Source organism: Agromyces mariniharenae (genome assembly GCF_008122505.1).
GTDB classification, from domain to species: domain Bacteria; phylum Actinomycetota; class Actinomycetes; order Actinomycetales; family Microbacteriaceae; genus Agromyces; species Agromyces mariniharenae.
The window spans coordinates 1,480,107-1,535,344 of the sequence record NZ_VSSB01000001.1 but is presented as its reverse complement, the minus strand read 5'-3'; the positions used below and the strand labels follow the sequence as shown (position 1 = coordinate 1,535,344).

The 55,238-nt window shown below is 72.3% G+C and carries 56 protein-coding genes (2 of these 56 cut by a window edge); 29 read left to right on the top strand and 27 right to left on the bottom strand.

The window, feature by feature from the left end:
• The 3 genes from FYC51_RS06990 to FYC51_RS06980 all read left to right on the top strand — a co-directional run.
• Positions 1-397, top strand: partial view of an enoyl-CoA hydratase/isomerase family protein gene (locus FYC51_RS06990; protein ID WP_148732885.1) — the 3' portion only. 731 nt of this gene lie to the left of the window's left edge; only the last 397 of its 1,128 coding nucleotides appear in the window; its start codon lies beyond the left edge, outside the window; its stop codon occupies positions 395-397.
• Positions 398-480: 83 nt separating this feature from the next.
• Entirely contained in the window at positions 481-2,019 is a 1,539-nt protein-coding gene (locus FYC51_RS06985; protein WP_148732884.1) for an MmgE/PrpD family protein, read from the top strand.
• Positions 2,020-2,021: 2 nt separating this feature from the next.
• On the top strand, positions 2,022-2,852 hold the full coding sequence (locus FYC51_RS06980; protein ID WP_148732883.1) for an oxidoreductase: 831 nt from the start codon (positions 2,022-2,024) through the stop codon (positions 2,850-2,852).
• Here FYC51_RS06980 and FYC51_RS06975 read toward each other — a convergent pair.
• Entirely contained in the window at positions 2,827-3,342 is a 516-nt protein-coding gene (locus FYC51_RS06975; RefSeq protein ID WP_222863215.1) for a GNAT family N-acetyltransferase, read from the bottom strand. The two genes, FYC51_RS06980 and FYC51_RS06975, sit on opposite strands and share 26 nt — an antisense overlap.
• 71 nt (positions 3,343-3,413) lie before the next feature.
• Here FYC51_RS06975 and prpB point away from each other — a divergent pair, with 71 nt between their 5' ends.
• The 5 genes from prpB to FYC51_RS06950 all read left to right on the top strand — a co-directional run bounded on the left by prpB (position 3,414) and on the right by FYC51_RS06950 (position 8,284).
• Positions 3,414-4,313: a methylisocitrate lyase gene (gene prpB, locus FYC51_RS06970; RefSeq protein ID WP_148732882.1), complete on the top strand. Its 900-nt coding sequence runs from the start codon at positions 3,414-3,416 to the stop codon at positions 4,311-4,313.
• Between the two features lie 7 nt (positions 4,314-4,320).
• Positions 4,321-5,712: an amidase gene (locus tag FYC51_RS06965; protein ID WP_148732881.1), complete on the top strand. Its 1,392-nt coding sequence runs from the start codon at positions 4,321-4,323 to the stop codon at positions 5,710-5,712.
• A gap of 61 nt (positions 5,713-5,773) precedes the next feature.
• On the top strand, positions 5,774-6,937 hold the full coding sequence (locus tag FYC51_RS06960; RefSeq protein ID WP_148732880.1) for a bifunctional 2-methylcitrate synthase/citrate synthase: 1,164 nt from the start codon (positions 5,774-5,776) through the stop codon (positions 6,935-6,937).
• Between the two features lie 4 nt (positions 6,938-6,941).
• Positions 6,942-7,580, top strand: a complete 639-nt coding sequence (locus FYC51_RS06955) for a dihydrofolate reductase family protein (RefSeq protein ID WP_148732879.1) — start codon at positions 6,942-6,944, stop codon at positions 7,578-7,580.
• Positions 7,581-7,726: 146 nt separating this feature from the next.
• Positions 7,727-8,284 carry a thioesterase family protein gene (locus FYC51_RS06950; RefSeq protein WP_420797220.1) on the top strand — a complete coding sequence of 186 codons (558 nt, stop codon included), beginning with the start codon at positions 7,727-7,729 and terminating at the stop codon, positions 8,282-8,284.
• 18 nt (positions 8,285-8,302) lie between these two features.
• Here FYC51_RS06950 and FYC51_RS06945 read toward each other — a convergent pair whose 3' ends face one another.
• Together FYC51_RS06945 and FYC51_RS06940 are read right to left on the bottom strand one after the other, a co-directional pair.
• A complete protein-coding gene (locus FYC51_RS06945; protein WP_148732877.1) occupies positions 8,303-9,340 on the bottom strand; it encodes an AI-2E family transporter in 1,038 nt (345 codons plus the stop codon).
• Between the two features lie 202 nt (positions 9,341-9,542).
• Positions 9,543-10,055 (bottom strand): SRPBCC domain-containing protein, encoded by a 513-nt coding sequence (locus FYC51_RS06940; protein ID WP_148732876.1) that lies wholly within the window; start codon positions 10,053-10,055, stop codon positions 9,543-9,545.
• 67 nt (positions 10,056-10,122) lie between these two features.
• Here FYC51_RS06940 and FYC51_RS06935 point away from each other — a divergent pair, with 67 nt between their 5' ends.
• On the top strand, positions 10,123-10,518 hold the full coding sequence (locus FYC51_RS06935; protein WP_148732875.1) for a hypothetical protein: 396 nt from the start codon (positions 10,123-10,125) through the stop codon (positions 10,516-10,518).
• 47 nt (positions 10,519-10,565) lie between these two features.
• On the top strand, positions 10,566-10,943 hold the full coding sequence (locus FYC51_RS06930; protein ID WP_148732874.1) for a TfoX/Sxy family protein: 378 nt from the start codon (positions 10,566-10,568) through the stop codon (positions 10,941-10,943).
• Positions 10,944-10,959: 16 nt separating this feature from the next.
• On the opposite strand, the gene FYC51_RS06925 is transcribed toward FYC51_RS06930, so the two are convergent.
• Positions 10,960-12,633, bottom strand: coding sequence for a phytoene desaturase family protein (locus tag FYC51_RS06925; RefSeq protein WP_148732873.1), 1,674 nt, complete (start codon positions 12,631-12,633; stop codon positions 10,960-10,962).
• A 217-nt stretch (positions 12,634-12,850) separates the two neighbouring features.
• Here FYC51_RS06925 and FYC51_RS06920 point away from each other — a divergent pair, with 217 nt between their 5' ends.
• Complete coding sequence (locus FYC51_RS06920) at positions 12,851-14,857, top strand: adenylyl cyclase (protein ID WP_187432523.1); 2,007 nt, start codon at positions 12,851-12,853, stop codon at positions 14,855-14,857.
• 69 nt (positions 14,858-14,926) lie between these two features.
• Here FYC51_RS06920 and FYC51_RS06915 read toward each other — a convergent pair whose 3' ends face one another.
• Together FYC51_RS06915 and FYC51_RS06910 are read right to left on the bottom strand one after the other, a co-directional pair.
• Complete coding sequence (locus FYC51_RS06915; protein ID WP_148732872.1) at positions 14,927-15,745, bottom strand: ABC transporter permease; 819 nt, start codon at positions 15,743-15,745, stop codon at positions 14,927-14,929.
• Between the two features lie 144 nt (positions 15,746-15,889).
• A complete protein-coding gene (locus FYC51_RS06910; protein WP_238476249.1) occupies positions 15,890-16,867 on the bottom strand; it encodes an ATP-binding cassette domain-containing protein in 978 nt (325 codons plus the stop codon).
• Between the two features lie 60 nt (positions 16,868-16,927).
• Here FYC51_RS06910 and FYC51_RS06905 point away from each other — a divergent pair, with 60 nt between their 5' ends.
• Together FYC51_RS06905 and FYC51_RS06900 are read left to right on the top strand one after the other, a co-directional pair.
• Entirely contained in the window at positions 16,928-17,926 is a 999-nt protein-coding gene (locus FYC51_RS06905) for a helix-turn-helix transcriptional regulator (protein WP_148732871.1), read from the top strand.
• 56 nt (positions 17,927-17,982) lie between these two features.
• Entirely contained in the window at positions 17,983-18,468 is a 486-nt protein-coding gene (locus FYC51_RS06900; protein WP_222863214.1) for a VOC family protein, read from the top strand.
• Between the two features lie 53 nt (positions 18,469-18,521).
• Here the strand turns inward: FYC51_RS06900 and FYC51_RS06895 are convergent, their stop codons facing one another.
• Both FYC51_RS06895 and FYC51_RS06890 read right to left on the bottom strand, forming a co-directional pair.
• Entirely contained in the window at positions 18,522-18,929 is a 408-nt protein-coding gene (locus tag FYC51_RS06895) for an META domain-containing protein (RefSeq protein ID WP_148732870.1), read from the bottom strand.
• Between the two features lie 31 nt (positions 18,930-18,960).
• Positions 18,961-19,929, bottom strand: coding sequence for a LysR family transcriptional regulator (locus FYC51_RS06890; protein ID WP_148732869.1), 969 nt, complete (start codon positions 19,927-19,929; stop codon positions 18,961-18,963).
• Between the two features lie 156 nt (positions 19,930-20,085).
• Between FYC51_RS06890 and FYC51_RS06885 the strand changes: the two genes are divergently transcribed.
• Positions 20,086-23,727 carry a proline dehydrogenase family protein gene (locus FYC51_RS06885; protein ID WP_148732868.1) on the top strand — a complete coding sequence of 1,214 codons (3,642 nt, stop codon included), beginning with the start codon at positions 20,086-20,088 and terminating at the stop codon, positions 23,725-23,727.
• A 4-nt stretch (positions 23,728-23,731) separates the two neighbouring features.
• Here FYC51_RS06885 and FYC51_RS06880 read toward each other — a convergent pair whose 3' ends face one another.
• Positions 23,732-24,211, bottom strand: coding sequence for an ATP-dependent zinc protease family protein (locus tag FYC51_RS06880; protein ID WP_148732867.1), 480 nt, complete (start codon positions 24,209-24,211; stop codon positions 23,732-23,734).
• Positions 24,212-24,237: 26 nt separating this feature from the next.
• Here FYC51_RS06880 and FYC51_RS06875 point away from each other — a divergent pair, with 26 nt between their 5' ends.
• Positions 24,238-25,431: a RimK family alpha-L-glutamate ligase gene (locus FYC51_RS06875; RefSeq protein WP_148732866.1), complete on the top strand. Its 1,194-nt coding sequence runs from the start codon at positions 24,238-24,240 to the stop codon at positions 25,429-25,431.
• A 271-nt stretch (positions 25,432-25,702) separates the two neighbouring features.
• Here the strand turns inward: FYC51_RS06875 and FYC51_RS06870 are convergent, their stop codons facing one another.
• The 3 genes from FYC51_RS06870 to FYC51_RS06860 all read right to left on the bottom strand — a co-directional run bounded on the left by FYC51_RS06870 (position 25,703) and on the right by FYC51_RS06860 (position 27,305).
• Entirely contained in the window at positions 25,703-26,113 is a 411-nt protein-coding gene (locus FYC51_RS06870) for a GntR family transcriptional regulator (protein WP_338014680.1), read from the bottom strand.
• Between the two features lie 2 nt (positions 26,114-26,115).
• Complete coding sequence (locus FYC51_RS06865; protein WP_148732865.1) at positions 26,116-26,553, bottom strand: Lrp/AsnC family transcriptional regulator; 438 nt, start codon at positions 26,551-26,553, stop codon at positions 26,116-26,118.
• A gap of 119 nt (positions 26,554-26,672) precedes the next feature.
• The gene (locus FYC51_RS06860; RefSeq protein ID WP_148732864.1) at positions 26,673-27,305 is read right to left on the bottom strand and encodes a TetR/AcrR family transcriptional regulator C-terminal domain-containing protein; all 633 of its coding nucleotides are present in this window, start codon (positions 27,303-27,305) and stop codon (positions 26,673-26,675) included.
• 93 nt (positions 27,306-27,398) lie between these two features.
• Here FYC51_RS06860 and FYC51_RS06855 point away from each other — a divergent pair, with 93 nt between their 5' ends.
• From FYC51_RS06855 to FYC51_RS06845, 3 genes are all read left to right on the top strand, one after another.
• Positions 27,399-29,054, top strand: a complete 1,656-nt coding sequence (locus FYC51_RS06855) for an amidohydrolase (RefSeq protein ID WP_148732863.1) — start codon at positions 27,399-27,401, stop codon at positions 29,052-29,054.
• A gap of 12 nt (positions 29,055-29,066) precedes the next feature.
• Entirely contained in the window at positions 29,067-30,428 is a 1,362-nt protein-coding gene (locus tag FYC51_RS06850) for an APC family permease (RefSeq protein ID WP_148732862.1), read from the top strand.
• Positions 30,429-30,714: 286 nt separating this feature from the next.
• The gene (locus tag FYC51_RS06845) at positions 30,715-31,515 is read left to right on the top strand and encodes an LLM class F420-dependent oxidoreductase (protein ID WP_148732861.1); all 801 of its coding nucleotides are present in this window, start codon (positions 30,715-30,717) and stop codon (positions 31,513-31,515) included.
• Positions 31,516-31,529: 14 nt separating this feature from the next.
• Here FYC51_RS06845 and FYC51_RS06840 read toward each other — a convergent pair whose 3' ends face one another.
• Together FYC51_RS06840 and FYC51_RS06835 are read right to left on the bottom strand one after the other, a co-directional pair.
• A complete protein-coding gene (locus tag FYC51_RS06840; protein ID WP_148732860.1) occupies positions 31,530-32,027 on the bottom strand; it encodes a hypothetical protein in 498 nt (165 codons plus the stop codon).
• Positions 32,028-32,103: 76 nt separating this feature from the next.
• Positions 32,104-32,895: a hypothetical protein gene (locus FYC51_RS06835; protein ID WP_148732859.1), complete on the bottom strand. Its 792-nt coding sequence runs from the start codon at positions 32,893-32,895 to the stop codon at positions 32,104-32,106.
• A gap of 345 nt (positions 32,896-33,240) precedes the next feature.
• Here FYC51_RS06835 and ddaH point away from each other — a divergent pair, with 345 nt between their 5' ends.
• Both ddaH and rocD read left to right on the top strand, forming a co-directional pair.
• Positions 33,241-34,101: a dimethylargininase gene (gene ddaH, locus FYC51_RS06830; protein WP_148732858.1), complete on the top strand. Its 861-nt coding sequence runs from the start codon at positions 33,241-33,243 to the stop codon at positions 34,099-34,101.
• Positions 34,098-35,408 carry an ornithine--oxo-acid transaminase gene (gene rocD, locus FYC51_RS06825; RefSeq protein ID WP_148732857.1) on the top strand — a complete coding sequence of 437 codons (1,311 nt, stop codon included), beginning with the start codon at positions 34,098-34,100 and terminating at the stop codon, positions 35,406-35,408. The genes ddaH and rocD overlap by 4 nt, the downstream gene beginning before the upstream one ends.
• A gap of 15 nt (positions 35,409-35,423) precedes the next feature.
• Here rocD and FYC51_RS06820 read toward each other — a convergent pair whose 3' ends face one another.
• Positions 35,424-36,158, bottom strand: a complete 735-nt coding sequence (locus FYC51_RS06820; protein WP_148732856.1) for a DUF4097 family beta strand repeat-containing protein — start codon at positions 36,156-36,158, stop codon at positions 35,424-35,426.
• A gap of 164 nt (positions 36,159-36,322) precedes the next feature.
• On the opposite strand from FYC51_RS06820, the gene FYC51_RS06815 reads away from it, so the two are divergent.
• A complete protein-coding gene (locus FYC51_RS06815) occupies positions 36,323-37,102 on the top strand; it encodes a polyprenol monophosphomannose synthase (protein ID WP_148732855.1) in 780 nt (259 codons plus the stop codon).
• 13 nt (positions 37,103-37,115) lie between these two features.
• Here FYC51_RS06815 and FYC51_RS06810 read toward each other — a convergent pair whose 3' ends face one another.
• Genes FYC51_RS06810 through FYC51_RS06800 form a run of 3 tightly spaced genes read right to left on the bottom strand, consistent with a single transcriptional unit; the run spans position 37,116 to position 40,538 of the window.
• The gene (locus FYC51_RS06810) at positions 37,116-38,399 is read right to left on the bottom strand and encodes an ROK family transcriptional regulator (protein WP_148732854.1); all 1,284 of its coding nucleotides are present in this window, start codon (positions 38,397-38,399) and stop codon (positions 37,116-37,118) included.
• Positions 38,400-38,452: 53 nt separating this feature from the next.
• Positions 38,453-39,952 carry a carboxylesterase/lipase family protein gene (locus FYC51_RS06805; protein ID WP_148732853.1) on the bottom strand — a complete coding sequence of 500 codons (1,500 nt, stop codon included), beginning with the start codon at positions 39,950-39,952 and terminating at the stop codon, positions 38,453-38,455.
• Between the two features lie 10 nt (positions 39,953-39,962).
• Positions 39,963-40,538 (bottom strand): TetR/AcrR family transcriptional regulator, encoded by a 576-nt coding sequence (locus tag FYC51_RS06800; protein WP_187432522.1) that lies wholly within the window; start codon positions 40,536-40,538, stop codon positions 39,963-39,965.
• A gap of 330 nt (positions 40,539-40,868) precedes the next feature.
• Here FYC51_RS06800 and FYC51_RS06795 point away from each other — a divergent pair, with 330 nt between their 5' ends.
• The 6 genes from FYC51_RS06795 to FYC51_RS06770 all read left to right on the top strand — a co-directional run bounded on the left by FYC51_RS06795 (position 40,869) and on the right by FYC51_RS06770 (position 44,405).
• Positions 40,869-41,555: an RraA family protein gene (locus FYC51_RS06795; protein WP_148732852.1), complete on the top strand. Its 687-nt coding sequence runs from the start codon at positions 40,869-40,871 to the stop codon at positions 41,553-41,555.
• A gap of 186 nt (positions 41,556-41,741) precedes the next feature.
• Positions 41,742-42,365 carry a hypothetical protein gene (locus FYC51_RS06790; protein WP_148732851.1) on the top strand — a complete coding sequence of 208 codons (624 nt, stop codon included), beginning with the start codon at positions 41,742-41,744 and terminating at the stop codon, positions 42,363-42,365.
• A 181-nt stretch (positions 42,366-42,546) separates the two neighbouring features.
• Positions 42,547-42,894 carry a hypothetical protein gene (locus FYC51_RS06785; RefSeq protein ID WP_148732850.1) on the top strand — a complete coding sequence of 116 codons (348 nt, stop codon included), beginning with the start codon at positions 42,547-42,549 and terminating at the stop codon, positions 42,892-42,894.
• A gap of 5 nt (positions 42,895-42,899) precedes the next feature.
• Positions 42,900-43,424: a hypothetical protein gene (locus FYC51_RS06780; RefSeq protein WP_148732849.1), complete on the top strand. Its 525-nt coding sequence runs from the start codon at positions 42,900-42,902 to the stop codon at positions 43,422-43,424.
• 154 nt (positions 43,425-43,578) lie between these two features.
• The gene (locus FYC51_RS06775) at positions 43,579-43,896 is read left to right on the top strand and encodes a hypothetical protein (RefSeq protein WP_148732848.1); all 318 of its coding nucleotides are present in this window, start codon (positions 43,579-43,581) and stop codon (positions 43,894-43,896) included.
• Between the two features lie 11 nt (positions 43,897-43,907).
• Entirely contained in the window at positions 43,908-44,405 is a 498-nt protein-coding gene (locus FYC51_RS06770; protein ID WP_238476248.1) for a methyltransferase family protein, read from the top strand.
• Here the strand turns inward: FYC51_RS06770 and FYC51_RS06765 are convergent.
• Together FYC51_RS06765 and FYC51_RS06760 are read right to left on the bottom strand one after the other, a co-directional pair.
• Complete coding sequence (locus tag FYC51_RS06765; RefSeq protein WP_148732846.1) at positions 44,395-45,771, bottom strand: alpha-hydroxy acid oxidase; 1,377 nt, start codon at positions 45,769-45,771, stop codon at positions 44,395-44,397. The two genes, FYC51_RS06770 and FYC51_RS06765, sit on opposite strands and share 11 nt — an antisense overlap.
• 83 nt (positions 45,772-45,854) lie before the next feature.
• Entirely contained in the window at positions 45,855-46,646 is a 792-nt protein-coding gene (locus tag FYC51_RS06760) for a FadR/GntR family transcriptional regulator (protein WP_148732845.1), read from the bottom strand.
• A 165-nt stretch (positions 46,647-46,811) separates the two neighbouring features.
• Between FYC51_RS06760 and FYC51_RS19170 the strand changes: the two genes are divergently transcribed.
• Positions 46,812-47,012: a hypothetical protein gene (locus tag FYC51_RS19170; RefSeq protein WP_187432521.1), complete on the top strand. Its 201-nt coding sequence runs from the start codon at positions 46,812-46,814 to the stop codon at positions 47,010-47,012.
• Between the two features lie 85 nt (positions 47,013-47,097).
• A complete protein-coding gene (locus FYC51_RS06755; RefSeq protein ID WP_187432520.1) occupies positions 47,098-47,616 on the top strand; it encodes a DUF1707 SHOCT-like domain-containing protein in 519 nt (172 codons plus the stop codon).
• A 28-nt stretch (positions 47,617-47,644) separates the two neighbouring features.
• Here FYC51_RS06755 and FYC51_RS06750 read toward each other — a convergent pair whose 3' ends face one another.
• The 7 genes from FYC51_RS06750 to FYC51_RS06720 all read right to left on the bottom strand — a co-directional run.
• Positions 47,645-48,628, bottom strand: coding sequence for an NYN domain-containing protein (locus FYC51_RS06750; protein WP_148732843.1), 984 nt, complete (start codon positions 48,626-48,628; stop codon positions 47,645-47,647).
• Positions 48,629-48,712: 84 nt separating this feature from the next.
• The gene (locus tag FYC51_RS06745) at positions 48,713-49,159 is read right to left on the bottom strand and encodes a CU044_2847 family protein (protein WP_148732842.1); all 447 of its coding nucleotides are present in this window, start codon (positions 49,157-49,159) and stop codon (positions 48,713-48,715) included.
• 16 nt (positions 49,160-49,175) lie between these two features.
• A complete protein-coding gene (locus FYC51_RS06740; protein ID WP_148732841.1) occupies positions 49,176-50,897 on the bottom strand; it encodes a CHAT domain-containing protein in 1,722 nt (573 codons plus the stop codon).
• A gap of 86 nt (positions 50,898-50,983) precedes the next feature.
• On the bottom strand, positions 50,984-52,678 hold the full coding sequence (locus tag FYC51_RS06735; protein ID WP_148732840.1) for a CHAT domain-containing protein: 1,695 nt from the start codon (positions 52,676-52,678) through the stop codon (positions 50,984-50,986).
• 170 nt (positions 52,679-52,848) lie between these two features.
• On the bottom strand, positions 52,849-53,835 hold the full coding sequence (locus tag FYC51_RS06730) for a serine hydrolase domain-containing protein (protein ID WP_148732839.1): 987 nt from the start codon (positions 53,833-53,835) through the stop codon (positions 52,849-52,851).
• 103 nt (positions 53,836-53,938) lie between these two features.
• Positions 53,939-54,865, bottom strand: coding sequence for a 2-hydroxyacid dehydrogenase (locus FYC51_RS06725; RefSeq protein WP_148732838.1), 927 nt, complete (start codon positions 54,863-54,865; stop codon positions 53,939-53,941).
• 31 nt (positions 54,866-54,896) lie between these two features.
• Positions 54,897-55,238, bottom strand: the 3' portion of a protein-coding gene (locus tag FYC51_RS06720; protein ID WP_148732837.1) for a TetR/AcrR family transcriptional regulator. It continues 270 nt past the right edge of the window; 342 of the gene's 612 nt are visible here — the last part of the coding sequence; its start codon lies off the right edge, out of view; its stop codon occupies positions 54,897-54,899.

Sequence of the window (55,238 nt, the reverse complement as noted above, 5' to 3'; positions counted from 1 at the left end):
GCTGCGGGCGTTCGCCGAGGGTCGCACGGATGCCGCGTCGAGCTCGTTCCCGGCGCATCCGCTCGACCCCGCGGCATCCGCCTACGCCGGCGCGGCCGCCGACGAGCTCGAGACCCTGTCGCCGACGGCGCTCACGGTCACGCTCGAGTCGGTGCGACGCGCCCGCACGCTGCCGAGCCTCGAGGACGCGCTCGAGCAGGAGTTCCGGCTCGTGTCGTGGTTCATCGAGCAGCACGACCTGCGCGAGGGCATCCGCGCCCAGGTGATCGACAAGGACCGCTCGCCCAAGTGGAACCCGTCGACGCTCGAGGGCGTCGACCCGCACCTCGCGTCCGACGTCATCACGGCGCAGGTGCACGAGGGCGTCTGGCCCGATCGCACGCCGGCGGTCGAGTAGCGCCCCTCGACGACCCGAGGCGCGATGCGCAAGCCCCCGTGCCTCAGGGGCATCGGCACCCGCCATTCGATACGGTTGGGGGCGTGAAGAGCCACCACCTGCGCACCCACCGGAGTGACGAGCACCTTGCACGAGAGGGCCAGCTCGCCTGGCAGCTCGCCGGGGTCGCCACCGATCCCGTCGAGCTCGACGACGAGGTCGTCGACATGGTCGTCAACCGGGTGATCGACAACGCGGCGGTCGCGGCCGCCTCGCTCGCCCGCAAGCCGGTCGTCTCCGCCCGCAGCCAGGCGCTCGCGCACCCGGTCTCGATCGGCGGCGACGGCGCCACGGTCTTCGGCGCGGATGCCGCACGTCGCACGTCGCCCGAGTGGGCCGCCTGGGCGAACGGCGTCGCCGTGCGCGAGCTCGACTTCCACGACACGTTCCTCGCCGCGGACTACTCGCACCCGGGCGACAACATCCCGCCCATCGTGGCCGTCGCGCAGCACCTCGCCGCCGGACGCGGCCTTACCGGCCGCGACGTCGTGCGCGGCATCGCCACCGGCTACGAGGTGCAGATCGACCTCGTGAAGGCGATCTCGCTGCACAAGCACAAGATCGACCACGTGGCGCACCTCGGGCCGTCGGCCGCCGCCGGCATCGGCACGCTCCTCGGCCTCGACCAGGAGACGATCTTCCAGGCCATCGGCCAGGCCTTGCACACCACGACCGCGACGCGCCAGTCGCGCAAGGGCGAGATCTCCACGTGGAAGGCGCACGCCCCGGCCTTCGCGGGCAAGATGGCCGTCGAGGCGGTCGACCGCGCGATGCGCGGCGAGACCAGCCCCGTGCCGATCTACGAGGGCGAGGACGGCGTGATCGCCTGGCTCCTCGACGGGCCCGAGGCGACCTACGAGGTGCCGCTGCCCGACGCAGGCGAGGCCAAGCGCGCGATCCTCGACTCCTACACGAAGGAGCACTCGGCCGAGTACCAGGCCCAGGCGTGGATCGACCTCGCGCGCAAGCTCCACGAGGAGTACCCGCTGATCCTCGACGACCCCGACCGCATCGAGTCGATCACGCTGCACACGTCGCACCACACCCACTACGTGATCGGCTCGGGCGCGAACGACCCGCAGAAGTACGATCCCGACGCCTCGCGCGAGACGCTCGACCACTCGATCCCGTACATCTTCGCGGTCGCCCTGCAGGACGGCACCTGGCACCACCAGGACTCCTACTCGCCCGAGCGGGCGCACCGGGCCGACACCGTCGACCTGTGGAAGAAGGTGTCGACCGTCGAGGACCCCGAGTGGACCCGCCGCTACCACTCGAACGACATCGAGGAGAAGGCGTTCGGCGGCAAGGTCGTCATCAAGCTCTCCGACGGCGGCGAGATCGTCGACGAGATCGCCGTGGCCGATGCGCATCCGCTCGGCGCCCGCCCGTTCGCGCGCGAGCAGTACGTGCACAAGTTCCGCACGCTCGCGGAGTGGGTGCTCGAGGAGGCCGAGATCGAGCGCTTCCTCGATCTCGCGCAGCGCCTGCCCGAGCTGGGTCCCGACGAGCTCGGCGGCCTCACCTTCACCGCGGCCCCCGGCGCCCTCGTCGGCGTCGACATCCCGACCGGCCTGTTCTAGCGATGACCGAGGGCCGCGTCGCACTGATCACCGGGGCATCCTCGGGCATCGGCGAGGCGACGGCGCTCGAGCTCGCCCGGCGCGGCTTCACCGTCTACGGCGCAGCCCGGCGCGTCGACCGCATGGCCCGCCTGACCGCGCACGGCGTGCACGTGTTCGAGATGGACGTGACGGACGACGCGTCGATGACCTCGGGCGTCGAGCGGATCCTCCACGAGCAGGGGCGCATCGACGTGCTCGTGAACAACGCCGGGTACGGGTCGTACGGGGCGCTGGAGGACGTGCCGCTCGAGGAGGCGCGCCGGCAGTTCGAGGTGAACGTGTTCGGGCTCGCGCGGCTCACCCAGCTCGTGCTCCCGACCATGCGGGCGCAGGGCAGCGGCCGGGTCATCAACGTCTCGTCGATCGGCGGCAAGTTCTACGAGCCGCTCGGCGCCTGGTACCACGCCACGAAGTTCGCGGTCGAGGGGCTGAGCGACTCGCTCCGGCTCGAGCTGCGGCCGTTCGGCATCCACGTCGTGGTCATCGAGCCGGGCACGATCCGCACCGAGTGGGGCGGGATCGCGGCCGACAGCGCTGTCGCCAGGTCGGGCGGCACGGCCTACGCGCGACAGGCGAAGCGGCTCGCCGAGGTGTACGAGCTCGCCGACCGTCCGAGCGTCGGCGCCTCGCCGCGCGTGGTCGCGCTGGCGATCGCGAAGGCCGCGACCGAGGCCCGACCGCGCATCCGCTACGCGGTGCCGTTCGGCGCGAAGGCGCTCCTCGCCCTGCGCTGGCTCCTCACCGACCGGGCGTTCGACTGGGCGATCATGCGCGCCTACGGTCCGCGCTGAGCCGCAGCATCCGGATGTCGCGGACGCCGTCGTCGACCTGCACGGCACCGTCGGCGACGAACCCGTGCTTGCGGTAGAACGCCTGCGCGCGCGGGTTCGGGTCGGCCACCCAGAGCGCGACGTCCTCGTCGGGGCGCACGACGGCCTCGAGCAGCGCGAGTCCCGCGCCTGATCCGTGCTCCGCCGCCACGACGTAGAGCACGTAGAGGTGGTGATCCCACTCGAGCGCGGGGTCGTCGACGGGGCCCGACATGGCGACGCCGATCACCTCGCCGCCGCGCTCGGCCACCGCGATGCGGTTCCGCCGGTAGCGCTCGTCGGTGAGCGCCGCGGTCCAGAACCGTTCGCGAGCGGACTCGAAGCCGGGGTCGTCGAGCACGTCGTCGGGCACGACGCCGCGATAGGTCTCGCGCCACGACCGCACGATCACCCGCGCCATCTCCGACGCGTCCTCGGGGCGCGCGCGGCGCACGGTCACCGGAGGCCTCATGTGCGAACCCTACCGGCGGCGGCCGGGTGTCGCTCGCACGCGATTAGGGTGGAGCGGAGGAGGCCCAAACCATGCTCTATGCCCAGAAGTCCCCTGCCGAGAAGCGCCGCCTCTTCCGAGAGCGGCTCGACACGGGTCGGATCATGCGCTTCCCCGGTGCGTTCAACCCGCTGTCGGCCCGGCTCATCGAGCAGAAGGGCTTCGAGGGCGTCTACATCTCCGGTGCCGTGCTCTCGGCCGACCTCGGCCTGCCCGATATCGGCCTCACGACGCTCACCGAGGTCGCCGGCCGCGCGAAGCAGATCACGCGCATGACCGAGCTGCCCGCGATCGTCGACGCCGACACGGGCTTCGGCGAGCCCATGAACGTGGCCCGCACCGTGCAGGAGATGGAGGACGCCGGACTCGTCGGCCTGCACATCGAGGACCAGGTCAACCCGAAGAGGTGCGGGCACCTCGACGGCAAGCAGGTCGTCGACGAGCACACCGCGCTGCAGCGCGTGCGGGCCGCCGTCGATGCACGCCGCGACCCGAATTTCCTCATCATGGCGCGCACCGACGTGCGCGCCGTCGACGGGCTTCAGGCCGCGGTCGACCGGGCGAAGCGCCTCGCCGACGCGGGGGCCGACGCGATCTTCCCCGAGGCGATGGCCTCGCTCGACGAGTTCGCCGCGATCCGCGCGGCCGTCGACGTGCCGCTGCTCGCCAACATGACCGAGTTCGGCAAGAGCGACCTCTTCACGGTGCAGCAGCTCGCCGACATCGGCATGAACATCGTGATCTGGCCGGTGTCGCTGCTTCGGCTCTCGATGGGCGCCGCCGTGCGTGCGCTCGACGAGCTCCATGCGACGGGATCGCTCGACGCGAAGCTCGACGAGATGCAGCACCGAGCCGACCTCTACGAGCTCATCGACTACGAGGGCTACAACCGGTTCGACACCTCGATCTTCAACTTCGACGTCGCTCGCTGAGCCCGACATGGCCGGCGCCGCACCGCTCCCGCACCCGGCTGGTGCGCTTGCGGCGGCGTACGCGTCGGGCTCGACGAGTCCGGTCGAGGTCGCCGACGAGGTGCTCGCCCGCGTCGCCGCGCGCGAGCACGAGGTGAACGCGTTCGCCGAGTTCGACGCGGCATCCGTGCGCGCGGCCGCTCGTGCCAGCGCCGCCCGGTGGCGCCGGGGCGAGGCGCTCGGTCCGCTCGACGGCGTGCCGGTCACGGTGAAGGAGAACATGCACCGGGCGGGCGTCGCGGCGCGCGGCGGCACGGCCGGCTCGACTCCGGTCGTGCCCGAGGCGGACTCGCCGATCGTTGCGCGCCTGCTCGAGGGCGGCGCAGTGATCGTCGGATCCACGACCATGCCCGACTGGGGGATGCTGTCGTCGGGCGTCTCGAGCCTGCACGGCGTCACGCGGAGCCCGCTCGACCTCGACCTCACCGTCGGCGGTTCGTCGAGCGGCGCCGGCGCGGCCGCGGCGGCCGGGTTCGGCGTCGTGAACCTCGGCACCGACATCGGCGGGTCGGTGCGGTTCCCGGCGGCTTGGCTCGGGCTCGCCGCGCTGAAGCCGAGCGCCGGGCGCATCCCCATCGATACGCCGTACCTCGGCCGCGCGGCGGGACCGATCGCCCGCACGGTCGCCGACCTCGCCGCCGGGATGGCGGTCGTCTCGCGGCCCGACGTGCGCGACTACACCTCGCTCCCGCCCGCCGACATCGCCTGGGACGACCTCGCGATCGACCCCGCCGGCCTGCGCATCGCCGTGCACCTCGACGCCGGCGCGGGGATGCCCGTCGACCCGGCGATCCGCTCGGCCGTCGTGGCGGCCGCCGACCGCTTCGCCGACGCGGGCGCCGAGGTCGTCGAGCTCCCCGGCTTCATCGACGACGGCGTGCTCGACGACATCGACACGTTCTGGCGCGTGCGGTTCTGGCGGACGTACTCCGAGCTCGGCTCGGCACGCCGGGCGCTCGTGCTCCCGTACATCGCCGAGTGGGTCGCGAAGGGCGCCGACGTGAGCGGCACGCGGACCCTCGAGGCCTACGAGGCGATCGGCGAGCTGCGTCGCCGCACGGTGCTGGCGACGGCGCCGTTCGATGCGGTGCTCTCGCCCGTCGCGCCGATGCTCGCGTTCCCCGCCGACTGGCCGATGCCGTGGGGCCACGATGACCGCGGGATGGCGCACATCGCATTCACCGTCCCGTACAACATGTCAGGCCAGCCGGCGTCGAGCATCAACGCCGGGTTCGCCCCCGACGGGCGGGCGATCGCCCTGCAGATCGCCGGGCCGCGGTTCGCCGACCGGCACGTGCTCGCCCTCACGTCGTGGTGGGAGGCGGCGCGCCCCGGCTCCACGGTGCCCGTCTTCCCGTGACGCGCCGTAGGCTGGGGTGGCGGACGCGCTGGGGCGAACCGCAGATCCCATGAGGAGCACGATGAGCGACGTCCAGACGCAGGCCGCGCAACCGCAGCAGCCGGTCATCTACAAGGGCCTGGCGGGAGTCCCCGTCGACTACACCGCGATCTCGAAGGTCAACCCCGAGACCAACTCGCTGCTCTACCGCGGCTACCCGGTGCAGGAGCTCGCGGCGTCCGCCACCTTCGAGGAGGCCGCCTACCTGCTCTGGTACGGGGAGCTGCCCGACGACGACCAGCTCGCCGCGTTCGAGGAGCGCGAGCGCTCGCTCCGCGGCCTCGACCACGTCACCAAGCGCATCGTCGACGAGATCCCGGTGACGGCGCATCCGATGGACGTGCTGCGCACCGCCGTGAGCGTCTTCGGCGCGAGCGACCCGATGACGCCCGACGACTCGCCCGAGGCGAACCTCGACAAGGCGATCCGCCTGTTCGCGAAGCTGCCCTCCATCGTGACCTACGACCAACGCCGGCGCCACGACCTCGAGTTCGTCGAGCCGCGCGACGACCTCGGCTACTCCGCGAACTTCCTCTGGCAGGCGTTCGGCGAGGTGCCCGAGCTGCCCGTGGTTACGGCCTTCGACGTGTCGATGATCCTGTACGCCGAGCACTCGTTCAACGCGTCCACGTTCACGGCGCGCGTCATCGCGTCGACCCTGTCCGACCTGTACTCGGCCGTCACGGGTGCGATCGGCGCGCTCAAGGGCCCGCTGCACGGCGGCGCCAACGAGGCCGTCATGCACGCCTTCGAGGAGATCGGCCCGGGCGATGGCGGCGCCGAGCGCGCGGTCGCCTGGCTCGACGCCGCGCTCGCCGAGAAGCGCAAGATCATGGGCTTCGGCCACCGCGTCTACAAGCACGGCGACTCCCGCGTGCCGACGATGCGCGACTCGCTCGAGCGCATGGTCGAGTACTACGACCGGCCCGACCTGCTGGAGCTCTACGTGGCGCTCGAGGACGCCATGGCCGAGCGCAAGAACATCAAGCCCAACCTCGACTACCCGGCCGGCCCGACCTACCACCTCATGGGGTGGGACACGGCGACGTTCACGCCGCTCTTCGTGGCGAGCCGCGTCACCGGGTGGACCGCGCACATCATGGAGCAGCTCGCGTCGAACGCGCTGATCCGCCCGCTGTCGGTGTACAACGGGCCCGACGAACGGCACGTCCCCGTCAAGGGCTGAGCGGATGTCGCACGTCTTCCTCGAGATGACGATGACGCTCGACGGCTTCACGGCCGCACCGGGCGTGAGCATCGAGCATCCGCTCGGCATCGGGGGAGAGCGCGTGCACGACTGGCTGCGCGGCGGCGACGGGCCGGGCGACGCGGGCCTCGGCCCCGAGGGCGCCGCCGACCCGTCGCCCGACGAGATCGACCTCAGCGTGGCCGCTCGCATGTTCGACACCACGGGCGCGTTCGTCATCGGCCGGCGCACGTTCGACGTCGGCGAGGTCCCGTGGGGCGACGACGAGGCGTTCGAGGGCCGCCCGGTCTTCGTGGTGACGAGCCGCGAACGGGAGCCGATCGAGCGCGGCGGCTCGCGCTTCGAGTTCGTCACCGGCGGCGTGGGCGAGGCGGTCGACCGTGCGAAGGCGGCCGCGCACGCGGCATCCGTCTGCATCATGGGCGGGGCGGATGTCGCGCGCCAGTCGCTCACCGCAGGCCTCGTCGACGAGGTGCGACTGCACCTCGTGCCCATCCTGCTCGGCGGGGGCACCCGCCTGTTCCCCGACGCGACCGGACGTCGCATCGAGCTCGAGCCGCTCGGTGCCGAGCAGGGCGCCCTCGCGATGCACCTGCGCTACCGCGTCGAGCGCGACGTCTGACGCCGCGGCGCTGACGCCCGGGGGCTTCACGCGGCGCTTCACGCAACCGCACAAGACGGGCGGGCGGCATCCGCTGCCGACCTGTGGCGACCCCCCAACGATGGGGAATCCATCATGGTTCGGGCTTACAGTCGTGCGTTATGCACATGTTGTTCCGCACGCTGCTGCACGTGCTCTTCCTCGCGCGACGCAAGCCCGACCTCGGCCACTACGACGTCGCGCGCACGAACTTCATCACGCTGCCGACCGACCTCGACATCAACCGGCACATGAACAACGGCGTGTACTTCTCGATCATGGATGTCGCGCGGTTCGACATGCTCGTGCGCAACGGGGTGTGGCGGGCGTTCCGCGACAAGGGCTGGTACCCGGTCGTCGCGAGCGAGACCATCACGTTCCGCAAGTCGCTGAGCCTCTGGCAGCGGTTCACGATCGAGTCGAAGCTCGTCGGCTACGACGACAAGGCGGTCTACGTCGAGCAGCGCTTCGTGCGCCCGGGCCCTGACGGCGCCCCCGAGGTGTACGCGCAGGGGTTCATCCGGGCGCGCTTCCTGCGGAAGTCGGGCGGCACCGTGCCCGTGTCCGAGCTCATCGCCGAGTTCGGCGCGCTCGAGGGGGATCGGATCCCCGAGTGGATCGAGCGGTGGGGCGAGGATGTCGCGCTGCCGGCCACGCGCGCCGAGGCGCCGTCGGTCTGGCACTGACCGCGAGGCATCCGCTCGCTACGATCGCGCCTTCGCCGGGACCACGACCTCCTTGATGATGAGGAGGATGCCGGCCGCCACCGGGATCGCGACGAGCGCGCCCGGCAGGCCCGCGAGCGTGCCACCCGCGAGCGCCGCGATGAGCACGATCGACCCGGGCACCTGCACGGCCTTGGACATGACGCGCGGCGTGAGGATGTACGCCTCGACCTGCATGTAGACGAGCATCGAGCCCAGCACGATGATGCCCGACAGCGGCGACACGAACAGGGCGAGCACCGTCATCACGATGGTGGTGAGCACGGTTCCGATGAGCGGGATCAGCGTGATGAAGAACGCCGCGACGGCGATGACCAGCGCGAACGGCACCTGCGCGATGAGCAGGATGATGAAGCTGAAGGTCGCGTTGAAGAACGCGAGGATGACCATGCCGCTCAGGTAGCGGCCGACGTTCTGCATGATCCGCTCGGCGTAGTCGACGACCCGCGCCCGGTGCGAGGCCGAGACGAGCGTGTAGATCGCGGCCTTCGAGGAGTCGAGGGTCGCGATGAAGTAGATCGTCAGGATGAAGATGAAGAACGCGGACGAGATCCCGCCGACGATCGCGAGACCCACGTTGAGCGCGCCGCCGCCGATCGTGGCCCAGGTGTTGGGATCGCTGATGACGCCGACCACCCAGTTGTAGACCGTCGTGAGGACGCCGCCCGAGCCCGAGGACGCGTCGATGAACCACTGCTGCTCCTGCAGGTTGGCGTACATCTGCGGCAGCGCCTCGATGAGGCTGACCGCCTGGGTGATCACGAGCGGGAGCACGATCCAGAGCATGCCCGCGATCACGAGGATGAACAGGATGATCACGCTCAGGATCGCGACGCCGCGCTTCATGCCGCGCCGCTGGAACCATCGCACGAGCGGGTCGAGGCCGAGCGTGATGAACATCGCGGCGAACACCGAGAAGAGCACCCCCGAGAGGCTGAGCAGGGTCCACGCGAGCGCGAGGCCCAAGAGTACGCCGAGGGTCGCGATGAACGACCAGACGAGGGGCCGTTCCGACATGAAGTTCCTACCCCGCCCGCGTCCGCCGTCGGGCCCGCCGGCAGCGCTCGTGGCGTGGTCGCGCGCGCGCCGCTCGATGCTCTTCACGGGCGCCAGCCTAGGGCTGAGGATGCCTCGCACCCGGGAAGCGCGCCGGAGCGGCCCGCGCCGTGGCGGGCCGCGCTCCACTGGCCCGCGACGACGTGGGCCGGCCGGAGAGTCGTCAGTTGCGGGCGCCCTCGGGGACGTGCAGCTCCTTGTAGTGGTCGGCGAGGGCGGGGTAGTAGGACTCCCACTCGGGGAGCGGTCGGCTGAGTCGCACGGCGGCGAGCCGGTCGAGGTAGTAGTCCCAGCCGGGGCCCATCGTCGCGGCATCCGCCGGGTTCGAGAGTCGCTGGCCGAACGTGAGCGTCGTCATTCCGCCGGCCTCGCGCAGGTGCGCGAACACGCGCATGGCCGTCGCGCCCTCACCCGAGTGGGCGAGGAAGCGATGGGGTGGGTCGCACTCGAGGATGCCCACGTTCATCCACTCGGAGCCCTCGCCCTCGAAGGTCATGCGGAAGCGCACGGCGCCGGTCTCGGGGCGTCCGGTGTACGTGCCGATCCACCCCTGCATGGCCGTCGGATTGGTCAGGCTGAACCAGACCTCCTCGATCGGGGAATGGAACAGGCGGTCGTACTGCAGGTAGAGCCCGTCGGGCTTCAACGTGTAGTGGCCAGTCGCTTTCGCGGTCATCTTGTACCCCCGCTCGTCGTGAAATCAGGCTAAACCCGGCCAACGCCAAACCACTAGAGTTGGCGCCATGGGATCGAGTGGGGGCGCGAAGCGCAAGCCGAATCATCCGTCAGGCGGGCAGGTCCACGAGGAGACGATGAACGTCACCGAGGGCAAGTCCGGCCTCTGGGGGGCGCTCGCGGGCCTCTTCACGTTCGCGCTCATCGCGGTGCCGTTGTCGGCGTCGTTCGCGTTCGCGACGAACCCGCGCACGCAGCAGCTCTTCGGCGGGCGGCTCTCCGAGGCGACGCAGGGCGGCTACCAGGCGTTCTGGTGGATCGTGACGATCTTCCTCTTCGTGCTCCCGTTCCTCGTCGGCTACGCGGTCGCGCGGCTCTCGGGTCGTGCGCTCGCGATCTTCGGCGCGGTCGTCGCGCTGTTCGTGATCGCCGTGCTGGTGCTCGGGCAGCTGTTCGTCTTCTGATCCCGTCCTGACCGGCCTCGGCCGGTCCTGATTCGGGAGGTGGTGCCATGCAGGTGCCCAAGGCCTCGGATGCCGCGAAGGCGCGGTTCACGTCGGTGGTGCCCGACGATCCACGGGTCGTCGTCAAGCCGATGTTCGGCAACCTCGGTGCATTCGTGAACGGCAACATGTTCGCCGGGCTCTTCGGCGACCGCATCGGCGTGCGCGTGCTCGACGAGTCCGCGCGCGCCGAGCTCGCGGCGGTCGACGGCGCCGGGCCGTTCGGACCCGACGAGCGGCCGATGGGCGGCTACGTCGCCGTGCCCGTCGCCTGGGACGACGAGCCCGACCGCATCGCCGAACAGGTGTCGCGGGCGTTCGAGGAGGTCGCGGCGATGCCGCCCAAGGCGCCCAAGACGCGGAGGCCGCCGAGGACGCGCAGCTGACGGATGCCGCGGCGGTTCAGTCGTCCGTCGCCTCCAGCACCGCCATCGCCGCGTTGTGCCCGCCGATGCCGCTCACGGCGCCGCCGCGCACGGCGCCCGAGCCGCACAGCAGGATCCGGGGATGCGCAGTGGCGACGCCCCAGCGTTCGGCGGGGGTCGCGAGCGGCGCATCGTCCTCGGCCCACGGCCAGGAGAGCGGTCCGTGGAAGATGTTGCCGCCGGGCATGCGCAGGGCATGCTCGAGGTCGAGCGTGGTCTTCACCTCGATGCAGGGGCGGCCCGCGGCATCGGTTGCGAGCACGTCGGCGATGGGCTCGGCGAGCACCGAGTCGAGCGAGGCGAGCACCGCCTCCTGCAGGCGGGCGCGCAGCTCGTCGTTGCCGAAGCGCTCGACGAGGCGGTGCGGCACGTGCAGGCCGAAGACCGTGAGCGTGTGGGCGCCCGAGGCGGCGAGCTCGGGGTCGAGGATCGTCGGGTCGCTGAGGGTGTGGCAGTAGATCTCGCAGGGGAGGGGCGAGGGGATGCCGCCGCGGGCAGCCGTCGCGAACGCGGTGTCGAGCTGGGTCTGCAGTTCGTTGATGTGGAAGGTTCCCGCGAACGCCGCCTCGGGCGCGACCTCCGTGTCGCGCAGTCGGGGGAGGCGCGTGAGCATGAGGTTCACCTTGACCTGGGCGCCCTCGGGCTCGGCGAGCCGGCGCAGGCGCTCGCGCACGACGGGCGGCACGGCGACGGGTCCGTCGTGCGAGAACGGGCGCTCGTCGCGCGGCGCGACCGACGGCAGGGTGGCGCGCGCCGCGGCATCCGTGGCCCCGGCCGCGAGCAGGCGGTCGAGCACGACCGGCGCGACGTTCGCGAGCACGGTGCCGGCCTCAACGACGTGGGCCTCGCCGTCACGGGTGTAGCGCACACGGCCGTCGGGCTCGACGGCGACGACCTCCGCGTCGACGAGCAGCTCGGCGCCCGCCTCCCGCGCGGCCCGCTCGAGCTCGCCGCTCACGGCGCCCATGCCGCCGATCGGCACGTCCCAGTCGCCGGTGCCGCCGCCGATCACGTGGTAGAGGAAGCAGCGGTTCGCATCGAGCGCCGGGTCGTCGAGGTCGGTGAACGTGCCGATGAGGCCGTCGCTCGCGACGACGCCGCGCACGAGGTCGCTCGCGAAGCGCTCGTCGATGACCTCGCCGAGCGGACGCTCGACGACGTCGGTCCACGTGCGGTCGTCGCCCACGAGCTCCCGCGCCTCCGAACGGGTGAGCAGCGGCTCGGTCAGGGTCGGGAAGAGCCGCTCGGCGAGGCGCGTCGTCTCGCCGGAGAAGGCGTGCCACGCGGCCGCGTCGTCCTCGGCGTCGACTCGCGCGAAGGCGGCGGCGGATGCCTCGGCGTCGGCCTCGCGGTCGACGAGGAGGCCGCGCGCGGGGTCGGCGGGGTCGGGCGTGTACGACGAGTAGCGGCGACGGGCGAGCCGGATGTCGAGCCCGAGGTCGTCGATGATGCGCTGCGGGAGCAGGCTCACGAGGTAGGAGTAGCGCGAGAGTCGCGCCTCGACGCCGTCGAACGCCTGCGCCGAGACCGCCGCACCGCCGAGGTGGTCGTCGCGCTCGAGGAGGAGCACGGAGCGTCCGGCGCGGGCGAGGTAGGCGGCGGCGGTGAGGCCGTTGTGGCCGCCGCCGATGATCACGACGTCGTGGGGCATCACACGAGCGTACGTGATGGGCGGGTGCCATCCGGACGGGCGCCCGCCCGCGGCATCCGACCGATCGCAAGAAAGTTACTGACATGTAAGTAAGCGTTCGCTAAGCTGGCGCTCGCGACCACGCCGATGACGGCGTGGGGCGTGCACCATCCGCACTGATCCGGTCACCGGCCGGAGGCGTGATGCGCCCCGGCCGGCCACGTTCGAAGGAGAACCCGTGACCCACCGCACCAGGGCGCAGCATCCGCCCGCCCGACCAGAGGGCCGCAGCGCGGCTCGGCCCGCCCGACCCGCACACCCCGGCCGCCGACGCCTCGGCGCCGGCGCCGCCATCGCTGCACTCGCCCTCGGAGGAGCCGCCATCACCGCGACACCCGCCGTCGCCGCCGACGAGCCCGACTTCGGGCCCAACGTCGTGGTGCTCGACCCGTCGATGCCGACCGAGGAGATCAACGCGATCTTCGCGGCGATCGACAACGAGCCCGAGTTCAGCCAGAACCGCCACGCCGTGCTGTTCAAGCCCGGCGTCTACGGCAGCGCCGAGGGTGCGGCCGACCCGGCCACCGCGCCCGACATCGTGAACGGGCAGGTCGGCTACTACACGCAGGTCTCGGGCCTGGGCGCGTCGCCCGACGACGTGGTGATCAACGGCGCGATCCACGCCGAGGGACGCCCGCCCGCGACCTCCTGCCCGTGGGACGGCGGCGGCGAGGCCGACACCGCGCTCACGAACTTCTGGCGCTCGCTGTCGAACGTGTCGATCAACCCGATCCAGCGGCCCGTCGAGGGCGACACCGGCGTCTACGGCGTCTGCTTCCCGACGCCCGAGAACCCGGGCGGCATCATGCTCCCCGAGGGCGTGGCCGACCCCGGCCAGCTGCGGTGGGCCGTGTCGCAGGCGGCGCCGATGCGCCGCGTGCACGTGCAGGGGAACCTCACGCTCATGCCCCGCTTCGGCGGCTACTCGTCGGGCGGCTACCTCGCCGACTCGGTGATCGACGGCGAGGTCGTCTCGGGCTCGCAGCAGCAGTGGTACACGCGCGACTCGAGCGTCGGCTCGTGGAACGGCGGCGTCTGGAACATGGTGTTCTCGGGCGTCGAGGGCGCTCCGGCGACGGACTTCGGCCCGAAGGCGGACGGCACGGTGGGCAACAAGACCACGCTCGACACCACGCCGGTCAGCCGCCCGGCGCCGTTCCTCTACCTCGACGGCGACGCCTACAAGGTGTTCGTGCCGAACGCCCGCACCGACAGCGCGGGCGTCGACTGGTCGACGGATGCCTCGGTCGGAACCTCCATCCCGATCGGAGACTTCTACATCGCCCACGCCGACCGCGACACGGCGACGTCGATCAACCGGGCGATCTCGAAGAAGCAGCACGTGCTGCTCACGCCGGGCGTCTACCGCCTCGACAAGCCCATCAACGTCAAGCGCGCCGGCACGGTCGTGCTCGGCATGGGCTACGCCTCGCTCACGCCCACGAAGGGCAACGCGGCGCTGGTCGTCGACGACGTGTCGGGCGTGAAGATCGCGGGCATCACGGTCGACGCCGGGCTCGTCGAGTCCGACGTCCTGGTGCAGGTCGGGCCGACGGATGCTGCGGTGTCCGACCCGTCCGACCCGACCACGCTCTCCGACCTCTTCATCCGCGTCGGCGGACCGTGGGCCGGCGACGCCGTGACCTCCATCGAGGTGAACAGCGACGACGTGCTGCTCGACCACATCTGGGCCTGGCGCGGCGACCACGGCCTCGACGGCAGCGGCACGTGGACGGGTTCGACGGGCGCGCACGGCGTCATCGTGAACGGCGACGACGTCACCGCGACGGGCCTGTTCGTCGAGCACTACCAGCGGAACCAGGTGATCTGGAAGGGCGAGCGCGGCCGCACCGTGTTCTACCAGTCCGAGATCCCCTACGAGGTGCCGAGCCAGGCCGAGTGGATGGACGGCGACCGCCTCGGCTACGCGTCCTACCGCGTGGCCGACGACGTCGCCGAGCACCACGCGACGGGCATGGGCGTGTACTCGTACTTCAACCAGGGCCAGGACATCCGCGCCGAGAGCGGTATCCAGACCCCGGTCGGCCCGGGCATCCGGTTCGAGTCGCTCATCTCGGTGTTCCTCAGCGGCTCGGGCGGCATCGAGCACACCATCAACGACACCGGCGCGCCGGTCGTCGGCGGCTTCGGCACGTCGCCGGTGGTGAGCTACCCGACGCCGTAGCGCAGGTGACGACGGATGCCGCGGCCCCCGCCTCGTGCGGTGGGTCGCGGCATCCGCCGTTGCCGTGCCTCAGTTCGCGCGGCGCATGGCGCGCACGCCGACGAACACGCCGATCGCGCAGGTCGCGACCGCGGCGATGGCGCCGCCGATGACCGCCGGGCTGCCGAGGTCGCCGGCGAGCAGGGCCCGCTCGGCCGCGACCAGGTAGCTCAGCGGGTTGACCGCGGCGGCGACCTTCATCCAGTCGGGGCCGTCCTCGAGGGGCAGCAGCATGCCCGACAGGATCATGAGCGGGAACAGCAGCGTCTGGTGCACCATCCAGAACATCCAGTCGCGGTTGCGGCAGGCCAGCGCGAGGGTGTAACTCAGGGCGCCGAATCCGATGCCGAACACGGCGAGCAGCACGAGGCCGACGATGAGCCCCGGCACGTCGAGCCGGAACCCGAACGGCACGGCCACGAGCACCACGATCGTGCCCTGGATGACGAGCGGCACGACCTCCTTGAGTGCGCGGCCGACCAGCAGCGCGCTGCGCGAGAGCGGGGCGACGAGCGTGCGCTCGTGCGATCCCGTCTGCATCTCGAAGAGGAGGTTCGCGCCCGTCGACGCGGTGCCGAACAGCGCGACCATCACGAGGATGCCCGGGACGAACCACTGCAGCGTTCCGGCGACGTCGCCGCCCGCCGCGCCGACGAGCAGCGGCCCGAACAGGCCGAGGAAGACGAGCGGCTGCACGAGCGAGAAGATCACGCTGAACGGGTCGCGCACGAGCGGGCGTGACTCGCGCGCGAAGACGGTCGCGGTGTCGCGCACGAAGCCGGTGGGGCGGGCGGATGCCGCGGGCCGCTCGATCGCGGCGGGCTCGGCGGCGGGGCTGATGGTGTTCATGAGGGTCTCCTTTGATTCGGTGGGTCCGGTGGTCGAGTAGCGCCCGGCGGAGCCGGACGCGTATCGAGACCCGGTTGTGCTCAGTCATGCGGTGGTGGGGTCTCGATACGGCTGCTTCGCTGCCTACTCGACCACCGGGAATGGTCACGCGGCGGCGGGCTCGGGCGCGGCGGCCTCCTCGCGGAGGCTGCGGCCGGTGAGCGCCAGGAAGACGTCGTCGAGCGTGGGCTGGCGGTGGGTCGCCGCCACGACGTCGAGTCCGGCGTCGCCGAGCTCGCGGATCCAGCGGGGGAGGGCGCGGTCGCCGCCCGGCGCGGTGAGGGTGACGACGGCGCCGTCGACCGACCCGCCGATGCGGGCCGCGGCGGCCGCGGCATCCGTCGCCGAGTCGAAGGCGAGGGTCACGCGGGCGCCGGCGAGCGACTCCTTGAGCGACCATGCCGTGTCGTCGGCGATGACCGCGCCGTGGTCCATCACCATGACCCGCTCGGCGAGCTGGTCGGCCTCGTCGAGGTAGTGGGTGGTGAGGAAGATCGTGGTGCCGGTGCTGCGCCGCAGGTCGACGATGTGCTCCCAGAGGTTGGCGCGGCTGTGCGGGTCGAGGCCCGTCGACGGCTCGTCGAGGAACAGCAGCTCGGGCCGGTGGATCAGGCCGAGCGCGATGTCGAGCCGGCGCTTCTGGCCGCCCGAGAGCGACTGCACCTGCCGGTTCGCGACCTGCCCGAGCTCGAGCGACTCGATGAGCTCGGCGGCCCTGGCGCGCGTCTCGCGACGAGCGAGGCCATAGAACGCGCCCTGCGCGTGCAGCTCGTCGCGCACCCGCTGGGTGTGGCCGCCCGAGCTGCCCTGGCCGACGTACCCGATGCGGCGTCGCACCCCGGCGGGGTCGTGGCGGATGTCGCAGCCGGCCACCTTCGCCTCGCCCGCCGTCGGCGGGAGCAGCGTGGTCAGCATGCGGAGGGTCGTCGACTTGCCGGCGCCGTTCGGGCCGAGGAAGGCGACGAGCTCGCCGTCGGCCACGTCGAGGTCGACGGCTCGGACGGCCTCGACGACCTGCCCCTTGGAGCGGAACGTCTTCGTGAGGCCTCGGGCGGTGATCATCTGGTTGGTTCGTTCGGTCATGACGCCAGTCTTCCGAGGCATCCGGTCACTTCCTGACCTGATTCGCGAGATACTCGGAGCATGGCCGCCACCACCTCGAGGACCCTCGAACTCCTCTCGCTGCTGCAGAGCCACCGGCACTGGTCGGCTCGCGAGCTCGTCGATCGCCTCGGCGTCTCGGAGCGGACGCTTCGTCGTGACGTCGAGCGCCTGCGCGAGCTCGGGTACGGCATCGAGTCGATGCGCGGCAGCGCCGGCGGGTACCGGCTCGAGGCCGGCACCGGGCTCCCGCCGCTGCTGCTCACCGACGACGAGGGCGTCGCCATCGCCGTCGGCCTCCGGTCGCAGGCGACCGCCGGACTCCGCGGCGCCGAGCACACCACCCTGAGCGCGCTCGCGAAGATCGAGCAGGTGCTGCCGCCCGCCCTGCGCCGCCGCATCGATGCGCTGCAGTCGCACGCGACGGACGCGGTCGGCCGCGGACCGGGCCGCGCCGGCGCCGGCACCCGCCCGACGCCCGAGATCGAGACCGAGCTGCTCGGCCTCCTCGCGCTCGGCTGCCGCGACTCCGAGCGGCTGCGCTTCAGCTACACGGATGCCGCGGGCGAGTCGACCTCGCGCGTCGTCGAGCCGTACCGCCTTGTGCCGGTCGCCCGGCGCTGGTACCTGCTCGCCTGGGACCGCCAGCGCGAGGACTGGCGCACGTTCCGGCTCGATCGCATCAGCGACGTGTTCCAGACGCGCGTGCGCTTCGAGCCGCGGCCGATGACCGACGACGCGGCCCGCGCCCGGGTCGAGTCCGCCATCCGCTACCGCGACCGCACCGTGCGCGCCAGGGTCGTGGTGGAGCTGTCGCGGGCCGAGCTCGTCGATCGCCTCGGCTGGTACGGCCGCGACGTCGTGGCCGACGGACCCGACCGCTGCGTCTGGCCGCTCGAGGCCGACGCCGTCGAGAACCTCGTGATGGCGCTCATGTGGCTGCCGCGCGGCGCGGCCTACCGCGTCGAGGGGCCGCCGGAGGTGCTGGCGTTCCTCGAGGAGCAGGCGGGGCGGTTCGCGGCGGCCGCGGCATCCGATTGAGCGATCACGCGGGCGCGGGTGTTGCGGATGTCGGCGGCTGGGCGTTGGCTGGCCGCATGGACATCGCATTCGTGGCCGGCTTCGGTCCCATCGGCAGCGCCGACTCGTCGTCGGCCGACTTCTGGCGTGGCGCGTTCGGGATCCCGTTCAGCGAAGACGGCGGCTACTTCCACACCGAGGAGCTCGGGGGCGTCAACGCGTTCGCCATCTGGCCGTTGAGCCAGGCCGCCGAGGCGACCTTCGGCACGACCGAGTGGCCCGCCGACCGCCCGGTGCCGCAGGCGTGGATCGAGTTCGACGTCGCCTCGCCGGCTGCGGTGGGCGAGGCGGTGGAGGAGCTCCGCGCGGGCGGGCACGAGATCCTCGTCGGCGCCCACGAGGAGCCGTGGGGGCAGACGACGTCGCGCCTGATGAGCCCCGAGGGCCTGCTCGTCGGCGTGAGCTACACGCCGTGGATGCACGACGTCGAGCCCGCGGGCAACGTGATGATCGGCTACGACCCCGAGCTCGACGAGAGCGGCACGGGCCTCGGCCACGCCTAGTTCGTCGCGGGCGTCTCGGAGGCGCGCTCGAGGCGCGACGAGCACCCGCCGGATCAGGTGGAGGGCGTGTCCGAGCTGCGCTCGAGCTGCCCGATCTCGGCGCCGTCCTGGCCGAGCACCGTCATGGTGTCGCCCGCGACCGTCGCGGCGCTGAGGTGGGCGAGCCAGTCGTCGACGTCCTCGCACGCCTTCAAGGTCGACGCGACGTTCTCGAACAGCACCTGCTCGGCCTCGTCGACCGACCACGAACCCGTCAGGTTGTTGCACCCGTCGCTGCCGCTGAAGCTGCCGTCGTCCTCGAGCTCGAGGTACGGCGACCCGTCCTCCGACGGATCCCCCCATGTGCCGGCCGCGTCGACCGAGCCGCCGCGAGCGGACCCCTGCTCCCCCAGGCAGCCCGCGAGCGTGAGCACGGCGAGCACGGCGATGCCGGCCCCGATGATCTTCCGCTTGCTGGCCATGCTCGCAGCGTAGACCCGCAGGGGCTCGACGTCACGTGTCGTCCGCAACGGCGACGTCCCCATTCCGGGGCGGACCGGTGCGGGCGGCGGCACGCGCGAGCGCGTCGCGCACGGCGACCACGGCGGGACGCCCGGCCGCCGCGTGGCGGGCCGAGGAGAACACCTCGCGGTGGGGATCGCCGGGCAGCGGCGCGAGCAGCACGCTCGGCCGCTCGCCGGCCCACACGAGGTCGGGCAGCAGTCCCACGGCGTTCCCCGAGCGGATGAGCCGGATGTGCGCCATGAGGTCGGCGGTCTCGAAGCGCACGTCGGGCTCGAATCCCGCGGCTCGGCACAGCTGCTCGGCCCACACCCGCGATGCGGTGCCGGCGGGCTCCATCACCCACGGGCGGTCGGCGGTCGCCGAGAGGTCGGGCTCGGGGTTCCGGGACGCGTCCGGCTCCGCCGGGCGCCCCTCGGCCCTCGGATGCGGGGGCACCGCGAGCCGGATCGCATCCGAGGCGAGCGGCACGCGATCGAGCTCGGGATGCCGCGGCCGCGCGTGTCCCGGATACTGCTCGGCCACGACGAGGTCGAAGTCGCGTGCCGCCACCTCGAACAGGCCGGCCTCGGGCTCGCGCTCGGTGACCTCGACGCGCAGGTCGGGATGTCCGGCCGCGAGCAGCGTGAGCGCCTGCGGCATCACCGCGTGCGCGGCCGACTGGAACACCGCGATGCGCACGGTGCCGCCCACCGACGTGAGCGAACGCGCGACGTCGGCTTCCGCCTCCTCGAGCCGGTCGAGCACCGCCTTGCCGTGCTCGACGAGCACGAGCGCCTGCGGCGTGAGCTGCACGCGCCGGCCCACCTGTACCAGGAGCGGCACCCCGGCCTCCCGCTCGAGCAGGCTGAGCTGCTGCGAGACCGACGAGGGGCTGTACGACAGCGCGTCGGCGACCGCGGCCAGCGTGCCGCGCCGGCTGAGCTCGACCAGCAGGCGCAGGCGTCGCACGTCGAGCATCGCGTCCTCCCGGCATCCATGAACCATTCGGCTCTACCGAACAGTATGCGTCGGATTCATTCGCTGTACCGAACGGATGTCGCCGCGCACACTGGGAGGAGGCAAGGTGCGTGAACCCTCGGCGCACCCTGAGCAACGGAGACTAGCCTCGTGACCATGACCAACGCCGCCACGGAACTCGCGCCGGCCACCGACCACGTCGTCGCACTGGTGCGCCGCTGGCTCGCCGAGAGCGCCGAGCACCCCGCTGACCCCGCCGCCGAGCGCCTCGCCGGGGTGCTGAAGGACCCGAACGGGCTCGCCTTCACCGTCGGCTTCGTCGACGGCGTGATGCGCCCCGAAGACCTCGGCGTCGCCGGCCGCAACCTCGAGCAGGTCGCGAAGCTCACCCCGAAGTTCCTGCCCTGGTACCTGCGCGCGGCCATCCGCGTCGGAGGGGTCGTGGCACCGGTGCTCCCGTGGGTGGTGATCCCCATCGCGCGCCGCGTGCTGCGCCGGATGGTCGGACACCTCGTGCTCGACGCCACCCCGGCGAAGCTCGGCCCGTCGATCGCGATGCTGCGCGAGTCGGGCAACCGCCTCAACCTCAACCTGCTCGGCGAGGCCGTGCTCGGCGAGGACGAGGCCGACCGGCGGCTGCGCGGCACCTACGAGTTCCTCGCGCGCGACGACGTCGACTACGTCTCGATCAAGGTGTCGAGCGTCGTGAGCCAGCTCTCGATGTGGTCGTTCGACGAGGCCGTCGCGAAGGTCGTCTCGAAGCTCACGCCGCTCTACGAGCTCGCGGCGAAGAGCCCGACGCCGAAGTTCATCAACCTCGACATGGAGGAGTACCGCGACCTCGACCTCACCATCGCGGTGTTCACGACGCTGCTCGACCAGCCGCAGCTGCGCGGACTCGAGGCCGGCATCGTGCTGCAGACCTACCTGCCCGACGCGCTCGGCGCGATGCAGGAGCTCACCGCATGGGCGATCGCGCGACGCCAGGCGGGCGGCGCGCCCATCAAGGTGCGCGTGGTGAAGGGCGCGAACCTCGCCATGGAGCACGTCGACGCCGCGATCCACGGCTGGCCGGTCGCGACCTACGGCACCAAGCAGGACTCCGACACCAACTACAAGCGCGTGCTGCACTGGTCGATGACGCCCGAACGCGCCGACGCCGTGAAGCTCGGTGTCGCCGGTCACAACCTGTTCGACGTCGCGCACGCCTGGCTCATCGCGCGCCAGCGCGGCGTCGAGTCGCGCGTCGAGTTCGAGATGCTCCTCGGCATGGCCACCGGTCAGGCCGAGGCGGTGCGCCGCGACGTCGGCAACCTGCTGCTCTACACGCCCGTCGTGAACCCGACCGAGTTCGACGTGGCGATCGCCTACCTGATCCGCCGGCTCGAGGAGAACGCGAGCCAGGACAACTTCATGTCGGCCGTGTTCGAGCTGGACAGCGACCAGGGCCTCTTCGAGCGCGAGCGCGTCCGGTACGAGCGGTCGCTCGCCGCGCTGGAGGCCGACTCGGGTCGCGTCCCCACGCCGAATCGCACGCAGAACCGCCGCTCCGAGTGGTCGCAGGAGTCGCTCGCGGCGGCCGTGGCGGTGCCCGACGCCCCGGCCCCGGGCAGCGAGCACGAGGACGACGTGTCGCTCACGAGCACCGTGCTCGAGCTCACCCGCGGCTCGCGCCGCGAGCCCGGCCTGTTCGGCGACACGGGCGAGATCGAGGGCGAGCTCGTCGCTCCGAGCGCGGCCGGCGCGGCCGGCCCCGGCGCGACCCCCGGCTTCCGCAACGAGCCCGACACCGACCCCGCCCTCGCCGCGAACCGCGAGTGGGGCCGCCGCATCCTCGCCCGCGTGCCCGAGACGCGCCTGGGCCTCGAGACCATCGCCCGGGCCCGCGTCGCCGACGCGGCCACGCTCGAGTCGATCATCTCGACGGTGGCCGCGAACGGACGCGCCTGGGGCGAGCTCCCCGGCGCCGAGCGCGCCGCCGTGCTGCACCGCGCGGGCCTCGCGCTCGCCGCGAACCGCGACCGCCTCATCGAGGTCATGGCCGCCGAGACCGGCAAGACCATCGCCGAGGCCGACCCCGAGATCTCCGAGGCCATCGACTTCGCGCACTACTACGCCGAGCGCGCCCGCGAGCTCGACCACGTGCAGGGCGCGGTCTTCGTGCCGCCGAAGCTCACCGTCGTGACGCCGCCGTGGAACTTCCCGGTCGCGATTCCCGCCGGCGGGGTGCTCGCCGCGCTCGCCGCGGGCTCGGGCGTCATCATCAAGCCGGCCAAGCTCGCGCAGCGCTCGGGCGCCGTCATGGTCGAGGCGCTCTGGGAGGCCGGCGTGCCTCGCGAGCTCCTCGCCCTCGTCGACATCGGCGAGCGCGACCTCGGCCGGCAGCTGGTGTCGCACCCCGCCGTCGACCGCGTCATCCTGACGGGCGCGTACGAGACCGCGCAGCTGTTCCGCTCGTTCCGCCCCGACCTGCCGCTGCTGGCGGAGACGAGCGGCAAGAACGCGATCATCGTGACGCCGTCGGCCGACCTCGACCTCGCGGCATCCGACGTCGTGAAGAGCGCCTTCGGCCACGCCGGCCAGAAGTGCTCGGCCGCGTCGCTCGTGATCCTCGTCGGCTCGGTCGCGAAGTCGGAGCGGTTCCGCCGCCAGCTCGTCGACGCCGCCACGTCGCTGCGGGTCGGGTACCCCGAGCACCCGCAGAGCGTCATGGGCCCGATCATCGAGCCCGCGAACGGCAAGCTCCTGCACGCGCTCACCCAGCTCGGCATCGGCGAGGAGTGGCTCGTGGAGCCGAAGCAGCTCGACGGCACCGGCCGGCTCTGGTCGCCCGGCATCCGCGAGGGCGTGGCGCCCGGGTCGTACTTCCACCTCACCGAGTTCTTCGGACCGGTGCTCGGCGTCATGCACGCCAAGGACCTCGACGAGGCCATCCGCCTGCAGAACGCCGTCGACTACGGCCTCACCGCCGGCCTGCACTCGCTCGACTCCGAGGAGGTCGCGCAGTGGCTCGACCGCGTCGAGGCGGGCAACCTCTACGTGAACCGCGGCATCACGGGCGCCATCGTGCAGCGCCAGCCGTTCGGCGGCTGGAAGCGCTCGGCCGTCGGCGCCGGCGCGAAGGCGGGCGGCCCGAACTACCTGTTCGGCCTCGGCGAGTGGATGCCGCAGCACGGCCCCGTGTCGAGCACCCTCCACCTGCGCGGGCTCGAGAAGCGCGTGTCGGAGCTCATCGAGGCGTCGCAGCCGGCGCTCGAGTACGAGGCGTTCGAGGTGCTGCGCCGATCGGCGCTGTCCGACGAGGTCGCCTGGGCCGAGGAGTACGGCACGGTCAAGGACGTCTCGGGCGTCGGCGTCGAGCGGAACCTGTTCCGCTACCGCGCGCTGCCCGTCACCGTGCGCATCGGCGAGGCGTCGACGCTCGCGGAGGGCCTGCGCGTCATCGCCGCCGGCCTGCTCGCGAAGTCGCACCTCACCGTGTCGACCGCGTTCGAGCTCCCGAAGGGCGTGCGCACGATCCTCGAGGCCCGCGACACGCGGGTCATCCGCGAGGGGGATGCCGCGTGGCTCGCGCGCGTCGCCGAGGAGGGCGTCGGCTCGACCCGCGTCCGCCTCGTCGGCGGCGGCGCGTCCGAGCTCGCGGCCGCGCTCGGCGGCACCCCGGATGTCGCGGTGTGGTCGCACCCCGTGACGCCCTCGGGGCGCGTGGAGCTGCTGCCGTTCCTGCACGAGCAGGCCGTGTCGATCACGAACCACCGGTTCGGCAACCCGACGACGCTGACCGACGCCGTCATCTAGGGGGTCAGCGACCGCGGTTCTGTCGGCGGACGCGTCGTGGGGCGCGTCCGCCGAGGAACGACTCACCGGCGGCGACGAGGAACCCGTCGCGCAGCGCCTCGCGGCCGATGAGCATGCGGAAGCCCATCTCGTCGCGGTTCGACAGCGTCATCTCGACGGTCTGCGTGCGTCCGTGCAGCGTCACGTCCATGAGCACGACGATGCGTTCCTCGGAGTGGCCCGACGAGCTGCGCACCGTGCGGCGGTCGTGCACGGGGAACTCGACGACGACCGCGTCCTCGTCGCTGTCCTGCCACGGACGCACGCCGAACCGCACGGAGTCCGTGCCGTCCTCGGCTCGGAACTCCTCCACCTCGAACGCGTGCAGCGACGACGTACGGGCGCCGGTGTCGATCTTCGCCTTGATCCATGGGACTCCCGCACCGGGCAGGGTCACCCATTCGCGCCATCCGACGATGGTGGTTGAATAGGGGGGCTCTGTCACCCGAACATCTTCGCAGGGACTCAAGGATGAAACTGGCGATCCTCTCGCGCGCCCCGCAGGCGTACTCCACCCAGCGACTCCGGGCGGCGGCGCAGCAACGGGGGCACGAGGTGAAGGTGCTCAACACGCTGCGCTTCGCGATCGACCTCTCGGGCACCGAACCCGACCTGCAGTACCGCGGCCGTCCGCTGTCCGACTACGACGCGATCCTGCCGCGCATCGGCAACTCGATCACGTACTTCGGCACCGCCGTCGTGCGCCAGTTCGAGCAGATGGACGTCTACACGCCGAACACCGCGAACGGCATCACGAACGCGCGCGACAAGCTCCGCGCGAACCAGATCCTGAGCCGCCACAACATCGGCATGCCGGCGACGGCGTTCGTGCGCAACCGCGCCGACGTGCGTCCGGCGATCGAGCTCGTCGGCGGCGCACCCGTCGTCATCAAGCTGCTCGAGGGCACGCAGGGCATCGGCGTGATCCTCGCGCCCGAGGTGAAGATCGCCGAGGCGATCATCGAGACCCTGCACTCGACGAAGCAGAACGTGCTCATCCAGCGGTTCGTGAAGGAGAGCCGCGGTCGCGACATCCGTGCCCTCGTCATCGGCGACCGCGTCGTCGCGGCCATGCGTCGCGTCGCGAGCGGCGACGAGTTCCGCTCGAACGTGCACCGCGGCGGCACCGTCGAGCCCGTGGAGCTCACGCCCGCCTACGAGCAGGCCGCCGTGCGCTCTGCGCAGATCATGGGCCTCAAGGTGGCGGGCGTCGACATGCTCGAGGGCAACGACGGCCCGCTCGTCATGGAGGTCAACTCGTCGCCCGGCCTGCAGGGCATCGAGACGGCGACGAAGCTCGACGTGGCCGGCGCGATCATCGACTACATCGCGAACCAGGTCGCGTTCCCCGAGATCGACGTGCGCCAGCGGCTCACCGTCTCGACGGGGTACGGCGTCGCCGAGCTCCTGGTGCACGGCGCGGCCGACCTCGTCGGCAAGACGCTCGGCGAGTCGGGCCTCTGGGATCGCGACATCACCGTGCTCACGCTCCACCGCGGCACGACGGTCATCCCGAATCCGCGCAAGGGTGTCGTGCTCGAGGCCGAGGACCGCCTGCTCTGCTTCGGCAGGCTCGAGGAGATGCGCTCGATGATCCCCGAGCGCCGCCGCCGCCGCGCCAAGGTGCGCAAGCTTCCGAAGGAGCCGATCCCCGAGGCCGTCTGAGCGGATGCCGCGCCGCGCGCGTGCCGCGTGTCGCGCCGTTCGTTCGCCCGCCCATACCGTGCCGCGATCGGTCACTCGTTTCCTCGCCGAGCCGATCGAGGTTCCGCCCGCCACGACTCCTGAAAACAAGGACACGCTCTTCAACGTGCGCTGCATGTCCTTGTTTTCAGGAGTCCACCCGGGGAACGACTCCGACGCCGGTGATACGGGTCACGAATGCCGGAGGAGAGTTCCGAGCCAACAGGAGTGCGGGCGCCCGCACCTTCGACCGTCAGCGGGGGGCGTCGAGCGCCGACTCGACGAGGGCGAGGGCGGTCGCCCGGTCGAGGCCGAGGTGATGCACGCGGTCGGCGTAGGCGAGGGCGGCGAGCTGCGCCTCCTGCGTGGTGGGGTCGCCGGTGGCGGCGACGAAGGTGCCGGCGCGTCCGCGGGTCTCGATGACATGGTCGGCCTCGAGCGCGCGGTACGCCTTCGCGACGGTGTTGACGGCCAGGTCGAGCTCGGCCGCCAGGGCGCGCACGGTCGGCATCCGCGTGCCTGGGGCGAGGGTGCGGGATGCCACCGCGTCCACGACCTGGCGGCGCACCTGCTCGAACGGCGGCGTGTCGTCGTCGTGGCGGATCGTGAACCGCATCGACCCGCCCGCGGCATCCGTGCGGCCCTGCGGCCCTGGACGGGTCACCGTCAGTCCCGGTTGCGGTTCACCAGTCGCGACAGGACGATCGCGCTGCGCGTGTGGTCGACGTTCGGGGCGATGCGCACGCGTTCGAGCGCGTCCTCGAGCGAGGTGATGTCACGGGCGCGCATGTGCACGATCGCGTCGGCGCTGCCCGTGACGGTGCCGGCGTAGACGACCTCGGGCACGCCCTGGAGGATGCGCTGCAGCTCGTCGGGCGCGACGGTGCCACGGCAGAACAGCTCGACGTAGGCCTCGGTGCTCATCCCGTCGACGGTGGGGTCGACCTGGATCGTGAACGAGCGGATGACGCCGTCGGCGACGAGGCGGTCGACGCGGCGCTTCACGGCCGACGCCGAGAGGCCCACGGACGACCCGATGTCGCCGTACCCCGCTCGCGCGTTCTGTCGGAGCAGGTCGAGGATGGCGCGGTCGAGGTTGTCCATGCTTCGGAGTGTACGCCGATTCGTTGCGCACACACAGGGGTTGACGCCGAATTCCTGCGTGCTGTGTGGGAAAGCGGCTGCCGAGCGGTGTCGGCGCGGGTCGGACGCGAGCGCCCCGGTCAGCCTCTCAGCCCCGCGGCTGCGGCGTGCCGCACCCGGAGCCCGGCGAGCAGCGCCGCGAGGCCGATCTCGAACGCGCGGCGTGCGCCGAACGCGTCGCCGAGCGACGGATCGAGCGCCGCCCGGAACGCGGCGTGCTCGGGCGGCACCGAGCCCTGCTCGAGCAGGTCGCCGGGCGCGACGATGTCGATGGCCGATCCGAGCACGTGCGCCTCGACCGTGCGCATCACGGCGACCGCGTCGCCGACGGGCCACCCCGCCTCGACGAGCGCGCCGACGACGCGGTCGTACATGCCGAGCGTGGACACGTCGCGGATGGGCGTCGTCGCGAGCAGCAGGATGACGTTCGGGTGGGCGGCGAACGCCGCGAGGTACGAGCGGGCCCAGGCTTCGAGCGCGGCATCCCACGGCTCGGCCAGGAAGGCCGTCGTGTCGATCTCCTCGACGATGCGGGCGCGCACGGCCTCGATGAGGTCGCCGCGGCTCTCGACGTGGTTGTAGAGCGAGGAGACCTGGCGGTTCACGCGCTTGGCGAGCGCGCGCATGGAGAGCGCCTCGCCGCCCTCCTCGTCGATGAGCTCGAGCGCCGTGGTCACGAGCTGGTCGCGGTTGACGCGTGTCACGATTTCCATCCTCGGTCTTCCCTCGCTTGAGGCGAGAGTGTATCGTCACCTTCACTCGAATACGAACACTGTTCGTATAGGCGATGCGAAGGACCCGGTGCAGTGACCTCGACCCTCTTCCACGGTGGCACGATCTGGCGCGGAGCCGACCAGGCGACGAGCGGGGCGCTGTTCGCGCGCGAGGGCGTCGTCGAGGCGCTCGACGCCGCCGCGCTCCGGCTCGCGTCCGAGGCCGAGGCGGCGGGGGAGCACCTCGAGCGGGTCGACCTCGACGGCGGCTTCCTCATGCCCGCGTTCGGCGACGGGCACGCGCACCCGCTGTTCGGCGGGCTCGAGGCCGAGGGCCCCGACGTGCGCTCGTGCACGTCGATCCCGGCGATCGTCGACGAGGTGCGGCGCTACGCCGAGGCGCACCCCGGCGTCGCGTGGATCCAGGGAGCGTCGTACGACGGCAGCCTCGCCGACGGCGGGCTCTTCGATGCGCGCTGGCTCGACGAGGCCGTGCCCGACCGGCCCGTCGTGCTGCGCGCCTGGGACTACCACACGGTGTGGTGCAACTCGCGGGCGTTCGAGCTCGCCGGCATCGACGCCGACACACCCGACCCCGTGCTCGGCGAGATCCCGCGCCGCGCCGACGGCTCGCCGCTCGGCACCCTGCGCGAGTGGGGCGCCGTCGAGCTCGTCACCGACATCGCCCCGCCGCGCCCCGTCGAGGAGCGACTGCGCGCGCTCGAGCGCGCGGCCGAGTACTACCTCGCGCGCGGTGTCACCTGGGTGCAGGACGCCTGGGTCGAGCCCGCCGAGCTCGACGTCTACCTCGAGGCCGCGGCGCGCGACCGGCTGCGCATCCGGTTCAACCTCGCGCTCTACGCCGACCCGCGCCGCTTCGCGACCCAGCTGCCCGCGTTCGTCGAGTCGCGCCGCCGGGTCACGGATGCCGCGTCGCCCATGCTCACCGCGAACACCGTGAAGTTCTTCGCCGACGGCGTCGTCGAGAACGAGACCGGCGCCCTGCTCGAGCCGTACTGCTCGTCGCTGCACAAGCACGGCATGTCGGTGTGGGGTGCCGAGGACCTCGCCGAGGCCGTGCGCGCCGTCGACGCGGCCGGATTCCAGGTGCACATCCACGCCATCGGCGACGCGGCCGTGCGCCAGGCGCTCGACGCGATCGAGCACGCCGTCGAGGCGAACGGCCCGCGCGACCGCCGCCCCGTCATCGCGCACGCGCAGCTCGTCGACGACGCCGACCTCGACCGGTTCGCGCGGCTCGCGATCATCCCGAACATGCAGCCGCTGTGGGCCCAGCTCGACGCGCTCATGACCGTGCTGACCGTGCCACGGCTCGGCGCGGAGCGCGCGGACAAGCAGTACCGCATGCGCTCGATCGAGGCATCGGGTGCCCGCCTCGCGTTCGGCTCGGACTGGCCCGTCTCGTCGGGCGACCCGCGGGAGGGCATCGCGGTCGCCGTGAGCCGCCGCACGCCCGCCGGCGATCCGGTCGGCGGCTGGACGCCGCAGGAGATCCTGCCCGTCGCACTCGCCCTCGACGCCTACAGCGCGGCCGTCGCCCACCAGGCGTTCGCCGACGCGACGGATGCCCCGTGGGGCCGCATCGAGCCCGGCGCCGCCGCCGACCTCGTGCACCTCGCGGCCGATCCGCGTGACCTCGATCCCGCCGACCTCCCCGACCTCCCCGTGCGCGCGACCTGGCTCGCGGGGATCCCCCGATACCGAGGCGAACGCCTCCCGACCCCCTGAAAGGTCACCGCCATGTCCCAGGCCGCGATCCCCGCCACCGACGTCGGAACGGATGCCGCGCCCAAGCTCAAGCGAGTCCTCGGCGTTCCGTCGCTGGTGCTCTTCGGACTCGTCTACATGGTGCCGCTCACGGTGTTCACCACCTACGGCATCGTCACCGAGCTGACCGGCGGCCGTGTCGCCGTCTCGTACGTCATCACGCTCGTCGCCATGCTGTTCACGGCGCGCTCCTACGCCCGCATGTCGGTCGCCTACCCGTACGCCGGCTCGGCGTACGTCTACACGCAACGCAGCTTCGGCGGCGCGGTCGGGTTCCTCGCCGGCTGGTCGCTCATGCTCGACTACCTGTTCCTGCCGATGATCAACTACCTCGTGATCGGCATCTACCTCGAGGCGGCCTTCCCGGCCGTGCCCGCGTGGGTGTTCATCCTCGCGTCGATCGTCATCGTCACCGTGCTGAACGTGATCGGCATCGTCTCGGTGGCGCGGGCGAACGTCGTGATCATCGCCGTGCAGGCCGTGTTCATCGGCGCGTTCGTCGTCTTCGGCCTCGCGTCGCTCTCGGGGCAGCAGGTCGACCCGCTCGCGCCGTTCGTCGGCGACGGATCCGTGGAGGGCCCGGGCGTGCTGTTCGCGGGCGCCGCCGTGCTGTGCCTGTCGTTCCTCGGCTTCGACTCGGTCTCGACGCTCGCAGAGGAGGCGAAGGAGCCGACCCGCTCGGTGCCGCGCGCCATCATGATCACCACGATCGCGGCCGGCGTGATCTTCATCGGGCTGTCGTACCTCGCGCAGCTCGTGTTCCCGTCGAACGAGTTCACCGACGTGGACTCGGCCGCGCTCGACGTCATGCAGACGGCGGGCGGCGAGTTCCTCGCGGTGTTCTTCACGGCGGCGTACGTCGCGGGCGCGGCGGGCTCGGCGCTCACCTCGCAGGCGTCGGTGTCGCGCATCATCTACGCGATGGGTCGCGACGGCGTGCTGCCGAAGCGGGTCTTCGGCCGCCTCTCGGCGCGGTTCAAGACCCCGGTCGTCGCCGTGCTGTGCGTCTCGGTGGTCTCGCTGCTCGCGATCTGGATCGACCTCGGCCTGCTCGCCGGCATGATCAGCTTCGGCGCGCTCGTCGCGTTCTCGGTCGTGAACCTCTCGGTCATCAAGCACTACTACGTCGACCGCAGGGAGCGCGCCGGCATCCAGGTGCTGCGCAACCTCGTGCTGCCGCTCATCGGCTTCGCGCTCACGGTGTGGCTGTGGACGAGCCTCTCGGTCGAGACGTTCATCGTGGGCCTCTCGTGGCTCGCGATCGGCGTCGTGCTCCTCGCGATCGTGACGCGCGGGTTCCGGCGTCCGACGCCGATGCTCGACCTGAAGGAGTAGACCCGGGGGAAGCGGGGGCGACGGATGCCGCGGGCCGGGGTGTGCCCGCGGCATCCGCGTGCCGGTGCGACACCCTGCTGCGGCATCCGTCTGCACGGGGAATCGGGTGCCCGCGGCATCCGTCTGCAGGAGGAATCGGGTTGCCGCGGCATCCGTCTGCAGGAAGAACCGGCCGACACGCCGATGCCGCCTGCCGCTTCGACGGCGTGTCGATCGGTTCTTCCTGCGTTTGCGCTCGATGGCCACCCTGGCATCCGCTTTCCCGAACGCGCCTAGGCTGGAAGGCATGCCCGACGACTCCCGCGTGCGCCTCGGAATCCAGGTGCAGCCGCAGCACGCCCACTATCCCGCCATCCGCGACACCGTCCTGCGCCTCGAGGACCTCGGCGTCGACATCGTCTTCAACTGGGACCACTTCTTCCCGCTCTCCGGCGACCGCGAGGGCCTGCACTTCGAGGCGTGGACCATGCTCGGCGCGTGGGCCGAGCAGACCGAGCGCGTGGAGTTCGGCACGCTCGTGAGCTGCAACTCGTACCGCAACGCCGACCTGCAGGCCGACATGGCCCGCACCCTCGACCACATCTCGGCGAAGGACGGCGTCGGCCGGTTCATCTTCGGCACGGGCTCGGGCTGGTTCGAGCGCGACTACGACGAGTACGGCTACGAGTTCGGTACGCCGGGCACGCGCCTGAACGCACTCGCCAAGGCCCTGCCTCGGGTCGAGGCCCGCTGGGCGAAGCTGAACCCCGCGCCGACTCGCAAGATCCCGGTGATGATCGGCGGCAAGGGCGAGCAGAAGACCCTGAAGATCGTGGCACGGCACGCCGACATCTGGCACTCGTTCGTCTCGCCCGACCAGCTCGGCCACAAGCTCGACGTGCTGAAGCGCTGGGGCGACGAGGTCGGCCGCGACGTGTCGGAGATCACGGTGTCGAACGAGCTCACCCGCCGCCACGTCGACCTCGACTACGCCGAGGCGCTGTACGACGCCGGCGTGCGGCTGTTCACCCTGGGTGTCTCGGGCCCCGACTACGACCTGTCGGCAGTGCCCGAGTGGCTCGCATGGCGCGACGCGAAGAACGGCTGACCGGCGCCCGCGGCCTACCGTGGTGACAGCTCGGCGCTGCCGTCGGGGCGGATGACCCCGCGCACGAGACCGTCGCCGGGCGCGGATGCCTCGACTTCGAGCCCCCGCACCGGGAACAGCCCCTCGTGCGTGCAGCTCGAGGTGGTGAACCGGCCCGGCCGCGAGAGGACGGCGCAGACCGCCGACCCTCCGTGCAGCCGTGCGATGTAGAGCGCGACGCCGTCGGGGCGCGTGCGCAGCAGCCGGTACTCCGTCGGCGCGATGGGGTCGCGCGGGTACGCGTCCCGCGGCACGTCCGCCGGCGTGGGCGCCGTGTCATAGGCGCTGAGCACGGCGGTGTCGGCGATCGGGACGGCGGCGGCATCCGGCTCGGACGGCGTCGAGTGCGACACCGTCCAGCCCCAGAGCGCCCCGATGAGCAGCGCCGCCAGGAGGACGGCGATCGCCCAGCCCGGTGGCCTCGCCCCGTCCGTACTGCCTCGGTCGATCCGACCGGTGAACGAACCGGTCATGCGATCAGGATGCCTCGCAGGGTGCGCTGCGGCAAGGGCCCGGTCCCGCGGCCGGCCTGGGCGCGCCGCGCGCCGCTCAGTCGACCGGCACGGTCACCAGCACGGCGCCGTCGGCGCGCCATTCGGCGCGCACGAGGCCGTCGCCCTCCAGGTAGGACTCCGTCCAGAGCTCCCCGTCGCGGAAGACGCCCTGCTGCGTGCACGTCCCGCTCGTTCCGCCGGAACGGACGACCACCATGCACACGTCGTCGGGCCCGATGTCGGGCGAGAGTCCGCCCGGCAGCGCCTTCGCGCCGTAGACGCCGACCCCCTCCGCCGTGGTCGCGAGCAGGCGCAGGGTCGACGTGTCGATCCAGCCGTCGGACCAGTCTGCCTGCGCCGTCGTGGGGAGGTCCGAGGCCTGCGCGGGCCGGTCGAACACGGCGTAGGCGGGGGAGTCGACCACCTTCAGCATGACGTCGGGCGCGCCCGCCGCGAACGACGAGGCGGCACCGAGGGGATTGCCGCCGGCCGCGGGCTCCGAGGGCGCGGTGCGCGTGCCGAGCTGCCACCCGACCGCGATGCCCACGAGCAGCGCGGCCGTGCCCGCCGCGACCGCCCAGCGGAACCTGCGCACGGATGCCGCATCGGATGCCGCGATCCACTCGGACACGGCTCGCGTGGACCCCGTCGGCGTCTTCTCCAGCACGGGCGTCGGCCCGGTCGGATGGGGTGCCGCGTCGTCGGGCTCCTGCGCCGCGGCCGCCGCATCCCGCCGCATCGCGTCGAGCTCGGCCAGGGCCGCGGCGCGTTCGGTGCTGCTCGCGACGGCGCCGTACGCGATCCGCTGGAGCTGGCGCAGCCGCTCGTCGTGGGCGGGATCGTCCAAGTTGCGGCCTCCATCGGTCCGCCCGGCGGGAGGGTGCCGGGTCGCCCAACAGGATGCACCACTCGCGCCTCGTGAGCAACCGCTCTCACGCGTCGCCCGCGGCATCCGTCGCGTGATTCACGCACGAAAGCGGCGAATCGTCTCGGAACGAGCAGGAACATTGCGCGTGACGCCCGGAACTTCGGCGACTTCGGCGTCACACTGAGAGAGGCGTCCCGACGGCGGTGCAACCCGAACATCGTCGTCGGGGCTCGCAAGAGCGACCTGGTCCGCCGGCATTGACAAGAGTGCTGATGTCGCCCCGCAACGGTGCGCCGCGACATCCGCAGAGCCCTGAGGAGTGAGATGTCGACCGTGATCGAGACCGAGGAACAGGCGGCCGCGCGGCCCGAGCGGCGCCCCACCGGGCGCAGCGTGCTGATGTGCCGCCCCGAGCACTTCACGGTCGTCTACCGGATCAACCCGTGGATGAACCCCGCCGAGCCGACCGACACCGATGTCGCGCTGGCGCAGTGGCAGGCACTCTACGACACGTACCTCGAGCTCGGCTACGACGTGCACCTCATCGACCCGATCGCGGGGCTGCCCGACATGGTCTACGCCGCGAACGGCGGGTTCGTGATCGACGGCATCGCGTACGGCGCGAAGTTCACCCACCCCGAGCGCCAGCCCGAGGGACCCGCGTACATGGAGTGGTTCCGCGAGCAGGGCTTCGACGTGCGCGAGCCCGAGGAGGTGAACGAGGGCGAGGGCGACTTCCTCCTCGTCGGCGACGTCATTCTCGCCGGCACGGGCTTCCGCAGCGACTCGCAGTCGCACCAGGAGCTCGAGCGCATCTTCGGCCGCGAGGTCGTCACCCTCCGCCTCGTGGACCCCAGCTTCTACCACCTCGACACGGCGGTCGCCGTGCTCGACGGCACGCCCGGCCGCGAGCACATCGCCTACCTGCCGAGCGCGTTCGACGGGGCATCCCTCGCCGTGCTGCAGGAGCGCTTCCCCGACGCCATCATCGTGAACGAGACGGATGCCGCGGTGCTCGGCCTCAACTCGTACAGCGACGGCTACAACGTCGTGATCGCGTCGCGCGCCACCGACTTCGAGCGGCAGCTGCGCGAGCACGGCTACAACCCGATCGGCGTCGACCTCTCCGAGCTGCTGCTCGGCGGGGGCGGCGTCAAGTGCTGCACCCTGGAGCTGCGCCGATGAAGACCACCACTCACAACCGCTTGATCGACGACGCGGACGCGGCCGTCCGAGCCGAAGGCTCGGGTGTGGCCGGGCGTCTACGGGGGGAGCCTTCGGCTCGGACGGCCGCGGCCATCCGCGTGGAGGACGAGCACGCGGCCCACAACTACCACCCGCTGCCGGTCGTCGTCGCCGCGGGCGAGGGCGCCTGGGTGACCGACGTCGAGGGCCGGCGGTACCTCGACTGCCTCGCGGCCTACTCCGCGGTGAACTTCGGGCACGGCAACCCGCGCCTCGTCGCCGCGGCGCGCGAACAGCTCGACCGCATCACGCTCACGAGCCGCGCGTTCCACAACGACCGGCTCGGGCCGTTCGTCACCGAGCTCGCCGCGCTCTGCGGCAAGGACATGGTGCTGCCCATGAACACGGGCGCCGAGGCCGTCGAGTCGGCGATCAAGGTCGCGCGCGCGTGGGGCTACCGCGTGAAGGGCGTGGCGCCGGATGCCGCGAACATCATCGTGATGGCGGGCAATTTCCACGGGCGCACCACGACGATCGTCTCGTTCAGCGATGACCCCGATGCGCACGACGACTTCGGCCCGTACACCCCGGGCTTCCGGATGGTGCCCTACGGGGACGCGGCCGCGATCGAGGCGGCGATCGACGACAGCACCGTCGCGGTGCTCGTCGAGCCGATCCAGGGCGAGTCGGGCATCATCGTGCCGCCCGCGGACTTCCTCCCCGACGTGCGGCGCATCACGCGCGAGCGCGACGTGCTGCTCATCGCCGACGAGATCCAGTCGGGCCTCGGGCGCGTCGGCGCCACGTTCGCGTGCGACCTCGTCGGCGTCGTGCCCGACCTCTACCTGCTCGGCAAGGCGCTCGGCGGCGGCATCGTGCCCGTGTCGGCCGTCGTCGGCGACCGCGACGTGCTGGGCGTGCTGCGGCCCGGCCAGCACGGCTCGACCTTCGGCGGCAATCCGCTCGCCGCGGCGGTCGGCCTCGAGGTCGTGCGCATGCTCGCGACGGGCGAGCCGCAGGCGCGTGCCCGCGAGCTGGGAGACCACCTGCATGCACGACTCGAGCGCCTGGTCGGGCACGGCGTGGTCGCGCTGCGCGGGGCGGGGCTCTGGGCGGGCATCGACATCGACCCCGCCGTCGCGACCGGGCGGGAGGCGTGCGAGGCGCTGATGCGGCGCGGCGTGCTCGCGAAGGACACGCACGGCTCGACGATCCGGCTCGCGCCGCCCATCGTCGTGGAGCCCGGCGACCTCGACTGGGCGGTCGACCAGCTCGAGGCGGCACTCGCCGACCTGCGGGGCGCATGACCCGAGCGGTCGGAGTCAGTCCTCCTCGACGGTGATCGACCCGTTCGAGGTGCGCAGGTCGAGCGTGAATCGGCCGTCGGGATCGTTCGCGACGCCGATGTCGGTCCCGCCGTTCGACGTCTCGGTGGTGATCCGGTAGCTGTCGGCGGGCACGCTGAGCTCGATCGATCCGTTCGAGGTGCGGGCCTCGACGTCCTGCGGCGTGCCGAGTTCGAGGTCGATGGCGCCGTTCGACGTCTCGGCGCGGATGCCGTCGCCGTTGAGTCCTTCGCCCTCGATGCGGCCGTTCGACGTCTCGACGTCGACAGCTCCCTGCACGTCCTCCAACTCGATGCGGCCGTTGCTCGTGCCGACCTCGACCGCACCGACGGCGCTGAGCTTGATCGCCCCGTTCGAGGTCTGCCCGCGCACGTCGACGCCCGCGGGCACGTCGATCGTGTAGTCGACCGAGCACCGGCGCCCGCAGCCGCGGAGCTCGAGCGTGTCGCCCTCCACGGCGTGGGTCTCTCCCTCGGGCCGCTCGCCGCGGTACGAGACCTGGCGCGCCACGGTCGTCTGCGTCGCGCCCTCGACCCCGCGGACGGTGACGCTGCCCTGGTTGTCGGCGATCTGGATGGTGGCGATCGCGTCCTCGACGGTCGTGGTGTCCCTGAACTGCTCGGCCGGGGTGAGGAACGCGCACCCGCCCAGCGCGCTCGCGACGAGGACGGTGGCCGCTGCCGCCACGGCAGCACGGAGCATCCGGTTCATGAGGCCCCCCTCGGGCTCGTCGGCGTGTCCCCCCGACGTGCCGATGGTACCGCGCGGGCCCGCCGTCGACCACCGGCCGGGGCCTCCGGCCACCGGGCCGTCAGCGAGCGGATGCCGCGGGCGGCTACGATAGCGCGGACACGCCCGCCGAGGTGAGGGAGCGAATGGCCGGCACACTCGTCGTGATACCGACCTACAACGAGCGCGAGAGCCTCGCCGACACGATCGCCCGCGTGCGCGCGGCCGTGCCCGAGGCATCCGTGCTCGTGGTCGACGACAGCTCGCCCGACGGAACGGGCGAGCTGGCCGACGAGCTCGCCGCCGCCGACGGCGCCGTGCACGTGCTGCACCGGCGCACGAAGGACGGGTTGGGCGCGGCCTACCTCGAAGCGTTCGGCTGGGCGCTCGATCGCGGATTCGACCCGATCGTGCAGCTCGACGCCGACGGGTCGCACCTGCCAGAGCAACTGCCCCGGTTGCTCGCGGCGCTCGAGCCGACGGATGCCGCGGGCGGCGCCGACCTCGTGATCGGCTCGCGCTGGATCCCGGGCGGGTCCATCGAGAACTGGCCGCGTCACCGGGAGCTGCTCTCGCGATGGGGGAGCGCCTATGCGCGCATGGTGCTGCGGCTCGACACGCGCGACGCCACGGCCGGGTACCGGGCGTTCCGCGCCGACGCGCTGCGCCGCATCCGCCTGGAGGACGTGCACACCCGCGGCTACGGGTTCCAGGTCGACATGCTCTGGCACGCACGCGAGGCGGGCCTCACGGTCGTCGAGGTGCCCGTGACGTTCGTCGAGCGTCGACACGGGCGCTCGAAGATGAGCCCGGCGATCGTGGTCGAGGCGACCCTGCGCGTCACCGGATGGGGCCTGCGGTCGCTGTTCGGGCACCGGCCGCAGCCGGCGAGCAACAGCGGGTCGGCCGGGCGCTCGCGCACGTGACGCGCGCTCCGCGTCAGCCGGCCAGGAGCAGCGGCTCGGCGAGCAGCCGCTCACGCGCCTGCCAGCGCGCGCCCACGAGCGCGGCATCCGCGCCGACCCGCGCCGCCGCGATGGCGGGTATCGCCTCGAGCGCGCCGCCGCCGATGGTGGGCCGGTTCGAGCGGTACGCCGTGTCGATGTCGGCGACGAGCCGGCCCCAGTAGCCGCCGACCACGACCACGGCGGGATCCACGGTCGGCGTGACCAGCTGCAGCGCGCGGCCGATCCAGTGCGCGGCGTCGAGCCACGACCAGCGCGCCCGATCCTCGGCCGCGGCGATGCGCGTGACGAGCTCCTCGAGTGCGGCCGTGTGCCCGCGCGTCGCGGCGAGGTGGTCGAGGCCCGCGCGCGCCAGCACGACGTCGGCCGCGGCGACCGTCGCGAGGCATCCGCGCTGGCCGCACTCGCAGCGCACGCCGTCCTGCAGCACGGGCAGGTGCCCGAAGGTCGCGGCGAGTCCGTGTGCGCCGCGCAACGGCGCCCCGCCGGTGACGACCGCGGCGGTCACGCCCGTGTCGCCCGAGACGAAGAGCACGTCGTCGACGCCGGGCAGCTCGGCGCGTTCGGCGACCGCGGCCGCGACGGCCGCGGACTGCAGCGTGAGGGGCAGGAGGAGCACCGACTCGACGGGCCTGAGGCCGGGCACGCGGGCACGCAGCTCGCCGAGCACATCGACGGGTTCGGCGCCGAGCCGGCCGTCGTTCACGACCACCGCCGGGGTGCCCGCGACCGCGCCGTCGACGAGCACCGTGACGTCGGCGATCGGGCGCCCGGCGCGCTCGGCCCAGGCGAGGGCCCGGGCGAGCGCGATGCCGTTCGCGTCGAGGGCGAGTGCCGACGCCGAGGGCGCACGGGGTGCGGGCGGCGCGTCATCGGGGACGGCGACGTCGTCGACCACGACGATCGGGACGTCGAACCGGGCGAGCTCGTCGCCCGAGAGGCTGGCCACGGTCGCCACCGCCTCGTCGACGCGGAGCACGGTCGTCACGACGACGTGGTCGGCCGCGGCGAGCGAGAGCGGGGTCGCGCGACCGTCGCCCGTCGGGTCCTGCTCGGCCGGACGCACGATGCCCGCCTCGATGAGTCGCGCAGTGAGCCCGGCGATCGCACCGCGCCCGAGGCCCGTCGCATGGGCGAGCTCGCTGCGTGTGGCGCTGCCGTGGGTCACGAGGTGTTCGAGGACGAGGGCGGAGTGCTCCCGATGCACGCCCAGGGGGCCGGTCGACGTGGGAACGGATGTCTCGCCGACGTTCGTCATGTCGCAAGCATGCAGCCGCGTGTCGTCGCCGGTCACGTACCCCGTTCAGGGGGTCAGGCGTCGAGGAGTGCCGCGACCTCCGCGTAGCCGTCGCGCCGGTCGACGATCCTGGGCTCGTCCCACACGCGGATGACCCGCGCGGCGTCGGTCCATCGCGCCCAGCCGGGGTCGCCCCGCGTGACGAACGCGACGGCCGCGGAATGCACCGCGTCGGCGAGCGCCTGCGGCGGATTGGGGCCGGCGAGCGGCTCGACGCGCTCCGAGTCGAGGCAGTCGAAGAAGAACGGCACGTCGAGGCGGTGCACGGATGCCGCGAACGCCGGCGAACGCCAGGCGAAGCGGTAGACCCAGGTCGGGGCATCCGCGCGCAGTCCGGCGACCTGGGGGATCGTCGTGCGGAACACGCGGTCGGTGACGTAGCGCCCGAGCACGAACGCCGTGCCGCGGGAGCGCACGTCGCGGTTCGCGGCGAGCCACGCCCTCCTCGTCGCCTTCGGCATGCCCATGCGGCGCAGCGCCAGGCTCGCCGGGATCCAGCGCAGCTTGTGCTTCGCGGGGGTGAACGCCATCGTGAACTCGTCGTCGGTGGCGCCGAGCACGAGCGGGATGCCCGCGCCGACGCCGGCGGCGATCGATTCGTGCGTCGGGCGCGGGATGAGGTCGCCGTCGACCGCCGGTCCGAGGGCCAGTCCGTCCTCGAGCAGCGCGCCGAGCTGGGACGCGCCGTCGCCGTCGGGCGTCGTCGCCTGCTGCTGCAGCTCGATGACCCGGTCGGGTTCGAGCGTCGAGAAGCCGGCGCGCGTCGGCTCGACGCCGCCGAGCTCGGCGACCCGGCGGCCGATCCGCTCGGCGCGATCGGCCGCGACGTCGGCGGTGGCGCCCGAGATCGCGTACACGCCGTGGAACAGGCCCTGGGCGCGCGGCATCCCGAGCAGCGTGAGCACCGCGCCGCCACCGGCGGACTGTCCGGCGATCGTGACGCGATCGGGGTCGCCGCCGAACGCCGCGACGTTGTCGCGCACCCACTCGAGCGCGAGCAGCCAGTCGAGCGCGCCACGGTTCATCGGCGCGTCGGCGATCCAGCCGAACCCGTCGAACCCGAGCCGGTAGGAGATCGTCACGGTGACGACGCCGTCGCGGTTGAAGGCGCACCCGTCGTACCAGGTGCTCGCGGGCGAGCCGGCGAAGTATCCGCCGCCGTGGATCCAGACGAGCACCGGGAGCCCATCGCCGGGCTCGGCCGGCGACGGCGACGGCGTGAAGACGTTCACGTTCAGCGTCGACTCGCCCGGCACCGACGGCTCGGGGATGAGCGTCACGCCGGGGTCGCCGCGCTGCGCGGTCGCGCCGAACTCGAGGGCGTCGAGCACGCCGTCCCACGGCGCCTTCGGCATCGGCGCCGCGAAGCGGCGCTCGCCGACGGGCGGCTCGGCGAACGGGATGCCGAGGAAGGCCGCAGAGCGGTGGCCCGCGGCATCCGCCCGCCATCGGCCGCGCACGCGGCCCGCCCGGGTGACGACCTCGACGAGGGCCTCGATGCCGGTCTGGGTCACGTGGTGCTCCTCAGGCCCGCGTGACGAGCTGCCAGAGGTAGGCGACGTGGTCGGCCATGTCGATCGAGGGATCGAGCATCCACTGGGTCTGCAGGCCGTCGGCGGCGGCGAGGAACAGGTTGGCGATGCGGTCGGCGTCGAGGTCGGCGTCGATGCGGCCCGCAGCCTGCTCGTCGCGGATGAGCTGCGAGAACATCGCCCGGAACTGCTTGTAGCGCTCGATGAAGAACTCGCGCGCCGGGTGGTCGGGATCACCCGCCTCGGTGGACACCTGCGCGTACAGCTGCACGAGCCCGGGCACCTCGGAGTTGTGCCGGATCACGGCGAAGAAGCCCTCGATCGGCGACTCGTGCATGCTCTCGAACGCGGAGGCGTCGACCTCGTCGCGCTTGCGGAGGATCTCCTGGAAGAGCTCCTCCTTCGAGGAGAAGTAGTGCAGGAGCCCGGCCTGGCTGAGGCCCACCGCGTCGGCGAGCTCGCGCACCGAGGTGCGGCGATAGCCGTTCCGGGCGATCACGTCGAGCGCCGCGGTGAGGATCTCCTCGCGCTTCGCGATGCCCTTCGCGTACGAACCCCTGCGTGCCATACCTGCATGCTACGGACTCGTCGTTGCACACAGGTGGAGCAGCTGCTCGCGGCGGCGAACGCGCAGGGGTAGCACCGCACGTCGTTCGCGACACGACGGCCGGGGTTTCGACTCCCGGCTCTCCGTCGTGTTCGTGGTGCGAACGCGACGAGCTGCAGGAACTTCCGAGCGACACGCCGTCCGAGGGCAGCCCGCGCTCGGCGCTTCGGCCGAGTGTTCCTGCAGTTTGGACGGATCGCCGCGAATCGTGTCGGCGGGGATGGCGGGAAGCCGACGCAGCTCGGCAGGTGCGCACCTTGCCGCCGCGGACCCGTTCAGTAGCATCGCCGCATGTCCATCGAGATCGTGCCGCCCACCGCCGCCGTCGCCGACGCCGCCCTCCGCCTCGGCGTCGAGGCGCGCCTGGCGCCCGTGTCGCTCCGTTCCCTGCTTCCGACCGCGCCGATCGCCGGGCCCGCCCGGCCGGTGACGCACCTCGGCAGCGTCGACGTGCTGCTCGAGACGATCGACGACGCACCGCCCGGCACGATCATGGTCGTCGACAACGGCGGCCGGCTCGACGAGGCGTGCGTCGGCGACCTCATGGTGCTCGAGGCCGAGCGCGCCGGGCTCGCGGGCATGGTGATCTGGGGCCTGCACCGCGACACCGCTCAGCTGCGCGAGATCGGGCTTCCCGTGTTCAGCCTCGGCGCGTGCCCGTACGGTCCGCGTCGGGTCCCGCCGGCCGGACGGCGGATGGCGTCCGCGGTGCTCGACGGCGTGACGGTGGGGGAGGACGACCACGTGTTCGCCGACGACGACGGCGTGCTCGTCGTGGCATCCGTGCACGTCGACGCGTTGGTCGAGACCGCGCTCGCGATCCAGCGGACCGAGACCGCGCAGGCCGATCGGATGCGCCGGGGGGAGAGCCTGCGCGCCCAGCTCGACTTCGCGGGCTACCGCGCGCGGCAGGCGGCCGACCCCGAGCTCACCCTGCGTCGGCACCTCACGGAACGCGGCGGCGCGATCGAGGTCTAGCGAGGGCACCGGCTCGACGGTCGCGGCTCCCGCGCGTCTTCCGACACACCCCTTGTATCCCGGCTGCGACGAGCGCACAGTGGAAGGAGCGAGGGAGGTCCCATGCGCGACTCGATGGTTCACCCGGATGTCATGCCGATCCTCTCCCCGGGCCGGCACCACTCAGCGCGGCGCGGGGCGTGCTTCATGGAGTTCGCGTCGTACCTCGCAGGCGAACGCTGGAGCGACCATCCCGCCTGCACGCACGGCACCCTCGCGCACCTCGCCCGCCTGGTGAACGACCGCACGAGCGACGCGGGCCGAGCGCAGCTCACGCCGCTCATCCCGAGGGTGATCGGGCTGACGAGCGACGACCCGATGCTCGACGTCGTGCTCGCGGTGCGGGCCGCCAGCGCCGCCCTGCCCATCGCCGCCGAGGAGCGCCAGCGCTCGCAGGCCGTGGGGCTGCGCGTCGCGCTCGAGATCCTCGCCGACCGTGACGACGAGTTCGCCGCGGACGCGCGGGAGCTGGCGGAGGGCGCCCTGCGCGTCGACCCCGGCGCCGACGAGTGGGCTGCCCGGTTCATCGCGGAGATCGGCCGGGGACGCCGTCCGGGCATGACCGCGCGACAGTGCCGGGGCATCGTGACGGGCGCCGTCGACGGGATCGCGCGGGCGTGCGTCGCGGATCCCGACGATCGACTCGTCGCGCTGCTCGCCGCCGCCGTCTCCGACACGGAACGGTTCGTGGACGCGCCGTCCGAGCCGGCCGTCCTCATGATGGACGCCGACCTTCCCGAGGCGGGCGTGCCGGCGGTCGTCCGCAGCTGAGTCGCTCCGCGAACGCAGGAACAACGTGGCATCCGCCGCGTGCCGCGGTCGACCGGATGCCGCGTGTCGGCCGTTCCTTCCTGCATCCACGCGTTCCCGCAACCCGTTGACGCCGGCGGCGGCTCCCCGTAGACACGGGGTGATCGCATCGCGAGCGCGATCCGACGAAGGGAGCCGACGGATGGCCGTGAAGCTGAACCAGACCGGACTCCGGCACGCCCGCTCGCTCGTGCGCGACGGCAAGGTCGTGCGCGACGAGCGCGACGCCTGGAGTGAGGACGCCCCCAGCGCGGAGGACGAGAACGACTTCATCGACAAGCACGGCTGGGGCGAGTACAGCAAGTGGCACCTCGGGGTCGACGACGACATGGACCGCGACACCAAGGGGCACTACAGCTTCCCCTACGGCGACTTCGCCAAGGTGCACCGCTGCGCCGTGATCTCGGCCGAGAGCCGCGCGGGGCAGTTCGACCACGACGAGATCCGCGACGAGGCGAAGAAGCTGCTCGACCTCATCGACGAGGACTGATCGACATGGCCACGCAGCGCGACGACCGGAAGCAGGCGAAGTCCGCCATCCGCGCCGCCCGCAAGGCGGAGAAGGAGGCGGGCAAGCTCGCGAAGCAGCTGCCGAAGGGCGGCCCGCGGGCGAAGTTCGAGGCGGTCGTGGCGGATGCCGCGACGACGCGCCGCGCAGCGGAGGCCGGCCGCGACGCGGATCCGCGCCGTGCCGCGCGGCAGGCCGCCCGCGCGTCGGCGAAGCTCGAGCGGGCCTCGCTGCGGATGGGCCCGAGCGGGGACGTCGGCAAGGCCAAGGCGACGCCGAAGGACACCGACGCCGAGGCCCGCGCCAAGGCCCGGGCGAAGACCCTGAAACGCCGTCGCAAGCAGGCCAAGCAGGTGCAGAAGATGGCGAAGTCGGTCGCCCTCCACACGGTCGTGCAATCCGTGACCACGCCGACCGAGAAGGAGCAGGCGAAGAAGGACATGAAGCAGCTCCGGCGTCGTGCGAAGCGGATCGAGCATGCCGGCGGCCGCCCGCGCCGCCCTGCGCCCTGATCTCGCCGCCGACAGGACCAGGCCCGGAGCGGGTCACCACCTGCGGACGATCACGGCGACGCTCCGATCGGCGCGTCGAACGACTCCGTCCGGCGCGCCCGAATGGGGGATTCTCCCGATGCCGCGGCCGGCCGCCGCGCCTAGCTTCGGTGTCATGGACCTCGCCGTGTTCGCCGGCGTCGTGTCGACCGGCCTCTTCGCCATGAGCTACCTGCCCATGCTGGTGAAGGCCGCGCGCACGAAGGACCTCTCGTCGTACAGCCTCGGCAACCTCGCGATCACGAACGCGGGCAACCTCGTGCACTCCGTGTACGTGTTCGCGCTCCCGTTCGGCCCGATCTGGCTGCTGCACGGGTTCTACCTCGTGGCCTCCGCGCTCATGCTCGTGTGGTTCCTGCGGTACCGGGCGCCATCGCGAGCGCCGAGCACGACGGAGGTGCACGTCCCTGCAGAACCGGAGCGGGTGCCATGAGCCGGAGCGTCATGACGCGCATCCGTGCCGTCTACGACAACACCCCATTCCCGGAGGGCCAGGCGGTCGGCCTCGTCGTCGACCCCGTCCTCGACCGCGTCCGGCCGATGCCGTTGCCGGGTTCCCGGGCGCTGCACCTGACGGCGGGCCTCCTCGCGCTCGCCGCGGGCTTCGCGCTGGACGCGTGGGCGCTGATGGAGCGGCGACGTCGGACCGCGGGCGAGTTCCGGCTGGAGGAACCGGAATCGCTGGTCACCACCGGGCCGTACGCCTGGTGCCGGCACCCCATGTACGTCGGAAGCTGGCTCATCCACCTCGGAGTCGGCGTCATCCGCGGGTCGGGCTGGGTCGCGGTCACGCTGCCCGTGGGCGCGATCGCCGAGCACCTCGGCGCGCTCGCCGAGGAACGCGCGCTCCATCGCGCCTTCGGCGAGGAATGGGCGGACTACCGCGAGCGGGTGCCGCGGTACGCGGGGTGGCCGCGACGACGCGGGCGCGCTACGGCGTGACCTTCGCCCGCGATCCCGCCCGGCCGTTCGAGGAGGGCGCTGCGGGCTTCTTCTTCGCGCCGGCGGACGGGCGCGGCGAGCGCACGGTCGTGGGCTTCGACGCGACCGCGGCCTCCGCGGCATCCGCCACCGGCTTCGCGATGGGCTGGAGCCGGGCGAGCTGCGTGACGTGCTGCGGGCCGAGCTCGTCGAGCGTGGCGACCTCGAGCAGCTTCATGGTGCGCTCGACCTCGGTGCGCAGGATCGAGATCGTGCGGTCGACGCCGCGGCGCCCTCCCGCCATGAGGCCGTAGAGGTACGCGCGCCCGATGAGCGTGAAGCGCGCGCCGAGCGCGACGGAGGCCACGATGTCGGCGCCGTTCATGATGCCGGTGTCGATGTGGACCTCGAGGTCGTTCCCGACCTCGCGCACCACGTGGGGGAGCAGGTGGAACGGGATGGGCGCACGGTCGAGCTGGCGGCCGCCATGGTTGGAGAGCACGATGCCGTCGACGCCGCGGTCGGCGAGGAGCTTCGCGTCCTCGACGGTCTGCACGCCCTTGACCACGATCCTGCCGGGCCAGATCTCGCGGATGACGTCCAGGTCCTCGAACGAGATGGTCGGGTCCATGGCGGAGTCGAGCAGCTCGCCGACGGTGCCGCCCGTCGACGACAGCGACGCGAACTCGAGCTTCGGCGTCGTGAGGAAGTTGATCCACCACGCAGGACGCGGGAGCGCGTTGATGACCGTACCCGGCGTGAGCTGCGGCGGGATCGAGAAGCCGTTGCGCTTGTCGCGCAGGCGGGCGCCGGCCACCGGCGTGTCGACGGTGAAGAAGAGCGTGTCGAAGCCGGCGGATGCCGCGCGCTTCGCGAGCTCGTACGAGATCTCCCGCTTGCGCATCACGTAGAGCTGGAACCAGTTGCGGCCGTTCGGGTTGGCGGCCTTCACGTCCTCGATCGAGGTCGTGCCGAGCGTGGAGAGCGTGAACGGGATGCCCGCTGCCCCTGCGGCGCCGGCGCCCGCGATCTCGCCCTCGGTCTGCATCATGCGCGTGAAGCCCGTGGGGGCGATGCCGAACGGCAGCGCGCTCGGGCCGCCGAGCACCTCGCGGCTCGTGTCGACCACGGGAACGTTGCGCAGGATCGACGGGTGGAACTCGACGTCCTGGAACGCCTGGCGCGCGCGCGCGAGCGAGAGCTCGCCCTCGGCGGCGCCCTCGGTGTAGTCGAACGGCGCCCTGGGGGTGCGCCGCTTCGCGATGTCGCGCAGGTCCCAGATCGTCAGGGCCTTCTCGAGCCGGCGGTCGGTGGGGTTCATCGTCGGCTTCTTGAACCGCATGAGCTCGGCGAGCTCCTTGGGGTTCGGGAACTGGCGCTTCACCATGGTGTCGCTCTCTCTCGTTGCTGGTCTCGGTCGGCGAGGTGACGCGATCTGCCCGCTCCGCTGACGCGAACGGGCGGATCGCGTCACCTCGGCAGGCTCTGGGTGGTCGGGGTGGGGTCGGGAAGGGTCTCGGCGTAGTAGCCGGAGATGTGGTCGTGCACGCGGGACCGTGCGGTCGGGGCATCCGACGCCCGGATCGCCTCGACGATGCCGCGGTGCTCGCGTCGCAGCCGCGTCGACGTGGTCGCCCAGTCGGCGATCGTGTCGAGGCCGGCGCGGGCGTAGCCCTCGATGCCGCTGCGGAGGCCCGCCATCGTGGCGGCGATCACCTGGTTGCCGGATGCCTCGGCGAGCGCGAGGTGGAAGGCAGCGTCGAGCGCGAGGAACTCTGCGGCGTCGAGGTGGGGGTCGTCCATCGCGTCGAGCAGCAGGTCGGCGGCATGGAGGTCGACGTCGACATCGGCGGCTGCCTCCGCCAGATCGCCCGCCACGGAGGTCTCGAGGATGAGGCGCGTGCGGACGATGTCGGCGACCGGGAAGCCGCGGGCCGCGACCTGGAGGCGCATGAGGGCGCTCATGCCGCCCTGCGGCGTGGCCACGATGATGGCGCCCGCGGTCGGGCCGGAACCGCTCGCCGTGCGGATCAGGCCGAGCACCTCGAGCACGCGGAGCGCCTCGCGGACGCTCGACCGGCCCACGCCGAGCTCGGCGGAGAGGGCGCGCTCGCCGGGGAGCCGATCGCCCGGGACGAGCTCACCGGAGAGGAGGCGGGACTCGACGTGCTCGAGCACCGTCTGCCACGCACGAGGCGCATCGGAGGCCGGCGTCGTCGTGGACGCGAAGACGTTCGACGCATCGGATGCCGCAGCTTCCATGCTCGCTCCTCTCCCGCGACGGTGTGGTCTGACCACACTAGCACATGTGGTCTGACCACATGGCGGTGGGTGACGGCACAGGTCGCCGCAACCCCCTGTCGCGTCGGCCCGGGCCATCGCAGACTGATGCGGACGGCGCCGTCGTGCGCCGAGACGGGAGTCGAGATGACCGACATCAACACGCCCCCCGACGGCGACGCCGTCGACCGCGATCCGAAGCGTCCCGCGGATGAGGCGTCATCCTGGGACATCCAGCCCCCGCCGATCGAGGACGGCGTGGTCCCGGGCGTGCCCGACGCGAGCGAGGCGCTCGACGAGGGCACCGACGACGGGCCGGGCACGAACGCGAGCGGGGTCGGCGCGTAGGGTCGTCGGGCCGCTGGAACCGGGATCGGACGGATTCCTCCGCGAACCCTTCCGTCGGCTGACCCCGTTCGGGCACGCTGGGGGCATGAGCGGATACGCGAATCCCGATCGACCCGAGCAGCGGCTGAGCGACGCCGAGCGCGACGAAGCCGTCGGCCGACTCGCGCAGGCGAACGTGGAGGGTCGGCTCACGACCGAGGAGTTCGGGGAGCGCTCCGCCGCCGCACGCCGCGCGGTGACCCGCGGCGACCTGGTGCCGCTCTTCGCCGACCTGCCCGAGTCGACCGCTCCCGAGCAGGAGGTGCCGCTCGTCACGGGACCAGGGGTCCCGGTGCCGCCACCGCCGCAGCCCGGGGCGACCTACGGCACGGCGTCGCCGGCGTACGCGGCATCCGACGTCGGCACCGGCCGGGGGAGCCGGGCGCTCGGCGGCCGGGTCGGCGCGACCATCATGGCGCTCACCCCGTTCCTCGCCGTCGCCCTGTTCTTCATCACCGGGTTCAACGGCAGCTTCGCCTGGTCGTGGCTCTGGTTCCTGCTCGTGCCCATCGCGGGCATCATCATCTACGGTCCCGGCTCGGACGGACGCCGCTCGCGGCGCTGATCCTCGTCGGCCCCCGGACGTCGGGCGCTCAGCCCTTCTTCGGGCGGATCCGGATGCGGTTGCCCGCCTCGTCGAGCTCGACGACGCCGGCGCGCGACTTCACGAAGTCGCTGAACGAGCCGAACCCGAGCTTGCGTTCCTGGAACGACGGATCCATGCGCTGCATCTGGTTCTTCACGGCGCCCGACGGCTGCCACTCCTGGTCGTTCCGCGCGCGCAGCAGCTCCAGCGCCTTGAGCAGCAGGCGGCCGGGGTTGCGTGTCGGCGGCGCGGCCGCGGGCGCGGGTTCGGCGGGCGCGGATGCCGCACCGCCCGACTTCGGGGGCTGGACGCCGGCGTCGGGCGCGGCATCCGTCGACTTCTTCGATCGGCTGCGCGACGGCTTCGATGCCGGCTCATGCGCGGTCTCGGGCGGCGCAGCGGTGTTCTCGTCGTCGTCGACCGCGGCATCCGTCGACAGCAGCGCGTCGTAGTCGGCGAACTCGTCGCACGCGGCGCTCAGCGCCCGGCTGGTGCCGCCGGCGACGCCGATGCCCACGACGTAGGCGCCGAGGCGCTTCGCCTTCTGCGCGAGCGGAACGTAGTCGGAGTCGCCCGCCACGATGACGATGTGGGTGAGGCCGTCGAGGCGGAACAGGTCCTCGACGGCGTCGACGGCGAGACGGATGTCCGCGCCGTTCTTCATGGACTTCACGAGCGGGAACAGCTGCACGAGGTCGACCGCGCGGTCGATGAGCTGGCCGCGGTAGCTCGCGTTGACCGGCGTCGACCAGTCGGCGTATGCGCGGGCGAGCGCGATCGTGCCGAACGTCGACGCGTAGTCGAGCACCGCGTCGACGTCGACCGTGGCCTCGAGCAGCCGCGCCGCGGCCTGCGTGCCCGAGGCGGGCGCCTTGCTGCGCGAGGTGTCCTTGCGATACGCGCCGTCGCCGTGCAGCTGGTCGTAGCGCGAGATGACGATGTTGTCGAAGTCGAAGTAGAGGGCCACGCGGGGTTCTGCCGAGGCGGGCATGTCGACCTTCCGTCGTTGGGCGTTGTTCCCGATGCTAGCCCGGGCGCATGTCGTGCACGTCGTGCGTCCGCGGTCGGCGCGAGATCACCCCCCGTGCTTCATCCACCGCATGGTCACGCGGAAGTTCGCCTGCGAGCCGGCCGCCGCGATGTAGGCGCCCACCTCGAGGCTGACCTGGATGCCGAACTCGACCTCGAGCTCGTCGGGCGGCTCCTCCTGCGCTCGCACCTGGCGCAGCAGGGCGGTGACGGCCGGCTTCGCGTGCGCGAGCACCTCGTCGAGGCTCTGCTGCGTCCGCTCGACCAGGCGACCGCCGCCGATGCCGCGGGTCGTCAGGGCGCCGTCGGGGATGCCGCGGAGCGTCACGCCTTCCGGCGCACCCGAGGGTTCGGCCGCGTCACCGGCGGCGAGGCCGAGCGGGCTGCCGTCGGGCCCGAGCGGGCCGTCCTCGGGCCCCAGCGGGCCGTGGTCGGCGACCTGGACGGCGACCTCGCTCCCGTCCTGTGTCTGGAAGATCACGATGCGTTCCATGGGACATCCGCCGATCTCACTCGTAATTCGCCTGGATCGCGGCGCGGAACTGGCCGGCGTTGTCGGACAGGTCGGCGTCGTTGACCCCGAGCATCAGATCGCCCTGCGAGGTGCACTCGTAGGTCGTGCCGGAGCCGACGGCGAACGGCTCGGGCAGCGTGGAGAGCTTGCCGATCACCGACGCGGTGTTGAAGTCGGGGTACGCCCGCAACTCGGGAAGCTCGCCGTTCGTGAGGCCGTCGGGCCCCACCTCCGACTCCGCGGTGCCGTCGTAGTAGATCGTGCCGCTCGTCGTGATGACGAACTCGTCGCCCTGATCGCAGGTCAGGCCGACCTCCACCCACTGCTCCTCGGAGCCCACGGCCAGCACGGCGGTGCTCGGCTGTGCGCTGCTGTCACCGCCGCCGTCCGATTCCCACGGACGCAGCACGTTCAGGAGGTAGACGAGGCCGGCGATCACGACCGCCGCGATGATCGCGACGAGGATCCACGTCCTGCGTGGGGCGCGCTTGGGCGATTCCCTCCCGACCGATGCCATCGCGGGTTCGGCGGCGACCGGAGCGCTCGCCACGGGTTGCCAGTTCTCCCGACGACGAGGAGACGGACGCTCGGGCGGCGGGACCCTGTGGAACTGCGCGGTGACGTCGAAGAGACGGGCGCCCTCGCCGCGGAGGTAGAGCACGGGGGTGACCCACTCGAGCGTGCCGCGGCCGATGCCGAGGATGCCGATGCGGCCGCTGCGCACGGCCTCGTCGATGCCTCGACCGTACGCGAGCGAGGTGTAGAAGCCGCGCGCGAACGCGAGGGCCGCCATGTCGCTGATGGAGAACTGCATCGCCGCGACCGCACGGATGCCGCTGTGCGCGAGCGCAGCTGCGGTGCCCGAGAAGAGGTCCGACGTGCCTGAGGCGCCGGACTGGCACGAGTTCAGCACCACGAGGCGCGGTGTGGGCTCGGCCTCGTCGAGGAGGTCGGCGAGTGCGGACGCGGTCACGTAGTCGGCTCGTCCGTCGCGGCCCACGAAGGCGAGCACGCCCTCGTCCGTGTCGGTGTCGTACGCCCCGTGGCCGATGAAGTGGAGCACGTGCCACCTGCGTTCGAGCAGCTTGGCGTGGATGCCCTCCCATGAGGCATCCTCGAGCCACTGCAGTTCGACGCGTCCCGTCTCGAGGTGCGGCTTCAGCGCACTCTCGAGTCGGGTGCGCTCGTCGTCGATGTCGAGCGTCGGGAGGCCCCGAGGCGACGAGATCATGGCCAGCACGCGCAACGGCGGCGTGAGGGTGAGCGGCTCGGTCGAGTACGGCGCCGGCACCTTTCTCACGAGCGGCTCCTTGCGGCAGAGGTACCGCTGCGTCTCGGAGTCGTAGAGCGTCTCCCACGGCAGGGCGGCGAGCCCCGGCGCCGTGAGGCTCAGCGCGATCTGCACGCTCTCACCGCGCTCGGACGCGACGGCCATGCTCGTGCGGTACGCGGTGGCGACGCTGCCCGCGAACGCCGAGTCGAACAGCCGCCGGCCCACGTCCTGGATGGCGGTCTCGGACTCCGACATCACCCGCCGCGCCGTCACGGAGGACGCCAGCACGCTGGCCTCCACGTGGGGCCGGCGATTCACGAGGTCGTCGAGGTCGAGCGTGATCGTCTCGGTCGGCTCACCGCCGCCGACGGACCGCAGGACGCGCACCACGTAGGAGTCCGGTTCGGGTCCGGGCCCGATCTCCAGCTCCATCACCGTGTCCATGGGCGAATCCTCGTCGTGCGGGGCCCGGCGGCCAACAGGGGGACCACTGAATTCGGGATGCGGGGCGGCACGGTCGGATCGCCTCGTCACGTGTCCTGATCGAGTTGCACCGTGACGTCCCAGCCTCCGCGGTTCCCGTCGAGCAGGTTGTCGTTCGGGCCGAGGAGCAGCTCGCCGGCGGATGGGCAGACGTATTGCTGCTCAACCCCGACGAAGAATGCTTCCGACTGCGTGTGCAGCTTCCCGATGAGTGCGAACGACTCGATGTTGCGGAACACGCGGCGCTCCCCGAGCTCGCCGGTGGTCAGGCCGTTGGGTCCGACTGCCGCCTCGGTCTCGTCGTACACGCCCTCGCCCCTCGCCGAGATGCGGATCGTGTCACCCTCCTCGCAGGAGACACCGGTGCTGGTCCAGTCCTGATCCATCCGGACGAAGAGCCGGTCGGCATCGGAACCACCTCCCGGCCCGCCGCCGCTTCCGCCAGCGATCCACTGCGGGAGGAGCAGTGCCGCCCCGAGGGCGACGACAGCGCCGAGTGCGACGAGGCCGGCAACGAGCCAGGGCGTGCGTCGGCGCCGTTTCCCGGCGGCCGGCGTCGGATCCCGCGACGGACCGCTCGTGCCGGGATCACGTGGCGATCGGTCGGCCGACGCTCGAGCGTCTGCAGCCTCCGCGGGCTGCGCGACGTCGAACAGGCGGGTGTCCTCGCCGCGCAGGTACAGCACCGGAGTCACCCACTCGAGCGTTCCGCGGCCCAGGCCGAGGATGCCGATGCGGCCGCTCCGCACGGCCTCGTCGATGCCGCGGCCGTGCGCGAGTGCGGAGTAGAACCCGCGGGAGAATTCGATCGCGGCGGTGTCGCTGATCGAGAACTGCATCGCGGCCACCGCGTGGATGCCGCTGTGCGCCAGAGCCGCCGCCGTGCCCGAGAAGAGGTCGTCGCGTCCGCCGGCCGCCGACCGGCACGAGTTGAGCAACACCAGCCTCGGCGTCGGCTCGGCTTCGGCGAGGAGGTCGGCGAGGCTGGACGCCGCGACGTAGTCGGCCCGACCGTCCCGGCCGACGAACGCGAGCACGCCCTCGTCGGTGTCGACGTCGTACGTCCCGTGCCCGATGAAGTGGAGGACGTGCCACTCCTGTTCGAGGAGCTTGTCGTGCACGCGCGGCCAGGTCACCGGCTCCAGCCATTCGACCTGCACTCGGCCGGCGTCGAGATGGGGCCGGAGCGCCTCCTCGAGCAGTTCGCGCTCGTGCTCGACGTCGAGCGGAGGAAGCCCGCGCGGCGACGAGACCATGGCGAGCACGCGCAACGGGAGCTCGATCGCGAGTGCCGCCGCCGTGGGCGGGGCGGGAACATGCCGGACGAGCGGCTCCTTGCGGCACAGGTAGGTCTCCGTAGAGGGGTCGAACAGCGCCTCCCACGGCAGGGCCGCCAGCCCCGGGGCGGTGAGGCGCAGGGCGATCCGCACGCCCGTGCCGCGTTCGGAGGCGACCGCGACGCTCGTGCGGTAGGCGGCGTACACGTCGCCGATGAAGACGGCCTCGAAGAGCCGGCGACCGACCGCCTGCAGCGCCGCCTCGGTATCGGTCATGATGCGACGGGCCGAGACCGACGACAGCAGGACGCTCGCTTCGAGCTCGGGCCGTCGATCCACGAGCTCGTCGACGTCGAGTGCGATCGCCTCGGTCGGCTCACCGCCCCCGACGGAGCGCAGCACGCGCACCACGTAGGAGCCCGACTCGGGGCCGGGCCCGATCTCCAGCTCCATGACGGCGTCCATGCGCGCATCCTCGTCGACCGGTGGCCCGTCTCCCACCGGGTCACCCCTGACCTCGCGCTGCGTGCGCGTCAGCCCCCAGGACGCTCCGCCAACGTTCGGTCGATGCTCAGGGTACTCCCGATCCGGGATCCCGGACAGTGGCGCTGGCGAGTGCTCGCGCCGGCGTCGGCTCAGGCCGCGGCGGCCACCGCGTTGTGCAGTTCGTCGCCGTCGACGCCGAAGCGGCCGAAGCCGCCGCCGATGTTCGTGAGCAGCACGAAGGAGACGTCGAGCGACGGCGTGATCCAGAACTCCGTGCCGGCCCAGCCGCCGTGGCCGAACGTGTCGCGGGTGAGCAGGCCGGGCGCCGAGTGCCGGAGGTTCCACGTGAAGCCCCAGTCCTGGCCGCGCGACTCGATGTAGGGCTCGAGCTTCGGGAGCCCGGCGGTGAGCGGGCGTCGCATCGCCTCGAACGTCACGGGCGCCACGAGCGAGCCGTCGTTGCGCAGCAGCGCGCTGCCGACGGCGAGCAGGTCGGCCGCGCGGGCGAAGAGTCCGGCGCCCGGATGCCGCAGCGAGGTGAACCGGGCCCAGTCCAGGCCCTGCTCGACGACGTCGACCGGCAGGTGCGGCGACGAGTCGGCGTCGAACGTGAGGCCCGGGGCATCCGCCCGCTCGCCGACGTTCGCGACGGCCCGCTCCCACGGCGCGCCCGACGCGTCGTCGATGAGCGCGGCGATGCCCTCGAACGCGATCGACGAGTAGCGCGAGGCGGCGCCCGCGGGGAAGTCGCGCGACGCCACGAGCAGCGACAGACGGAGTCCGCCGGGCACGTCGAGCGGCGGCTCGCTGATGCCCGACGTGTGGCTCACGAGGTGCCGCAGCCGCACGACGTCGTCGCGCCAGCCGCCGAACTCGGGCACGGCGCGGGTCAGCGGCGTCTCGGGCGTGAGCCGTCCCTGCTCCACGAGGTGCAGCGCCGCGAGCCCCACGATCGGCTTCGTGATCGAGAACAGCGGGTAGTGGTCGTTGACGGATGCCGCGTGCCCGCCGGTCGCGCCGAAGGCCTCGAGCGCCACGACCCCCTCGGCCGTCGCGATCCCGAGCACCGCCGACGGAAGCGGGCCGTCGTGCACGTTGCGGCGGACCCAGTCGAAGGCGGCGTCGAACTGCGGCATGGGGTGTCCTCTCGTGGGGGCGTTGCGGGGCGGGGCGGGGCGGGCGGGTCGGATCGGGTTGGTCGGCCGGGTCCGCGGGTCTGGGGCGGCGTGCAGCGCGCGTTCAGGTGCGCAGCACGACGTTGAGTGGCTCGTCGCCCTGCAGCATCCGTTCGATCTGGGTGCGCACGAGCCGCGCCATGCGCGGCATCATGGCGGTCGACGCGCCGCCCACGTGCGGGGAGATGAGCACGTTCGGCAGTGCGAACAGCGGATGCCCGTGCGGCAGCGGCTCGGGATCGGTGACGTCGAGCGCGAAGCGCAGGCGGCCGCGCGTGGCGTGGTCGAGGATCGCGTCGGTGTCGGCGACCCTGCCGCGCGCGATGTTCACCACGAGGGCCCCGTCGGGCAGCGCGGCGAGGAACGCGTCGTCGACGAGCCCCGTGGTCGCGTCGGTGAGCGGCACGCCGACGATCACGATGTCGGCCGTGGGCAGCAGTGCGGGCAGCTCGTCGATGCCGTGGATGCGTCCGCGCTCGTCGTCGCGCGCACGGGTGGCGACGCGGACGAGCTCGACCTCGAACGGCGCGAGCCGGTCCTCGATCGCGCGGCCGACGCCACCGTAGCCGAGCAGCAGCACGCGCCGGTCGGCGAGGCTCTCGTGGCGCGCGGGCGCCCAGCGACCCTGTTCGGCGGCCCGCACGAAGTCGGGGATGCCGCGCTGGGCGGCCAGCACGAGCGCGAGCGTGAGCTCGGCCGTCGAGGTCTCGTGCACGGATGCCGCGTTCGCGAACACCTGGCCCGACGGCAGCACGTCGGGCACGTCGTCGTAGCCGATCGACTGGGACTGCACCAGCCGCGTCGAGATGCCCTCGAGTGCGCCGAGCCGCTCGGCGGCGCCCATGTACGGCGGCACGACGAGGTCGATGTGGTCGGCGGGTGCCGGCGAGGCCAGGTCCCAGAGCTCGATGTCGACGCCCTCAGGCGGCGCGCCGATCGCACGTCGCAGGGTCTCGCCGGGCACGGTTACGAGGAGGCGGGGTTCGCTCATCCGGCCATCCTTCCAGAGCGGCGGGCGCGGCTCACGGCAGCTGCTCCACCTGGGCGCGGACGATGCCCTCGACGATGCGGGCCGTGTCGTCGGGCGATCGGACGATCTCGTGGAAGCCGTGCAGCAGCCCGTCGATCGCGAGCGAGGCGATGCCGTGGCACATCGCGCAGATCTGGAGGAACGCGGTCTCGACGTCGCCGCCGATGGCGCCCGAGCCGTGCACGTCGACGACGAGTTCGCGCAGGCAGTCGAGTGCGGTGATCCGCACGCGGTCGAGCGTGTCGTCGTCGGGCGAGGTCGACGGCGTGCGGAACATCGCGTCGTAGTGCGCGGGGTGGCGCTGCGCGAATGCCACGTACTCGAGCGAGTCGGC

Coding starts and splice junctions, on each gene's coding strand:
- FYC51_RS06905 (WP_148732871.1), top strand. CDS start 16,928: ATGGCCGCCACCACCTCGAGGACCCTCGAACTCCTCTCGCTGCTGCAG.
- FYC51_RS06845 (WP_148732861.1), top strand. CDS start 30,715: ATGCCCGACGACTCCCGCGTGCGCCTCGGAATCCAGGTGCAGCCGCAG.
- FYC51_RS06895 (WP_148732870.1), bottom strand. CDS start 18,929: ATGGCCAGCAAGCGGAAGATCATCGGGGCCGGCATCGCCGTGCTCGCC.
- FYC51_RS06750 (WP_148732843.1), bottom strand. CDS start 48,628: ATGCCCGCCTCGGCAGAACCCCGCGTGGCCCTCTACTTCGACTTCGAC.
- FYC51_RS06840 (WP_148732860.1), bottom strand. CDS start 32,027: ATGACCGGTTCGTTCACCGGTCGGATCGACCGAGGCAGTACGGACGGG.
- FYC51_RS06760 (WP_148732845.1), bottom strand. CDS start 46,646: ATGGAAGCTGCGGCATCCGATGCGTCGAACGTCTTCGCGTCCACGACG.
- FYC51_RS06745 (WP_148732842.1), bottom strand. CDS start 49,159: ATGGAACGCATCGTGATCTTCCAGACACAGGACGGGAGCGAGGTCGCC.
- FYC51_RS06900 (WP_222863214.1), top strand. CDS start 17,983: ATGGACATCGCATTCGTGGCCGGCTTCGGTCCCATCGGCAGCGCCGAC.
- FYC51_RS06785 (WP_148732850.1), top strand. CDS start 42,547: ATGGCCGTGAAGCTGAACCAGACCGGACTCCGGCACGCCCGCTCGCTC.
- FYC51_RS06765 (WP_148732846.1), bottom strand. CDS start 45,771: ATGGTGAAGCGCCAGTTCCCGAACCCCAAGGAGCTCGCCGAGCTCATG.
- FYC51_RS06770 (WP_238476248.1), top strand. CDS start 43,908: ATGACGCGCATCCGTGCCGTCTACGACAACACCCCATTCCCGGAGGGC.
- ddaH (WP_148732858.1), top strand. CDS start 33,241: ATGTCGACCGTGATCGAGACCGAGGAACAGGCGGCCGCGCGGCCCGAG.
- FYC51_RS06820 (WP_148732856.1), bottom strand. CDS start 36,158: ATGAACCGGATGCTCCGTGCTGCCGTGGCGGCAGCGGCCACCGTCCTC.
- FYC51_RS06775 (WP_148732848.1), top strand. CDS start 43,579: ATGGACCTCGCCGTGTTCGCCGGCGTCGTGTCGACCGGCCTCTTCGCC.
- FYC51_RS06815 (WP_148732855.1), top strand. CDS start 36,323: ATGGCCGGCACACTCGTCGTGATACCGACCTACAACGAGCGCGAGAGC.
- FYC51_RS19170 (WP_187432521.1), top strand. CDS start 46,812: ATGACCGACATCAACACGCCCCCCGACGGCGACGCCGTCGACCGCGAT.
- FYC51_RS06945 (WP_148732877.1), bottom strand. CDS start 9,340: ATGTCGGAACGGCCCCTCGTCTGGTCGTTCATCGCGACCCTCGGCGTA.
- FYC51_RS06965 (WP_148732881.1), top strand. CDS start 4,321: ATGGCCGGCGCCGCACCGCTCCCGCACCCGGCTGGTGCGCTTGCGGCG.
- FYC51_RS06725 (WP_148732838.1), bottom strand. CDS start 54,865: ATGAGCGAACCCCGCCTCCTCGTAACCGTGCCCGGCGAGACCCTGCGA.
- FYC51_RS06735 (WP_148732840.1), bottom strand. CDS start 52,678: ATGGACGCCGTCATGGAGCTGGAGATCGGGCCCGGCCCCGAGTCGGGC.
- FYC51_RS06935 (WP_148732875.1), top strand. CDS start 10,123: ATGGGATCGAGTGGGGGCGCGAAGCGCAAGCCGAATCATCCGTCAGGC.
- FYC51_RS06730 (WP_148732839.1), bottom strand. CDS start 53,835: ATGCCGCAGTTCGACGCCGCCTTCGACTGGGTCCGCCGCAACGTGCAC.
- FYC51_RS06860 (WP_148732864.1), bottom strand. CDS start 27,305: ATGGAAATCGTGACACGCGTCAACCGCGACCAGCTCGTGACCACGGCG.
- FYC51_RS06910 (WP_238476249.1), bottom strand. CDS start 16,867: ATGACCGAACGAACCAACCAGATGATCACCGCCCGAGGCCTCACGAAG.
- FYC51_RS06885 (WP_148732868.1), top strand. CDS start 20,086: ATGACCAACGCCGCCACGGAACTCGCGCCGGCCACCGACCACGTCGTC.
- FYC51_RS06755 (WP_187432520.1), top strand. CDS start 47,098: ATGAGCGGATACGCGAATCCCGATCGACCCGAGCAGCGGCTGAGCGAC.
- FYC51_RS06960 (WP_148732880.1), top strand. CDS start 5,774: ATGAGCGACGTCCAGACGCAGGCCGCGCAACCGCAGCAGCCGGTCATC.
- FYC51_RS06875 (WP_148732866.1), top strand. CDS start 24,238: ATGAAACTGGCGATCCTCTCGCGCGCCCCGCAGGCGTACTCCACCCAG.
- FYC51_RS06740 (WP_148732841.1), bottom strand. CDS start 50,897: ATGGACACGGTGATGGAGCTGGAGATCGGGCCCGGACCCGAACCGGAC.
- FYC51_RS06955 (WP_148732879.1), top strand. CDS start 6,942: ATGTCGCACGTCTTCCTCGAGATGACGATGACGCTCGACGGCTTCACG.
- FYC51_RS06800 (WP_187432522.1), bottom strand. CDS start 40,538: ATGGCACGCAGGGGTTCGTACGCGAAGGGCATCGCGAAGCGCGAGGAG.
- FYC51_RS06980 (WP_148732883.1), top strand. CDS start 2,022: ATGACCGAGGGCCGCGTCGCACTGATCACCGGGGCATCCTCGGGCATC.
- FYC51_RS06780 (WP_148732849.1), top strand. CDS start 42,900: ATGGCCACGCAGCGCGACGACCGGAAGCAGGCGAAGTCCGCCATCCGC.
- rocD (WP_148732857.1), top strand. CDS start 34,098: ATGAAGACCACCACTCACAACCGCTTGATCGACGACGCGGACGCGGCC.
- FYC51_RS06850 (WP_148732862.1), top strand. CDS start 29,067: ATGTCCCAGGCCGCGATCCCCGCCACCGACGTCGGAACGGATGCCGCG.
- FYC51_RS06790 (WP_148732851.1), top strand. CDS start 41,742: ATGGAGTTCGCGTCGTACCTCGCAGGCGAACGCTGGAGCGACCATCCC.
- FYC51_RS06890 (WP_148732869.1), bottom strand. CDS start 19,929: ATGCTCGACGTGCGACGCCTGCGCCTGCTGGTCGAGCTCAGCCGGCGC.
- FYC51_RS06915 (WP_148732872.1), bottom strand. CDS start 15,745: ATGAACACCATCAGCCCCGCCGCCGAGCCCGCCGCGATCGAGCGGCCC.
- FYC51_RS06975 (WP_222863215.1), bottom strand. CDS start 3,342: ATGAGGCCTCCGGTGACCGTGCGCCGCGCGCGCCCCGAGGACGCGTCG.
- FYC51_RS06940 (WP_148732876.1), bottom strand. CDS start 10,055: ATGACCGCGAAAGCGACTGGCCACTACACGTTGAAGCCCGACGGGCTC.
- FYC51_RS06795 (WP_148732852.1), top strand. CDS start 40,869: ATGTCCATCGAGATCGTGCCGCCCACCGCCGCCGTCGCCGACGCCGCC.
- FYC51_RS06810 (WP_148732854.1), bottom strand. CDS start 38,399: ATGACGAACGTCGGCGAGACATCCGTTCCCACGTCGACCGGCCCCCTG.
- prpB (WP_148732882.1), top strand. CDS start 3,414: ATGCTCTATGCCCAGAAGTCCCCTGCCGAGAAGCGCCGCCTCTTCCGA.
- FYC51_RS06930 (WP_148732874.1), top strand. CDS start 10,566: ATGCAGGTGCCCAAGGCCTCGGATGCCGCGAAGGCGCGGTTCACGTCG.
- FYC51_RS06865 (WP_148732865.1), bottom strand. CDS start 26,553: ATGGACAACCTCGACCGCGCCATCCTCGACCTGCTCCGACAGAACGCG.
- FYC51_RS06925 (WP_148732873.1), bottom strand. CDS start 12,633: ATGCCCCACGACGTCGTGATCATCGGCGGCGGCCACAACGGCCTCACC.
- FYC51_RS06950 (WP_420797220.1), top strand. CDS start 7,727: ATGTTGTTCCGCACGCTGCTGCACGTGCTCTTCCTCGCGCGACGCAAG.